Consider the following 57,671-nt stretch of genomic DNA (forward strand, 5'->3'; position numbering starts at 1 on the left):
ACACTCTATCAGGTCTATTTCTTCTTTCTGACCACTCGATTTCTTGCGTGAAAGCACGCGCGAAATCATGGTTCAGAGAATTGAAGCAAGATCTCCATAGGTGCCGCCCTTGAACCACGTGCGGTTATCCGCAGTGTGTGTCCGTGGGCAGGGGTACGACAGTACAGCGGACCCTCAGGCGAGGCAAATCGGTTCAGCAGGGGGCTGGGGACGGCCCGTGCCGCGGGAGGACCGCCCCCGGCCATCAGGTGTCAGCCGTCGGTAGGCCAACGGAGGTCGTTGTCCGGGCGAGGTAGCGGGAAGCCCGCGCGGTAGTCGACGCCCGACTCCGGGGACAGGGGTTCGCCGGTGTCCGGGTCGGTGCAGTAGGCGCTGAACACCTGGGCCTCGGTGAGCGGGGAGAGCCAGTGGTCGCGGATCGCCCAGCCACGGACCGTGTCGCGCTGGTCATCGCCCGTGGTGCGCAGGACGACACCACCGGGCCTGGTGCCGGACAGGCCGACGGCGAGCGTCGCGCGGAACGCCTCCCTGTCGTCGTCGGGCAGGTGGTGCGGGGAACTGCCCGGCGGTTCCGACGCCTCCGCGCGCACGTGCAGGACCGCGATCAGCGAGCCGGCGTGCGTCGGGACGCTGCACACCAGGTGGTGGCGGCCCGAGCCGGCGCTGCGCAGCAGGGCGTGCACCGCCTGGCCGGCCCGGGTCAGCGCCGCGGAGGCGACGTCCTCGCCGCATTCGGCGCACTCCCCCATGCTGGCCAGTACCTGCACGGCTCGGGTCAGGGTGGCCTGGTGTTCTTCCGCGTCGAGCAACTGCGCGATGAGGTGGTCGAGCGACTGGCCCTCGTACGGCAGGGTCGGGCTGGTGGCCGGGGATGCCGCGGCGTAGCGGGCGCGGCTCGTGGGCTGGTCGGGGTCGAGGTCGGTTTCGGCGCAGAAGGCGCGGTAGGCCGCCGGGTCGAAGAGGGCCACGGTGGTGTGTCCGCCGTGGGCGGCTCGGGCTCTGAGCAGGCCCTCCACCTGGCGGAGGTACCGGGCGTGGTCGGCGAAGGGGAAGGACTCATACCGCCGCATGGCCGCGAAGTCCACCGCGTTGGCCAGCACGGCGATGGTGCTCGGGGATTCGCGGCGCAGTGCCCGGCGGGTCGCTCTGCGGGTGCTTCGCGCCGTGCGCACGCGCGTGGCACCGGGTCGGCGCTGGCCCTCGCGGCCTGGTCCGGTGGGGCCGCTGGGGCGCCCGGGGTGGGTGGCGCCTGGCCCGGCAGGCTGGCGCCTGCCGGGTCCGTGCTGTCCGTCGTCAGTGGGTGGGCGGTCGTGGGGCGTGGGTGTCATGGCTCCCCCTCGGCGGGTCGATCAATGCTCACTCACCGTAACCGAGGGGTCTGACAATGGTTGCTGGGTGTGATCGTCAGGTGTTCGTGGCGGAGCGCTCGCGGGCCAGTCGCTCGTAGAAGTGGAGCAGTTCGATGTTGTCCACCGAGCCGGCGTTGACCGCCTTGTCGAGTGCGGCGCCCTGGAGGAGACGCTTGACCGGGACCTCGATGCGCTTGCCGGTGAGGGTGTGCGGGACAGCCGGGACCTCGATGACCTCGTCGGGGACGTGGCGGGGCGAGAGCTGGGCGCGGATGACGGTCTTGATCTTGTCGCGCAGTTCGTCGTCGAGCGTGGCGCCGGGGGCGAGGTGCACGAAGAGGGGCATCCAGTAGCCGCCGTCGGGTTCCTCCACGCCGATCACGAGGGACTCGCGGATCTCGGGGAGGCGCTCCACGGCCTCGTAGATGTCGGCGGAGCCCATGCGGACGCCCTGCCGGTTGAGGGTGGAGTCGGACCGGCCGTGGATGACGACGCTGCCGCGGGAGGTGCGGGTGATCCAGTCGCCGTGGCGCCAGGCGCCGGGGAACATCTCGAAGTAGCTGTCGCGGTAGCGGCTGCCGTCGGGGTCGTTCCAGAAGTGCACCGGCATGGACGGCATGGGGTTGGTGACGACGAGCTCGCCGACCTCGTCGATGAGCGGCTGGCCCTGCGGGTCCCACGCCTGGAGGTCCGTGCCGAGGCCGGGTGCCTGGAGTTCGCCGATGTAGACGGGGAGGGTGGGGACGGCGCCCGCGAAGCAGCTACAGACGTCGGTGCCGCCGCTGACCGAGGCGATCCACATGTCGTCGGCGACCTCGTCATGCAGCCAGCGGAAGCCGTCGGGCGGCAGCGGGGAGCCGGTGGTGGCCACGCACCGTAGGCGGGAGAGGTCGAAGTCGCGGCCCGGGTGTACGTCGGCCTTGCGGCAGGCCATGACGTACGCGGCGGAGGTGCCGTAGACGGTCGCGCCGGTGCGTTCGGCGACCCGCCACTGGGCGCCGGTGTCGGGGTAGCCGGGGCTGCCGTCGTAGAGCACCACGGTCACGCCGGCGAGCAGGCCGGAGACGAGGAAGTTCCACATCATCCAGCCGGTGGAGGTGAACCAGAAGAAGCGGTCGCCGGGGCCCATGTCGTTGTGCAGGCCGAGTTGCTTGAGGTGCTCGACGAGGATGCCGCCCTGGGACTGGACGATGGCCTTGGGCAGCCCGGTGGTGCCGGAGGAGTAGAGGACCCACAGCGGGTGGTCGAAGGGGACGGGCTCGAAGACGGGCTCGGTGTCGGCGGCGGTGAGGTCGTCCCAGAGCAGGGTGCCGCCGGGGGCGGGAGTGCCGAGGAGCGGGATGTGGACGACGGCGCGCAGCGAGGGCAGTTCGCGGCGCAGTTCGGCGACGGTCTCCGCGCGGTCGTGTTCCTTGCCGCCGTAGCGGTAGCCGTCGATGGTGAACAGGACGACCGGCTCGACCTGCTGGAAGCGGTCGAGGACGCTGCGGGCGCCGAAGTCGGGGGCGCAGGAGGTCCAGACGGCGCCGACCGCGGCGCTGGCCAGGAGCGCGACCGTGGCCTGCGGGATGTTGGGCACGTAGCCGCTGACGCGGTCGCCGGGGCGTACTCCGAGGCGGCGCAGTTCGGCGGCGAGCGAGCCCACCTGGCGGCGTAGTTCCGACCAGCTCACCTCGGTGGGCTCATGGGTCTCGTCGACGTACAACAGGGCGGGCTCGTCGGCGCGGGCGGGGTCCCGCGCCGCGCGTAGGGCGTGCTCCGCGTAGTTGAGGGTGGCGCCGGGGAACCAGCGGGCGCCGGGCATGGCGCGCTCGGCGAGCACCGTCTCGTAGGGGGTGGTGAAGCGCACGTCGAACCACCGCGTGACCGCTTCCCAGAACTCCGGCAGCCGCTCCACGGACCAGCGGTGCAGGTCGGCGTAGCTGGCGACCGGGTCGCCGGGGGTGGCGGCGGGTGCCCCGTACCGCTCGGCCGCCCAGCTCTGGAAGCGGGTGACCTGGGCCTGCGCGATGCGGTCGGGGCCGGGCCGCCACAGGGGTTCCGGCTGGGCTGCTGACTGCGGTGCGGTGGTCATCTCGGCTCCCGGACTCGGCGCGTGGTGTGCGTCCGCTCGCGCACGGGCGCGGGCCCCGGTGCGTGGTGGGGCGCGCGGGCGTGACGCGGCTCAGCAGGACGATGCCATGTGATCGACATCCGCACCAGAGCAGTCCGGGTTCGGCGTCGGCGTGCGGGGCCGGTCGGCCCGCGATGGCGCGCGGGGCCGCGGGCGACGGGTGGCGGGGCGGCGGTCTCTACGGCGCGCGGGGGTGCGAACAAGCCGGATGCGGTTTCGGCCAGTTCATGAGGCGCGCCGGGGCGCAAGGTCACGGGTTGGTGTGGGGCTCGGGTGACAACGGGTGAACGGCAGTTGAACGAAGCGTCTGGCCGGTCCCGGCAATGGCAGGGTGATCAGCATGGATGCGCGTGACCTGGTGCGGTCGGTGAAAGTGATCGGTTCGGCGCGGGGGCGGCGGACCGTACGGGCCGCGTGGCGAAGGGAACGCGTGGACGCGGCCGGACTGCCCCGGTCGGGTCCCGAACGGGCCCGCGTGCCGGGTCTCGCCGAGGGTGCGGAGCCGCAGCCGGGTGGTGGCGTGGTGCGGTTCGCGCGTTCGTCGCTGCGGGTGCGGGTGGCGGCCGGGGGCGCGGTCTTCTGCGGCTGGGACGGGGCGACGCCCGAACCCTCGTACGCGTTGGCCGGATCGTGCCCCGAGGTGGACCAGCGCGCGTTCCTCGAACCCGACACGGAGGACGGGTGGCGGGTGGTGTCCGAGCGGGTGACGGTGACGGTGTCCCGGCACGGGGCGGTCGCGGTGCGCACGCCGGGCGGGGTCGTGCTGCGGCGCGAGTTGCCGCCGCGCTGGTGGGAGCCCGCGGCGGGGCCGGTCGAGGGGGCGCGGCCACGCTGGACGCAGCGTTCGGTGGTGGCGCCCGACGCCCGGTGCTTCGGGTTGGGTGGGCGGTCGGCGGGTCCGCGGCTGCGCAGCGGGACGTACCGGTTGTGGAACACCGACCCCGGCGGGGCCTTCGAGCCGCCGGACGACCCGCTGTACCTGACGATGCCGGTGCAGCTCGTGGTGGCCGACGCGGGCAGCCATCTGATCTTCCACGACAACACCTGGGACGGCGCGGTGACGCTGCGCGAGGGGGTGGAGGGCGAGGGGTCGGGGCACGACCGCCCGGGCCGCTGCGAGGTGCGGATGGAGGGCGGCCCGCTGCGCTACTGGGTGATAGTGGGTGCTCCGGCGCGGGTGCTGCACAGTTGGGCGCAGTTGACCGGCGCGCCCGCGCTGCCGCCGCCGTGGGCGCTCGGCTACCACCACGCGCGCTGGGGCTTCGGCGGCGAGCGGGAGGTGCGGCGGGTGGTCGCGGGCTATCTGGAGCGTGGGCTTCCGCTGTCGGCGGTGCACCTGGACATCGACCACTACGACGGCCACCGGGTGTTCACGGTGGACCGCGAGCGCTTCCCCGACCTGCCGGGGCTGGCGGCGGACCTCGCCGACGACGGCGTACGGCTGGTCTCCATCATCGATCCGGCGGTCAAGGCGGAGCCGGGCAACCCGGTCTACGACGCGGGGGTCGCGGCGGGCGCTTTCGTACGGGACGGGAGCGGGCGCGAGGTGCGCGGCGAGGTGTGGCCCGGCGAGTCGGCGTTCCCGGACTTCACCGACCCGCGGGTGCGCGCCTGGTGGGGCGAGTGGTACGCCGAGCGGCTCGCCCAGGGCTTCGCCGGCGTGTGGCACGACATGAACGAGCCGGTGTCCTTCGCCGCGTTCGGCGACCCCACGTTGCCGCTGTCGGCGCGGCACGCGCTGGAGGGGCGGGGCGGTGACCACCGGGAGGCGCACAACGTCTACGGGCTCGCGATGGCCCGCGCCGGCTACGAGGCGCTGCGTGAGCTGCGCCCCGAGCAGCGTCCGTTCCTCTTCTCGCGCTCCGGTTGGGCGGGGCTCCAGCGGTACGGGGGCACCTGGTCGGGCGACGTCAGCACCGGTTGGCCCGGGCTGCGGGCGTCGCTGGCGCTGGTGCTCGGGCTCGGTCTGTGCGGGGTGCCGTACTCGGGCCCGGACGTGGGCGGGTTCACCGGCTCGCCGTCCCCGGAGCTGTACCTGCGCTGGTTCCAACTGGCTTCCTATCTGCCGCTGTTCCGTACCCACGCGGCGATCACGGCGGGGCGGCGCGAGCCGTGGGAGTTCGGGCCCGAGGTGTTGGAGCACGCGCGGGCCGCGCTGCACGAGCGGCAGCGACTGGCACCGTACTTCCTGACCCTGGCCCATCTCGCGCACCGCACGGGCGCGCCGTACGTGCGCCCCCTGTGGTGGCGCTGGCCACGGGACCGCGCGCTGCGCGACTGCGAGGACGCCTTCCTGCTCGGGGACTCGCTGCTCGTCGCGCCGGTCCTGGAGCCGGGCGTGCGCCAGCGCACGGTGCGGTTGCCGCGCGGGCGCTGGTACGACCAGGCGACCGGGCAGGCGTACGAGGGCCCGGGGCGGATCGTGGTGGACGCCCCGCTGTCGCGGGTTCCGGTGCTGGTGCGGGCGGGGTCGGTGGTGCCGGTGGTGGGCGAGCGGGGCGAGACCGAGCTTGAGGTGTGGGCGCCGATGGTCGGGCGCACCGGCGGCGGGGTGCTGATCAGCGAGACGGGCGACGGCTGGGAGGAGCCGACGGAGGTGCGGTTCACCACGCGGATGCGCGGGGAGCGGGTGGTGGTCGAGCGGGAGGGCCCGGAGGACGTGAAGTACGCGATGCGGGTGCGCGGCGAGGCGGTCGGCCTGGTGACGCCCTGAGGAGCCACGTCGCGCGACGGGGTGACCCGTCACGGACGGGTGCCGGGGCCGGCTGGCGCCGGGGTCAGCGCCGGCCGGAGAGCGAGGCCCGCGAGACCGGGAAGTCGAAGTAGGTGTCGGGGAAGGGCTCGGGCTGGTACGTGAAGTGCCACCACTCCTCAGGAAGGTTGCGGAAGCCCGCCTTCTCCAGGGCGCCCTTCAGCAGCAGTCGGTGGGCGCGCTGCTTGCCCACCACGCGCGGATCCAGCGTGTGCGAGAGGGTGTCGAAGCAGTCGAAGCCCGTGCCGGTGTCCACGGCGTTGTCGGGGAAGCGCTCGGCTTGCGGCGCGTAGCAGGGGGCCAGTGGCTCGCCGGGGACGTAGGGGCGGGTGGGCTTGGCCGGCAGTTTGACGAGGGTCAGGTCGACGGTAGAACCACGGCTGTGCCCGGACTTCTCGGCGATGTACCCGTCCTCGAAGAGGCGGGTCTTGTCGATCCGTGGGTAGAACTCCGCCTTCATCCGCTGGTCGTCCAGGTCCTTCGCCCACCGCACGAAGTGGTCCACGGCACGCTGCGGGCGGTAGCAGTCGTAGACCTTGAGCGAGTAACCCTGGCGCAGCAGGGTGCGCTGGGCCCGGTGCAGGGCCCGCGCGGCGGGCGCGGTGAGGATGCACAGGGGCTGGCGGTAGCCGGCGACGCGGGTGCCCACGAAGTTGTGCGGCGTGACGTAGCGCATCTCCTGGCGGATGGTGGGGTCGACGTCCTGGAGGGCCACGAACTCCCTTGGCGCGCGGGGCTCGTGTGACGCCTGGGCCGCCGGGGGCGCGGCGACGACGGCGAACAGGGCGGCGACTCCCATGGCGAGCGTACGCACGGCGGCGTTCCATCGAGACATGCCCCAGGGTCTACCAGCCGACCGCGCTGGCCGAAAGGGGTGGTCGGCCGATTCCCGGGCATCGGGCCCGCACCGGGCCGCGTACGGCGCGATGCGGGCTCCTGGTACGCGGGGCGCGCGGAGGTCCGACCGCGGACCCGCCCGTGCGCGCGGGAGTCGCCGCGTGTGACCGGCCGGACGGAACCACCCCCGTGGACCCCGCCCGACCGGTCACGATGGAGTGGACGCGGCGGGCCGATCGCTGGTTGCGTCCACTACGGTGCGGGGATGGACGAGCAGAGCCCCGCCTCCTATGACGCGTTCTGGCCCTCCTACGTGGCGATGCACTCGCGTCCCGCGACGCGCTGGGTCCACCTGGCCGGGACACTGGGCGGCCTCGCCGTCGCGGCGTACGGCCTCGGCCGCGGGCGCCGTCGATGGGCGCTGGCCCTACCGCTGCTCGGGTACGGCACGGCCTGGCCCGCGCACTTCCTCATCGAGGGCAACAATCCGGCCACCTTCGGGCACCCGCTGTGGTCGCTGCGCGGCGACGGGCAGATGATCGCGATGATGCTGACCGGGCGGGACGCGGAGCTGTCGCGGATCGCGCGCGCGTGGCTGGCGGCACATCCCGAGCGGGACCACCGACGGGCGCGGGAATCGCGGTCGACGGCGGGAGCTGAGGGCGGCACGAGCTGAGCGCGGCGCGGGCTTGGGAGCAGTGGCGGTTGAGGGCGGCGCGTGCTGAGAACGGTAGGAGGGCGGTGTGGGCGCCGGCGTGCGCGGGGCGCCGGTGCGGTCGGTGTGGGAACTCCCGCGACATCCGGCGATCAGACGGGGCCGGGGTGACGGGTGGGTGGAGCGGGCGCGGCGGCCACGTAACGCGGCGGTGTGCCCAGCCTTGACGGCCCATCAGGGCGGGAGAACACTGCCCGTGGCAGGCGTCGTTCTACGCGGATAGCCTCGCTCCACGGCGAGTGGGGCGCACCCTGTCGGCGGTGGGCCGGGCCGGTGGTGAGCCGGTGTGCGGCTGCCCACGCTCCGCGTCGACGGCGCCCGCCTCGCGGCCCGCTGGGGTGGGGTGTCCGGGCTTCGCCCGGGCCCGCTCCGGCGCCGTGATCGCGGGTGATCCCCGCACACCGGGCCGGGGGCCGCGGCGCCTCGGGCGTGAGGGCTGAGGAGTTGCATGAGCTATTCCCAGGGCGACATCTTCGTCGGCGAGACCATCGGCACCGCCATCCTGATCCTGTTCGGAGCCGGGGTGTGCGCCGCCGTCAACCTCAAGCGCTCGAAGGCCAGGTCGGCGGGGTGGGTCGCCATCGCCTTCGGCTGGGGGTTCGGCGTCATGGCCGGGGCGTACACGGCGGGCCCGCTCTCCGGCGGCCACCTCAACCCGGCGGTGACCGTCGGCATCGCGGTGGACACCGGCGAGTGGGCCGACGCACCGGTCTACCTCGCCGGCCAGTTCGTCGGGGCGCTGCTCGGCGCCGCGCTCACGTACGTGGCGTACTACGCGCAGTTCGCCGCCAACAGCGACCCCACCGACGCGCAGCCGACGTTGGGCATCTTCGCGACGATCCCCGAGGTCAGACACCCGGTCGCCAACGTGCTGAGCGAGATCGTCGCGACCCTGGCCCTGGTGCTGCCGTTGCTCGCCTTCGGGCTCGACGACGGCATCGGCGAGTCGGGCACCAAGACGCTGCTCGTCGCCTTCCTCGTGGTCGGTATCGGCCTCTCGCTCGGCGGGCCGACCGGGTACGCCATCAACCCGGCCCGCGACCTGGCGCCCCGCGCGGCGCACGCGCTGCTGCCCATACCGAACAAGGGCACGTCGGACTGGGGTTACGCGTGGGTACCGGTGGTCGGCCCACTGGTCGGAGCGGTGTTGGCGGGGCTCGTCTTCAACGCGGCGTTCTGAGCGGGCGTACCCGGCGCGTCCGGTGTGACGGTGGTGCCGCGACGCGCGACGGCCCGCACCCCTGGTGTGGGATGCGGGCCGCTTCGTCGTGAAGCCGGTCAGCCGCCGGCTGCCTGCCGCTGTTCGGCGGCGATCTTCATGGCGTGCTCGACCACCGAGATGAGCACGCTCTTGGTGGACTCGCGTTGCCGCGCGTCGCAGAGCATCACGGGGACGTCGGGGTCCAGGTCGAGCGCGTCGCGCACGCTCTCCTCCGGGAACCTGGTCGCCCCGTCGAAGCAGTTCACCGCCACGGTGAAGGCGATGCCGCGCCGTTCGAAGTAGTCGACGGCGGCGAAGCAGTCCTCCAGGCGTCGGGTGTCGGCCAGCACCACCGCACCCAGCGCCCCGGTCGCCAACTCGTCCCACAGGAACCAGAAGCGGTCCTGCCCCGGCGTACCGAAGAGGTACAGGACGAGGTCCTCGCGGAGCGTGATGCGCCCGAAGTCCATGGCCACGGTGGTGGTCGTCTTGCCCTCCACCCCGCCGATGTCATCGACCGGGCGGCCGGCCTCGCTGAGCAGTTCCTCGGTACGCAGCGGCTTGATCTCGCTCACCGCGCCCACCAGCGTCGTCTTGCCGGCGCCGAAACCCCCAGCTACCAGGATTTTCAGCGTTACTGGGTCGACAACACCGGAACGGCCGCGGTCAGAGTGCCCGAAGACCATTGATCACCTCGCGCAGAATCCACTCATCCGGCAGTTCTGCCGGAGGTACGGGCCGGGACACGCGAACGAGCGCCGCGTGCAGCAGGTCGCCAATGAGGACACGGACCACCCCGACCGGAAGGTCGAGTTCGGCCGCTAGCTCAGCGACGGACTGCGGGGACTCCCGGCTCAGCTCGACGATGTCGAGATGCTCCGGGGAGAGGGTCTGATCGGCTACCGACCGGCTCCGAAGAGTGTCGGCGATGACGACCGCTATCAGGTCGAGCTTTTCCTCGGTCAGACTGCGGGTGCGACCACGCGTCATGGCGTACGGCCGGACAACCGGCCCCGCCGCGTCGTCGAACCAGCGGGCTGTGTCTTCCCCGTCTCCGTTCATGTCACACCATCACCCACTGGACCGCGGAGCGGTGCCAAGGTGGGTGCCGACCCGCTTGACCAGGAGCGTCATCTCGTACGCCACCTGCCCAACGTCGGAGTCGGCATCGGCGAGCACGGCCAGGCAGCTTCCGTCACCAGCGGCGGTCACGAACAGGAACGCGTCGTCCAGCTCCACGATGGTCTGCCGAACCCGGCCCACCTCGAAGTGGCGGCCGACACCCTTGGCGAGGCTGTGGAATCCGGAGGCGACGGCGGCCAGGTGCTCGCCGTCCTCCCGGGTCAAGTCCCGTGACGCGCCGGTGGGCAGTCCGTCGCCGGAGAGCACGAGTGCCTTGCTGATGCTTCCCACCCGCTCGACCAGCTCGTCGAGCAGCCAGCTCAGCTCGCTCGATGGCCTCGGCGCGGCGTTGAATGGTGCGGTCATCGACCGTCCCCCTCCCATGTCGTTCCTGGTGCTGTGCCCGCCGGGCCGTTGGAGTCGGCGGAGGTGGTGTGCTGCTGCCGGCCGCGCTGCCAGCCGCGCTGGAGCGAGGCCATCTTGGCCCGCGCCATCTCGGCATCGCGCTGGGGGTCCGAGTCATCCGGCTGCGGTTCCGGCTCCGCGTGGGCGGGCTCCTTCTTGAGCTGCGGGGCGAGGCTCGCCTGCCGGACCCGACGCGGCAGTCCGGCGGCGGAGGCCGGCGACGCGGGCCTGGCCGGGGGCTGCGCGGGGCGCTGCACCGTGAGCGTGGGCTCGGGGTCGGGCACCGGCTCCATGGGACGGCCCGGCTGGCCGCCGGGACGCTGGTCGCGCCCGGGGCGCGGGCTCTCCACCGGACGCCCGTGGTCGGAGACCAGTACGGGGTGCCGGCGCCGGGGCAGCGAGATCGGCTCGCCGGAGGGCGACGTGTAGTCGTCGCCCGCCTGCTGGTGCTCGGAGGCGGGGGTGGCATCCGGTCCGGGCTGCGGCACACCGCGACCCTGGAACCAGCCGCCCTCTACATCGTCCGGTTCTTCGTCCTCGAACGGCGTGATAGATGCCTCCAGCTCGACCGGTCCATCCAACGGGTCGTTGTCCAGGGCGCGGGCGTGCTTGCCCTTGCGCCCACCGGAGCCCTGACCGATCGCGGCGATGCCGGTCTCGGAGGGGCGCAGCCTGCGGGTCTCCTCGCCGGACGGCTCGTTGCCCTGGTCGACCTCGCCCTCGGAGAGCAGGTTCGCGGGGATGAGCACGACCGCGGTGGTACCGCCGTACGGGGAGGGCTGCAGGGAGACCCGCACGCCCTGCCGCTGGGCGAGGCGGCTGACCACGAACAGGCCCAGCCGGTCGGTGTCGGACAGTTCGAAGTCGCGGGTCTCGGCGAGGCGGAGGTTGGCCTCCAGGAGCGCGTCCGGGGCCATGCCCAGGCCGCGGTCGTGGATCTCCAGCGTGAAGCCGTTGGAGACCCGCTCGCCGTGCACCTGAACGGCGGTGTGCGGCGGCGAGAAGACGGCCGCGTTCTCCAGGAGTTCCGCGATGAGGTGGGTGAGGTCGGCGACGGCCGGGCCGTTCACGGCCAGGCGCGGCAGCCGGCGCACCTCTATTCGCTCGTAGTCCTCGACCTCGGCGACCGCCGCGCGGACCACGTCCATGAGCTGGATGGGCTTGCGCCACTGCCGGGAGGGGGCCGCGCCGGAGAGGATGACCAGGCCCTCGGCGTGCCGCCGCATGCGGGTGGTCATGTGGTCCAGGCGGAACAGGTCGGCCAGCTCGTCGGTGTCCTCGGTGCGCCGCTCCATGGCGTCGAGGAGGGTGAGCTGGCGGTGGAGCAGGACCTGGTGCCGGCGGGCGAGGTTGACGAACACCTCGGAGACGCCGCGCCGCATGTCGGCCTGCTTGACGGCGGCCTCGACGGCCGCGCGCTGCAGGGTGTTGAGGGCCTGGCCCACCTGGCCCATCTCGTCGCCGCCGTACTCCAGGCGGGGCGCCTCGGCCTCGACGTCGACCTGCTCACCGGCGGCGAGCCGGCGCATGACGCTGGGCAGGCGCACGCCGGAGACCTCGTGCGCGTCCTTGCGGAGCCGCTGGAGGTCGCGGATGAGGGCGCGGCCGATGCGGATGGAGACGAACAGCGAGGCGAGCAGGGCGAGGAAGCCGAGCACACCGGCCGCGCCGGCGCGGAGCATGACCCGCATCGCCTCGGGACGTACGACGTCGTCCTCGTAGCGGTCGGTGTACTCCTTGCCGAGACGGTCGTAGTCGTCGAGGGACGGGTTGACCGCGGCTTCCCAGCGCTTGCGGTCCACCACGTCGATGGTGCGCGAGGGGCCGGCGTTCTGAATGGCGTTCTCGACGTTGTACAGCGCCTCGGGGGCGGCCGACGTACGCCGGTAGTCCATGATGATCTTCTGTTCCTTGACCGGCAGCACCGGCAGGTTCGTGGCGTAGATCAGGTCGCGCTCGGCCCGCAGGTCCGACATCTTCCGCAGGTCCTGCCAACTGATCTTCTTCGCCGTGACGCCGGCGACGTACAGGGCGTCCTCGCGGGCCAGCGCCTCACGGGCACGGATCATCGCGACGATGGCGCGGCCGTGCTTGTCGATATCGGCGTTGGGCACGGTGTGCAGGGCGTAACGGAAGTTGTAGACGCCGTCCACCAGGAAGTTGTACTTCTCGAACGCGCTGGCGCGGCTGATGGAGTTGTTCTCCACCTTGCCGCGCAGTTCGTCCAGGCCCTTGGTGCTGTCGAGGAACGTGGCGAGCTGACTCTCCGAGTCGGAGTTCATGCTGTCGCGGGTGTCCTCGCTGCGCGCGTTGTCGCGCAGCTTGTCCAGCACCGTGTCCGTGGCGTGCTGCCGCTCGCGCAGTTGGGCGAGGGCGGTGGAATTGCGGTCCGCGAGATAGATGAGCGTCTGGCGACGCTCCTTCTGGATGGCCTGCACCGCGTCTTCCGCCGGTGTACCGACCTTGTCAATGACGTCGGCCGCGTCCATGAGCTGGATGGCCTCACGACTGGTGATCACTGTAGCGAAGGCCCAGATTGCCGTCAGCGAGACGAGCGGCACTAGCAACAGCGCCACGATCTTCCGGCGGATCGACTTACCGCGAAAGCGCATGGCCTCCCTAACGTCAACCCCGCCGACGCGGGGGATGTTCCGACAACAAGCGGCGCGAGCCTACTACTGTCGCGTGACCAACTCGAAGACACGTCCAGCCGCTGACGGCACATCAGGTGCGCCCTTGATCACTAGTTGTCCGCTGTTGCCCTGACTTTTCAGCTAGGCCCCCGACGACCGCGCTCCCACGGATGGCAGAACCCTGCCAGTTCGCGGTGGCTGGAAACGCGCGGGAGCCTGGGAACCTTCGTTCATCGTCGTACGTGATCCAAGGGGAAGCCTGGGCGGATTACGGCCGATGTCCCTCTTTTCGGAACCACGCAATCCGGGCACCCATGGAGAGGGGGAGATGTTGATGGAAAAGAATCGCGACATCCCGCAGGAGCGGCCTCAGTCGTTGTGGACGGAGGAGCCCGCGCGCCGTCTGCGGCTGCCCGATCCGGTGCGCACGGCGGCCGTTCGCGCCGTCATCATCATCGCGTTGACGCTGGTCCAGGCGATGGTGGCGGTGCTGTGCACGCTCGGCGAGTCATGGTTCGCGTTCCCGATGGTGCTCAGCTCCATAGCCAGCACCGTCGCGGCCACCTGGGGCGTGCTTGACGTGTGGGTGACCCGGCAGGTCTGGCGGCAGCGCAACGGTGTCATCTCGGTGCCGAGCAGTTCGGCGCGCACGGTGCGGCGCCCTCGTCGGCCGGGCCGGCTGTCGGGCGCCTGAGCCCCACCCTCACCCAACTCTTCGCGCGCCGTTCACCCGCTCGCGGCCCCAGGTCACGGTCCCGCCCACGCTCCACGGCGCCCGCGCCGGCGCGTCCGGGACCGGCGGCGGACCGCGGCGGCCCACAGATCCCACGCGGCGGGCGACTCGGGGCCCTCGGAGTGGCGTGCTGCCGCCCCCGACGCCCCTTGGACACCACCTCCGCCCTTCAAACGGCCTTTTACCAGCCACATCGGGCACCCGACCGCAGGCGTGATTGCGCCGCACCTCTTTCCGGTGAAACTCCGTGAAACCGCCGCGAAAAGCGCGAAGGGGCGCGTGGCGCGCTGGCGGCGGCCGGCAGCGGGCCGATCGACGCGTTCGGCGCGGGCCGGGGCACCGCCCCCACCCGCGCCGAACGGACCGCTCGCGCGGCTCGTCAGGGGGTGTCAGCCGCCGCAGCGGGCGGCGTCGGCGGTGGCGTGGTGCTCTCCGCCGCCGCCGGGGTGCGGGCCGGCGCCGGAGGGTACTCCGGGGCCGGGTCACGGTCCGGCGCCGCATCACGGTCCGGGCCCTGGTCCGGTGCCGGGGCCCCAGGGCGTGCCGGTGCGGGGTCGGGCGCCGGGTGGTCGAGCGCCGTGGGCTCGCCCGGCGCGGGCTCGGGGCGGCGGAACATGCGGGTGGCGGTGATCTCCCCGTGCACCTGTTCCGCGCCGGCCTCGGTCTGCGGCAGACCCGGGCGCAGGTGCTCCTCGACGCTGATGTACTTCAGCCCGGCCCGCAGGTCGGCGTCGTTACGCAACCGGATGACCAGCGGGAACTCCGCCAGGGCCGTGGTGTCGAACAGGCCGGTGGTGTAGAGGAGCTGCACGCCCAGCGCGTCGGCGACCGCCCGCTGGAGTTCGAGCAGGTACGTCGCGTTGGCCCGGCCGATGGGGTTGTCGAGGAAGAGCGTGCCCGCGTGCCGGTGCTTGTCGCGGCCCCGGTCATTGCTGCGCAGCGCGGCCATCGTGCAGTACAGGGCGATGGCCGCGGTGAGCAACTGGCCGCCGGAGAACACGTCGCCCATCTGCCCGACCGGCACCCGCTCCGCGCGCAGCACCGCGTCCGGCTTGAGGATCTCCACGGCCACCCCGCGCGGCAGCAACGCCGCGTGCACGCCGCGCAGCAGCAGGGACATGCCGTCCCTGCGCAGGTCGGAGTTCTTGCGCACGGCCGACCTGGTCGCCTCGTCGATGACCTCGCCCAGCCGCTCGGTCAGCGTCGCCTGGTCGGGGTCGTCGAAGCGGATGCGCAGGAACTCCTGGCCCGACCACTCCCCCAGCCCCTCGGGCAGCCGGGACAGGCGCTGCGCTGAGCGCAGCGTGGCCAGGCAGGAGTCGACCAGGCCGCGCAGCCGGTCCACGATGCTGTCCCGGTTGCGTTCGAGCTGCGCCAGCTCGTCGGTCAGCACCCGCAGCCGTGGCGCGAACGCCTCGGCCCAGGCCGCCGCGTGCTCCGGCAGCGCCGCCGCCGGAAGCTCCCTGATCTGCTGTCGGGCGGGGGTGCGCACCTGCTCGTAGCGGGTGGCGTTGGCGTGCCGTACGAGTACGTCGCACGCCTCGCGGACGGTCGCGTCGGCCGCCGACAGGTCGGTCGCGCAGCCGCGCAGCGAGCGGCGGGCCTCCGCCGCGGCCTGGCGGGCCTGCTCCAGCGTCCCGGCGTACGGCTCGGCGGCTTCTTCCTCGGAGCCGCCGCCCGGGTGCTCGCCCTCCTCGGCGGCAGCGCCCCGGATGAGGTCGCGCAGCAGCGCCCCGGCCTCCTCGAAGCCGCTGGCCGCGTCGTCGGCGGCCCGGTGGGCGCGCAGCAGTTCGGCGTGGGCCGCGCGGGTGCTCTCCAGCGCGTCGGTGCGGGCGCTGAGTTCGCTGGTGGCGGTGCGCAGCAACTCCTTGGCCTGCTCGGCGTCGGCGGGCACCAGGTCGTCGGGCAGGTCGGTGTGGGCCTCGCCGTCGGCGGGGGCCAGCCGTTCGGCCTCGCCGCGCAGCCGGCCGAGTTGTTCGCTCGCCGCCGACGTGCGCGACTCCAGCATCTGGACCAGCGACTCGGCGCGGGCCGCCGCCGCCTGCCGGGAGGGGCCGTCGGCGCCGTCGGTGCCCTCCAGGAGCTGGGCGGCGCGCGTGCGCACCTTGTTGGTCAGGCGGTCCAGGGTGGCCAGTGCCGCGCTCTCGTCGCTCTCCGCGCGGGCCTGTTCGGCGCGCAGGTCGGCGCCCACGCCGACCTTCTCGTAGAGCTGGGAGGCGGCCCGGTACGCCTCGCGCAGCGCCGGCAGCGACGCGGCCCGCGCTCCTTCCCGGGGCTCGTCGGGTTGTTCGGCGTCCGTCGGTACGGCGGTGACGTCGTCGGGGGCACCGGCGATCTCGGCGCGCTCGGCGCGCAGGGCGCGCGCGGTGCGGTGGGCGTCGTCGGCGGCGCGCTGGGCGGCGCGGCGGTCCTCGTCGGCGGCGCGCGCCCGGTCGACGCAGGCGGCGGCGCGCTCCTCGGCCTCGGCCGCCTCCTCGGCGAGCTCGCGCAACCGGGTCTGCCAGGTGGCGCGCTCGCGCAGCCGGTAGGCGAGCCCGGCCAGCGCGTCGGCGGCGCGGCGGGCGCGCTGCGCCTCCTCCTGCCGCTCGTCGCGCGCCCGGGCCGCCTCGGCGGCCAGTTCGTCGGCCTCGGCGCGGGCGGTGCGGGCGGCGGTCAGCGCGTCCTCCGCGGCCTCGGCCGCCTGCCGCGCCTCGGTGGCCGCGGCGGCGAGTTCGGCCAACTGGCCGGGCGGGCAGCCGGTGCGCCAGGAGGAGAGCCGGGCGGCGAGCGCCCGGTCGCCGGCCAGCCGGGCGGCGAGCGCCCTGATCTCCTCGTCGCGGGCGATGGCGCGGGAGCGCAGCGCCCGCCGCTCGTCGTCGGCGGCCAACTCGTCGTGCATGGCCGGGTTGGGCGGTACGAGGAAGACGGCGCCGTCGCGCGCGCCCGGTCCGGGCGTCGGCGCGAGCAGGGCGGCGGCGGTGCCCACGGCGACGGCGGAGCGGGGCAGCAGCGATGCCGAGGCCAGCGCCTCGCGGGCGCGGGCGTGCGTGTCGGGGTCGGTGATGATGACGCCGTCCACCAGCTCGGGGCGCGCGGCGAGCACCGCCGCGTGGTCGGCCGGGTCGACGGCCTGAGCCAGGTAGCGCCAGCCCGGCAGCGCCGGGATGCCGTGTTCGCCCAGGTACTCCACGGTGGCCAGCACGTCGGGACCGGGGGGCAGCAGGCCGCCGTCGCCGAGGGCGCCGAGGATGCGGGCGTCGTCGGCGGCTGCCGTGCGCAGCTCGAAGAGCTGGCGTTCGGCGCCGGCGACGCTCTCGTCGAGGAGTTCGCGCAGCGCGTCCGCGTTGCGGTCGAGTTCCCCGGCGCTGAGCGTGGCGTCCTCGGCATCGGGCGTGACGCCGCCGGTGGGGGCTTCGTCGGGCGCGGCGGCACCGGGCAGGCCGAGCAGTTCGGCGAGGCGTTGCTCGGCGCCGAGTGCCTCGGCGGTGCGGCGCTCGGCGTCGTAGCGGGAGGCGGCGGCGCGCGCGGCGTCGGACGCCCGGGCGGCGGCGAGGTCGGCGCGGCTCAGTTCCGCGCTCGCCTCGCGGGCCTGCTCGGCGGCCGACGCGGCGCGGGCGCGGGCGCTCTCCCAGGCGGTGGCCGCGGCCTTCTCGGCGTCGCTGGCGGTGAGGGCGGCGCGGGCCGGGTCGGCGTCGGGGGCCGAGTCGTCGAGCCAGCCGGCCCGTACCGCCTCGGCGGTCTCCTGCTCGACCTCGGCCAGCCGCTGGCGCAGGTGCTCGGCCTCGCTGCGGGCGCGCTGGGCGGCGGTGGCGGCGTGGGTGGCGTCCCGGTGGGCGGCCTCGCCGGTCTCCTGGAGGGCGGCGGAGCGTTCCTCCTCCTCGGCGGCGAGGCGTTCGCCGCCCTCGGCGGCGGCGTGCAGGGCGCGTACGAGGTCGGTGGCGGCCTTGGCGCGGGCGGCGAGCGCCGGGGCGGCGTCCCGCTCGGCCTCGCGGATCGCGGCGGCCACCCGTTGCGAGCGGTCGGCCGCGGCGCGGTGGCGCAGCACGGTCTCGGCGGCCTGCCAGGCGGCGTGCAGGGTCCTGGCGTCGGCCAGCTCGCGGCGCTGGGCCGCGGCGCCCTTCTCCGCGGCGGACAGCGCCAACGAGGCGTTGCGGTAGGCGAGTTCGGCGGCGATGAGGGAGCTGCGGCCCCGCTCGCGTTCTGCCTCGGTGACGGCGTGGGCGGCGGCGGTGACCTGCTGGGCGAGGTCGGCGCCGCGCTCACGCTCGGCGGCGCCGCGGGCGGTGAGCCGCTGGGCGAGGCCACGGGTGCGGCGTTCGGCCGCGCTGTGTACGTCGCGGGCACGGGCGCGGTCCTCGGCCGCCTCGCTGATCCGGGTGAGCAGGTCGAGCGAGCCGGCCGTGAAGTCGCGCTCGGCGGTGAGTTCGGCCCGTCGGCCCAGCTTGTGGGCGAAGCCGTGGACGAGGTCGGCGAGGCCGTCGGTGTCCCGGGTGTCGGTGACGGCGCGCAGCAGCAGGTCGGTGAAGTCGGAGTCGTTCTTGACCGCGAACAGGCCGGCGGCCTCGCCCTCGTCGGCGTTCATCTCCCGCTGGTAGCGGAAGAGTTCGGGGTCGAGGCCCAGGTCGCCGAGGTGTTCGTTCCAGCGCTCGTGGATCTCCTCCCAGGCGACTTCGAGGTGCGGATAGTTCTTGCCGGCCTCGGTGAGGGCGTCGCGAAAGCCCTTCATGGTGCGGCGCCGGCCCCGGGCCCCGGAGGCGCCGGAGGTCTCGGGTCGTACGAGGCCCTCGACCAGGGGGCGTACGGCGGTGGACTCGGCGACCGGCAGCGAGTCAAGGCTGAGTCCGGGGCCGGGCCGGAAGGAGTACCACGCCTCGGCGAACTTGCGCGGGTCGTTGGAGACCTGGCGACCGCGCCACTCGCTGACCTTGCCGACGACCACCGTCTCGCCGGTGACCGTGTGCTGCCACTCCAGCGCCACGTGGCCGCAGTCGTCGGCGAGCAGAAACTTGCGCAGCACGCCGGAGCTGGCACCGCCCAGGGTGTTGCGGTGGCCGGGCAGCATGACGGAGAAGATCAGCTTGAGCAGGACGGACTTGCCGCCGCCGTTCTCCAGGAACAGCACGCCGGCCGGCGCCGGGCGGCGGGGCGGGCCGACGGGCTCCTCCTGGAAGAACTCCGCCTGGGCGGGCGCGGGGCTGGGCACCGGCTCGCCGACTCCGCGCAGGTCGAGCACGGTGTCGGCGTAGCGCGCACCGGCTGGCCCGATGGAGTAGAGGCGGACCCGGGACAGCTCGTACATGGCGGACTCTCGTGGTGTGGTGGGCGAACGGGTGGCGGCGAGGGGTCGGGCGGGTGCGGCGTGGGCGTACGGGGCGGCCGGTGGCCTCCGGCGTACCGCCTCGGCCTGGGCCCGCTACGTACCGACTGGCGGACGGGGTGACCGCCGTGGGCGGGTCGGCCGGGGCGCCTGGTGTGGCGTCAGGACGGACCGTGCTGGTCGGCGAAGAACGGCAGGCCCGCGTCGGCGACCAGGTCGAGGTCGTCGCCCTCCGCGGGCGGCAGCAGCGTGGCGCTGCCGTCGCCCACCGGGACCACGCCCAGCTCCAGGAGTTCGGCCATCGCGGCGCTGCCGGCCATGTCGCGGACCTGGAGTTGGTAGCGGGCGGTGGTGCGGTACGCGCCGCCGGCGTCGTCGCCGGTGCGTTGGAGGAAACCGGAGTCGACGAGGAAGGCGACGGCCTTGCCGACGATGCCGGTGGTGGAACCGGCCAGGCGGCGCGCGTCCTTGGTGGCGCCGGTGGCGCTGCGCCGCGCGTACACCCGCCAGGCGGCCTCAAGGCCCGGGGCGTCCGTGGCCGGGTCGGTGTTCTCGCCCGACTCCGCGGCCCGCTCCTCCAGGCGGCGGCACGCCTGGCGCACGAAGCCGTCGACGCCGTTGACCGTGATGCGGCCGATGTAGCCGTCGTCGGCGAGGTCTTCGGGGCGGGGGAAGGCCATGGCGGCGACGGCGAGGTGGGCCAGGCCGTGCAGGAAGCGGTCAGCGGAGTCCGGGGCGGCGCGCTTGGCGTACTCGCCCATGCGGACCGCGAAGACCGAGTCGTCGGCGGCGGTCACGGCCATGCCGGCGCGCGTGGACACCTCCAGGACGACGAGGCCGAGCCCGGTGGCCACGGCGTCGGCTAGCCGGGCGAAGGCGGGGTCCTCGCGGTGCCGGCGCAGGAGTTCGGCGTACTCGGCGTCGCGGGCCGGCAGCAGTTTGGGCTGGAGGCCGAAGGCCACGAGGCGGGCCGCGTCGGCGGCGTCGGCCGGGGTGACGGAGCCGCCCGGCGTGCCGGAGCCGTGCGGGGGGCCGCCGCCGGCCGCGCCCCGGCCGTGCTCGTCCGTCCCGTACGAGCGCTCGGGCTGCGCGCCGTCGTCGGCGCGGTGATCGGTCACGGTCGCTGCTCCTCGGGGTGAAACGGTGCCGCCTCGCGGGCGGGTGCTGCGCGGTGCCGGGGCCGGTGGCCGCCTGCGGGGGAAACGGGGGTGCGGGCCGGGGTCCCGCCGGCGCGCGCGAGGGCGGCGTGGGGCGGCGGGCCGGTAGGCCGCCGGGGGTGGTGGGAGGTCGGGCCGGGCGGGGGCGGGGCGCTGGCGCGCGGGCTCCCCGGACGGGCGGGCGTGGGCATCACGCCACCTCCGTGCGGTCGGCGGCCATGCCCACGGCGTCCAGCAGCGCGGTGCCGACGATGAGGTCGGCGCCGCCGAACTCCGGGTCGTCCAGCTCGGTCCCGTCGTCCACGGCGAACAGCAGCCGTGGCTCCCCCTGCCGGTAGGCCGTGCCGACCGGGGGGCTGGCCGCGTGCACCGCGAGCAGCGCGACCAGGTAGGGCAGGGCGGGGTCGCGGCGGCGGGCCTCGGCGAGCAGGCCGGACAGTCGGCGGGGCGCGTCGGGGGGCAGTTCGAGCAGCTCCATGGCCGAGGCGAGCTGCTCCTCGCTGAACCGGTTGTCGTCGGGGGTGGCGATCAGGTCGGGCTCGGGCATCTCGGCGCCCAGGTGCTCGCGCTCCACCGGTGGCGTCAGCAGCAGGTCCACCAGGTCACCGACGCGCACCGAGGTGGGCGTGCGCAGCCCGGTGCCGCGCGCGAAGAAGGCGTCGGTGACGCGGATGGCACGCTCCACGGGGAGCGGCAGCAGGGGCGCGACGAGTTGGCCGTAGAGATCGATGCCGGCGCGCGCGGCGGGCGGGGCGAACGCCTGCCGGTCCTGCTCGGCGCGGAACATGGGACCGGCGTCCAGGAGTCGGGACTGCAACTGGGTGTGCCGCCGGATGCAGTCCTTGACGATGTCGACCAGCTCGGCGGCCTGCCGCTTGTGGTCGGGGCCGCGCTGGTCGACCGCCTCGTCGCGGGCCTTGCGGATGTTGGTGAGGATCGCGTTCTCGTGCCGGTACCGCTCGGCGATGTGGTCGAGCGCCTCGGCGATCATGTCGGGCACGGCCCGCAGCCAGTCCACCGCGCGCACGTTGCGCCGGGTGGCCTCCAGCGTCTTGCGGAGCGTCTCCGCGTACTGCACGGTGCGGTAGCGGGCCTGCTCCGCGGCCAGTTGGGCGTCGGCGAGCCGGCCGCGGCTGATCAGCACCTCCAGCTTGACCTCGGCCGCGATCTGCGCGCTGGTGACGTCCGTGTCCAGCGCGCCGACCAGGACGTTGACCGCCTCGTCGGTGGTGCGCAGGTAGACGGTGCCGCCGGGGCCCGGGACCTCCTCGATGAGCTTGAAGTCGTAGTCCCGGCGCACGTAGCTGCCGTCGGGGTTGAACGTGCCGTACGCGGCCCGGAAGCCGCGGTCCACGCTGCCCACGTTGATCAGGCTCTCCAGGACCCAGCGGGCCACCCGCTCGTGCTCGGCGGCGGGCCGGCCGGGGGCCTGGGCGGCGACCCGGGGCAGCAGCCTGGCCACGATCTGCTCGTGGTCGGCGCCGGTGTCGAAGTCCATGGTGAGGGTGACCAGGTCGATCGCGGCGAGGGCCACCTCCGCCATCGCGTACCCGCTGTACTCCCCCGCCAGGTTGGCCTTGCGCACGTCCAGGTCGTGCAGCGGCGCCGTGCAGGCGAGCGCGCGCAGCCGCCGAGCCAGGCCCTCGTCGGCTGCCGGGCCCGGGGCTGGCCGGGGTGGGCCACTGAGCTGGGGCGTAGCGGCCCCCGGGGGTGGAGAAGTCACGTCGCACAGAGTAGGCGGTCGCACTGACAACGGACGAAACGGCGCCAAGGGGCCGGTCAGTGTGTGGCACCGCCCACAGCGCGCAGCTCCGGCGTGCCGGCGGCGGCCGTGGCGGCGATGGCGCGCAGGGCCACGGCGCTGTCGGCGACCGCGAGGACGGGGGCGCCGCCGTCCGGCACCTGCTCGGGCGCGTACGGGACGTGTACGAAGCCGCCGCGCAGGGCGGGGCGTTCGGTGGCGATGAGGTGCATGAGCCCGTAGAAGACGTGGTTGCAGACGAAGGTTCCGGCCGTCTGCGACACGCTGGCCGGGACCCCGGCGGAGCGGGCCGCGGCCACGCACGCCTTGATCGGCAGCGCGGCGAAGTAGGCGGCGGGGCCGCCCGGAACGACGGGTTCGTCGATCGGCTGCGCGCCCGCGTTGTCGGGTATGCGCGCATCGTCCACGTTGATCGCCACGCGTTCGACGGTCACGTCCGGGCGTCCGCCCGCCTGCCCGACGCACAGCACGATGTCGGGCTCAGCGGCGGCGACGGCCTCGCGCAGCGCGTCGAGCGCGGCGCCGAAGACGCAGGGCAGCTCGGCCGTGCTCCACTCCACGCCGGGCAGCGGCTGCGCGGCGGCCTGTCGCACCGCCGACCACGAGGGGTTGACCGCGTCGCCGCCGAAGGGTTCGAACCCGGTCAGCAGGACGCGTCGCGGCCGGGTCTGACCCGCCCCGGCCGCCGGCCTCCCCGCGCCGCCCGGGTCCGTACCGGCGCCGCCGCCGGCGGTCACGGTGTCACCGCCGGTACGGGTCGGGGTCGAGGTGACCGGGACGGGCTGCGGCTCCGGCGGGAGAGCGGACATAGGTGGTGCCTCATTCGTCAGTGGTGGCGCGGTGGGAGGTCAGCGGTGCCTGGCGCGGCGGGGTGGTGCGCTGAGCGCGCGCCGGGGCGGTCGGGGCGGCGGGGCGTCAGAAGGCCACCGCGGACATGATCACGATGTTGCAGCCGAGGAGCACGACGGCGGTGGGCAGTTGGGCCTTGATCGGTCCGTACTGGTCCTTCAGCTCAAGGAGCGCGGCGGGCACGATGTTGAAGTTGGCGGCCATCGGCGTGACCAGGGTGCCGCAGAAGCCCGCCAGCATGCCGATGGCGAGGACCGCCGCGGCGTTGCCGTCGGCCTGTTCCACCAGGACCGGCCAGCCGACCGCCGCGGTCATCACGGGGAAAGCGGCGAACGCGTTGCCCATGATCACGGTGAAGAGGAACATGCCGGCGCAGTACACGGTCACGGCCAGGTAGAGGGAGTCCTCCGGCAGCACCTTGGTGGTGAGTTCGCCGACCTCCTCGCCCACGCCCGAGACGGAGAAGATGGTGCCGAGGGTGGCGAGCATCTGGGGCAGCAGCATGGCCCAGCCCATCGCCTCCAGCATCGAGCGCCCGGCGTGCACGGGGGTGGCGATCCGCTTCTCGCGCAGCATCACCATGCCCACGGCCAGCGCGACGACGGCGCCGATGCCCAGGCCCAGGATGGTCTCGCTGCCCTTCTGCAGCACCGGCTCGCCGCCGATGGACAGTTCCTTCACGCCGACCGCGCACGCCATGGCGACCAGCGGAATGGTGAGCGCGGGTACGAAGAGCCGGTTGCCCAGGCGCGCGGCGCTGGCCGTGCGCTCCGCGCCGGTGGTGGTGCGTACGGTGCCGCGCCCGGTGAAGCCGAAGCCCGCGAGGACGGCCATCGCCAGCACGGCGACGCCCAGCGGCTCGGCCGGGGCGCGGTCGTCCACGACCCAGGAGCTGTAGACGAAGCCCGCGCCGATCAGGCCCCAGAACGCCGCGGTGCCCACCCGCTTGGGGTTGCTGCGGTCGGTGATCATCTGGGCGGCCATCACCAGGAAGATGGCGCCGACGAGCCAGTAGAACCACTCTGCCTTGATCACTTCGCGGCCTCCTTGGCGGTCGGCTGGATGGCGTTGGCGGCCAGCAGTTCACGTTCCAACTGGCGGTCCAGGCGCAGCAGTCGCCACCCGTGCACGACGAAGGCGCAGATCGCGGTGGGGATCGCCCACAGGGCCAGGTGCAGGGGTTCCAGGTGGGTGTCGTAGGTGGTGTTCACGAAGCCGGTGATCAGCAGGATGGAGCCGACGGCGAGGAAGACGTCCTCGCCGAAGAACAGGCCCACGTTGTCGGCGCTCGCGGAGAACGAGCGCACCTTCTCGCGGGCCTTGTCGGTCAGCGGCCCGTGGGCGCGTTCGGCGGCGCCCTCGGCCATCGGCGCCACCAGCGGGCGCACCGTCTGCGCGGGTCCGCAGACGCTGACGAGGCCGAGCGCGGCGGTGACCTGGCGCAGCAGGAGGTACAGGGCGAGGAAGCGCCCGGTGGTGAGCTTGGTGAACCGGGCGATCAGGGTGCGGGCCTGTTCCTGGAGGCCGTAGCGCTCCAGGAGGCCGATGACGGGCAGCGTGATGGCGAAGATCGTCACCGCTCGGCTGGAGGCGAAGCCGTCGCCGAAGGCCGCGAGGACTTCGCGCGGCGACAGGCCGCCGAGCAGGCCGGTCACGATGCCGGCCACTCCTACGACCAGGAGGGGGTTGCGCCTGGTGGCGAATCCGATCACCACCACGAGGACGCCCAGGAGAACGAGCATGCGTCCGCCTTCCGCGTGGGACCCCACGGGGCGTGAGGAGAGTGAACGGGAGGTTAGGCGATTGTTCAACGATCCGACAAGGGGTCGAGAGGCAGACGTCACGGCGGACGGGCGCCGCCACCGCGCGTTCGCCCCGCCGCCTCGACCCCACACGGCGACTCCAGGCCCCCCGCCGCCACGCCTGGGCACCGCCACCCCACGCCGCCGTTGACGGCCGGCCGCGCGCCCGCGCCGGCGGCCACGCGGCGGCAGGAACGGCCGAGTTGCCCGGCCCAGCCCCAGGTCAGCGCGGGTCAGTCGGTCGCCATCTGCTGGGCGTACGCCCCCGAGAGCTGGCTGCGGGAGTCCGCCAGGTAGTCGGCGAGCAGGGCCTCGGCCTCCGCGACGCGCCCCGCGTCCAGTGCCTCCCAAACCTGCCTGTTACGGGTCAAATAGGGCGCGTGGAAGCGGCGCGGGTCGGCCATCACGTGGAAGACTAGGCGGAGTTCGGCGAGCACGCCGCGCATCAGGTCGTTCGTCCGCGGGCTGCCCGCCAGGGCGACGATGCCCTGGTGGAAGCGGATGTTGGCGGTGGACAGGTCCTGCCAGGCACGCCCGCGCGCGGCCTCCTCGCCGGCGACGACGGCCGCCTCGATCGCCCGCATCGCCTCGGCGACCGCGCCCGTGTACGGGGGCTCGCCCACGCCGCGTACCGCCGCGCACTCCACCAGCGAGCGAACCCGGTAGATGTCGCCGAGGTCCTCGACCGTCACGACGCGTACGAACACTCCGCGATTGAGCTCATGCACCAGCAGACGTTCGCGGGTCAGCAGCCGGAACGCCTCCCGGAGCGTGTTGCGCGAGATGCCGAGGGCCCCCTTGATGCTGTCCTCGGAGAGCTTGGTGCCGGGCGGGAAGAATCCCTCGGCGATGCGGTCGCGCAGCACGTCGGCCACCCGCTCCGCGGTGCTCGTGCGTCCGAGCAGCAGCCGGTCGGTCTCCAGTCCGGAAACGTCGATCACTGCCGTGAGCCGTTCGTCCGCACCGCTTGTCACGCTGGTTCTCCCTCACCCGGTGCGACCATCGTGGGATGACCGCGTCTGCCCTGTTGAGCGCGCCGGCGCTCGGCTCGGCGCGACAGAAGTCAAGCCGAGATACACCCACGATCACAACAATCCCTTGTCGGATCGTTCAACAATCGTCTACGTTGAGTGTCGGCCGGTCGGCCCGGTTGCACGACAGCGGAGAGTTCTACGGATGCGGGTCGACCGGTCCACGGCGTCAGGCTCCGCGCCCCGCGGGGAGCATGGCGTCGCCGGCGTCGGACCCGCCGGCCACCCCCGGCCCCGCGCGCCAGCGGCCACGCCCCGGCGCCCGCCCCTTGCCACGACGTCGCGCGCCGCACGGCGCGCCTGCCCGAACGGACGGACATGACCGACGACGCGGACCGACCTGCGATCGACCTCAACGCCGATCTCGGAGAGGGCTTCGGCCGCTGGCACCTGACCGACGACGACGCCCTGCTCTCCGTCGTCACCAGCGCCAACGTCGCCTGCGGCTTCCACGCCGGCGACCCGTCGACCATGCGGCGGGTGTGCGATCTGGCTGCCGAGCGCGGCGTGGTGATCGGCGCCCAGGTCTCCTACCGCGACCTGGCCGGCTTCGGGCGGCGCGCCATGGACGTACCGCCGCGCGAGCTGGCCGACGAGGTCGCGTACCAGATCGGCGCGTTGGACGTCTTCGCGCGCGCCGCCGGCGCCCGGGTGGCCTACGTCAAGCCGCACGGCGCGCTCTACAACCGGTGCGTGCACGACGAACAGCAGGCGGCTGCCGTGGTGGACGGCGTGCGCCTGGCGAGCGACGCGCCGCTGCCCGTCCTCGGGTTGCCCGGCTCGCTGCTCCTCGCGGCGGCCAGGGCGGCCGAACTGCCGGCCGTACCCGAGGCGTTCGCCGACCGCGCGTACACCGCGCACGCCACGCTGGTGTCGCGCGGCACCCCCGGAGCGGTCATCGACGATCCGAACGCCGTGGTCAAACGGTCGCTGACGATCGCCCGCGATAGAGCCGTGACCACCATCGACGGGGAACAGGTCGACGTGCACGCGCGGTCGCTGTGCCTGCATGGCGACACCCCGGGCGCGGCGGCGACCGCCCGCCGGGTACGGGCCGAACTGGCGGCGGCCGGCGTCAGGTTCAGGGCCTTCGCGTGAGGGAACACGCGCCGCACGCGCCCACGACGCGCCCGCCCTCGGGAGACGGCGGGCCGACCCCGGCACCCGACGCCGAGCACACCCGGCACATCGAGGAGGTGGCCGGCATGCCGCACCAGGCACCGGACCGCGCCGGCTTCGCCGTGCGCGGCCTGCCCGTGGGGGAGAACGCGCTGCTGCTCGAGGTGGACTCCGACGAGGCGGTCGAGGCCCTGCACGCCGAGGTGCTGCGGCAGCTCGGCACGGCGGAGTTGCCCGCCGTGCGGGACGTCGTCCCCGCCGCCCGCACCGTGCTCCTCGACGGCCTGGCCGACCCCGCGCGCACCGCCGCGCTGGCCGCCCGCTGGCACATCCCCGCGCCCACGCGCGGCCAGGGGACGGCCGTGGAGATCCCGGTGCGCTACGACGGCCCGGACCTGGCCGAGGTCGCGAAGGTGTGGGGTGTCACGCCCGACGAGGTCGTACGCATCCACTCCGGCACCGAGTTCCGCGTCGCCTTCTGCGGGTTCGCGCCCGGCTTCGGCTACCTGACCGGGCTGCCCAGCCGCTACCACGTGCCGCGCCGCGACACCCCGCGCACCCGCGTCCCGACCGGTTCCCTCGCCCTCGCCGGCCCCTACACCGGCGTCTACCCGCGGCCCTCGCCCGGCGGGTGGCAGCTCATCGGGACCTCGGACGCGGTGCTCTGGGACGCCACCCGCGACCCCGTGGCGCTCTTCGCCCCCGGCACCCGGGTCCGCTTCGTACCGTGCGACGACCGCCGCCCCGCGCACGAGGACGGCGCCGGCCCGCCCGGCGGCGCCCCCGCGCACCCCACGGCCGACCTGCCGGCCCCCGGCCGGCGCCCCGCGGTGAACGGAGCGCGCCGATGAGCGAGTTCACCACCCTGGAGGTGGTGCGCGCCGGGGCGCTCACCACTGTGCAGGACCTGGGGCGCGCGGGCCACGCGCATCTGGGCGTGCCGCGCTCGGGCGCCCTGGACGAGCCCGCGCACCGGCTCGCCAACCGCCTGGTGGGCAACCCGGAGCAGGCCGCGACCCTGGAGACGACCCTCACCGGTTGCGCCGTGCGCGTGGACCGACCCGTCACCGTCGCCGTCACCGGGGCGCCCTGCCCGGTCCGGGTGGGCGGCCGGCCCGCCCCCTGGGGCGCGCCGATCCGGCTGCCGGCCGGGGCCCGGGTGGACGTCGGCGCCGCCGCCCACGGGGTGCGCAGCTATCTCGCCTTCGCCGGCGGCGTCGACGCGGCCCCCGTGCTCGGCAGCCGCGCCACGGACGTGCTCTCCGGGCTCGGGCCCGACCCGCTGGCCGACGGTGCCGTGCTGCGGCTCGGCCCACCGACGGGCGCTGTGCCCCACCTGGACGCGGCGCCGGCTCCTGGGCCGGCGCGCGAGTTGGTGCTGCCCCTGCTGCTCGGCCCGCGCGACGCTTGGTTCACGGCGCGGGCGCTGCGCACGCTGGGCCGCGCCGCGTACGCCGTCTCCCCCGCGAGCAACAGGATCGGGCTGCGCACCGAGGGCCCGGCGCTCGAACGCGCGCGGGAGGGCGAACTGCCCAGCGAGGGCATGGCACTCGGCGCGCTCCAGGTGCCGCCGGACGGCCGGCCGGTGCTCTTCCTGCACGACCACCCGACGACCGGCGGCTACCCGGTCATCGGGGTCGTCCCCGAGCGCTGGTTGGCCGCGGCGGCGCAGGCCGTGCCGGGCACGCCGGTGCGCTTCGTGCCCCGCCGGGCGCGCTCGGTGGCACACGGCTGACGGGGGCGCCGGGGCCGCGTCGTACGACGACGGCCGGTGCCGTCAGGGCCGGGTGGTCGACATGTCGTCCGGGCCCGGTGGCTGACCTTTTCAAACGGCTCTAAGGATTTGTCGATACGGCCGCGCCCCGCGACGCTGGGCCGTGGATGGGGAATGGAGCCGCCCTTAGCGGCGATTCCCAGGGGGCATCCAGGGAGGGTGGAACGGCCCGTGTGCGGGGGACGGCCACACGTGCGGTGTTCAGGCACCGTGCGGCGTCGGCCCCCGAGCCCACACGGCAGTCGCCGCCAGGCGGCGAGCCTGGGCCGGCCATCGCTGCCGATGGGCTCCGCGCGCTGAGACCGCGCGGAGCCCATCCGCCCTCCCACCCGGCCCCCGCGCGCTGACGCGACGTCCGGCGGGTCCCCGCGAGCCTCGCCGAACCCGGTTCCCACGGGGCGCGCCGTCCGCCGACCGACCCAGGGGGCGCCTTCATGGCGCGCGCCCGGCCCCCGGTCGGCCGCCGCCTGACGGTTACCCGCCGATCTCGTTGTCGGCTATCCAGTTGCCGTGGAACCCGAAGGGGACGCGTCGCGGCAGGTGGACGCGTGCCACGGGAGCCGCGGTGACGTCGGCGGCGTCGAGCACGACCAGTTCGCCGCGACCGGTGTTGCCGTCGTGGACGACCGAGAGGATCCAGCCGTCGTCCTCGGCCGTGGCGCCGGGTCGCGCCACGAACGTCGGCTCCTGGGTCACGCGCCCGGCCCCGAAGTCGTGTGTCGACGCCTCGCCGGTCGTGGTGTCGAACTTGACCAGGGGGCCGGGTTCGAAGCTGCCGCCGAGGTCGCGGTTGACGTCGTCGGTCAGACGCAGGCTGGCGGGGCCGGTGCCGCCGAACCAGCCGTAGCGGTGCGGGCGCCCGAGCCACTCCGCGTTGATCCGGGGCCATTCGACGGCGCGGTCGGACATGATCTGCTCGGAGACGGTCCCCCGGTCCGGGTCGATGGTCCAGCGGGCCAGCGCGGGCAGCCCGTCGGCGGGTCCGCCGAACACGTCGCGGAAGACCGTGTCGTAGCGGACCACGTCCATGACGATCGAACCGCCCGGGGCGTCGTACGCGTTGAGGACGTGGAAGACGTAGCAGCGCGGCGCGTCGCACCACGTGACCTGCCGCGCCGTGCCGCCGCGCGGCAGCACTCCCACCCGCGAGGGGTGCTCCTCGTTCCAGCGCATCGGGAGCGCGTCGCCCGTCTGAGGCACCCCCGCCTCCAGGCGGCCGACGGCGTCCGTCGACAGGGTCACCGGCAGGTCGAGCAGCACGACCCGGGTGGCGGTCAGCGCCATGTCGTGGACCATCGGGCCTCCGGAGACGGGCAGTTCGGCGGTGTGCGTCGCCTTTCCGGTGGCGTCCAGGACGACGTAGCGCAGGTGCTCGGCGTCGGGCCTGATCAGGTAGTTGACGGCGTGCATCTCGCCGGTCACCGGGTCGATCTTCGGGTGGGCGGTGAAGCCAGTGCGTAAGGCCCCGTCGGCGTCCCAGGTCGCCATCCGGTTCAGGTCGGGGGCGATCGAGACCGGTGCCCCGCCGCCCTCGACGAGGGCGAGGAGCCGGCCGCCCTGGGCCAGGATGTTGGTGTTGGGCGAGTCCTCGGGAACGTCACCGTGCACGAACCGGTTGCGGTACCACTCGGCACGCCCGTCGCGCAGCCGGACGCCGTGCACCATGCCCCGCCCGACGAACCAGTGGTGGCCCCGACCGGTCTCCTCGGGCGCCGTGGGGTTGGGGCCGATCCGCAGGTAGCGGCCGTTCAGTTCGGGGGGCAGCACCCCGGTCACCGGCAGGTCGTCGACGCTGACCTCGTCGGCGACGGGGGCGAAGTTGCCGTTCAGGTAGGGGGTGTGGGTCGCGGCGCTCATCGGGACTCCGATCGTCAGATGTGACGGTGCAATGTGTACTGTTCGGATACTCCAACTCCCGGCGTCGCGTGTGCAATGCTGAGGTTCAGACCATCCGGATCGGGGCAAGGGATGCCAACGTTCTCCGCCAGCGCCTACGTCGTGCTCGGTCTCCTCGCACAGTCGGGTTCCGCCACGCCGTACGCGCTCGACCGCGAGATCCAGCAGAGCATCGGACATTTCTGGGCCTTCCCCAGGTCCCAGATCTACGCGGAGGCGGCCCGGCTCGTACGCCACGGGCTCGTCGTGGAGGAGCGGGAGGGCTCCGGGCGCCGGCGCCGGACGCTGTCGCTGACCCCGGCCGGGCGGGACCTGCTCGCCAGGTGGCTCACCGGCCCGGCGGATCGGCCCACGGAGATCCACGACGAGGGCCTGTTGCGGCTCTACTTCCAGCGGGACGGTTCGTCCGGCGCGGACCAGGTGCGACGCCTCGCCGAGCAGCAACTGCTCGCGCACCGCCGCAAGCTCGCCGAGTACGAGACGATCCTCGCGACGGCCCCGGCCGCGGACGAACTCCCGGCGGACCCGCCTGGGCTCGGCCTGACCTTCCAGCCCCCGCAGGCCGCCGCCCTGGCGTACGGCCTGCGGTTCGAGCGGATGGCCATCGACTTCTGGTCGGAGATCGCCGAGCGCGGCGCCGACGTGGTGGACCCGCGCGTTCCGGTGGCCGATGCGGATGGCGAGCAGTGATCGGAGGCTCGGTACGCGGGTGTCGGTGTGCCGAGGCGTCGGGTGTCACGGCTCGCGGTCGCCGATAGCGCGCCAGCTCCGAGGCGGTCCCGTGGAGGCTATTCCTCGGGCTTCCCGTAGCCCCCGCCCCCCGGCGTGTGCACCACCAGGGCGTCGCCCGCCGCCGCCCGCACCACGTCGCACCCGGCCAGCGTGCGCACGCCGCCGTCGGCGCGCTCCAGCAGGTTGACCCCGAGGGCGCCCGGCCCACCGCCGGCCATGCCGTACGGGGCGACCCTGCGGTGGCCGGAGAGCAGCGCGATGGTCATCGGTTCGAGGCAGCGGATGCGCCGGGTCACCCCGCAGCCGCCGCGCCAGCGGCCCCACCCGCCGCTCCCCCGCCGCACGGCGAAGGTCTCCACGCGCACCGGGTAGCGCCATTCGAGCACCTCGGGGTCGGTCAACCGGGAGTTGGTCATGTGGGTCTGGACCGCGTCGGCGCCGTCGAAGCCGTCGCCGGCCCCGGAGCCGCTGGCCAGCGTCTCGTAGTACTGCACCCGGTCGTTGCCGAAGGTGATGTTGTTCATCGTCCCCGAGCCCTCCGCCTGCACGCCGAGGGCCCCGTACAGCGCGCCGGTGACCGCCTGCGAGGTCTCCACGTTGCCCGCGACGGTGGCCGCCGGATACGTGGGGGCCAGCATCGAGCCCTCGGGGATGCGCACGTCGAGCGGGGCCAGGCAGCCGCTGTTGAGCGGGATGTCGTGCGCGACCAGGGTGCGGAAGACGTAGAGCACCGCGGCCATCACCACCGAGCTTGGCGCGTTGGCGTTGCCCGGCTGCTGGGCGGAGGTGCCGGCGAAGTCCACGACGGCGCCGCGCGTGCGGTGGTCGACGCGCAACGCGACCTGGATGACGGCGCCGCTGTCGGTCTCGTAGCGGTACGAACCGTCGCGCAGTCCGGCGATGATGGCGCGCACCGACTCCTCGGCGTTGGCCCGCACGTGGCCCATGTAGGCGTGCACGACGTCGAGGCCGAACTGGTCGACCATCCGGCGCAGTTCCCTGACGCCCTTCTCGTTGGCGGCGATCTGGGCCCGCAGGTCGGCCAGGTTGGTCTCCGGCGCGCGGGAGGGGTAGCGGGCCGAGGTGAGCAAGTGGCGCGTCGCGCGCTCGCGCAGCTCGCCGCCGCGCACCAGCAGCCAGTTGTCGAAGAGGACGCCCTCCTCCTCGATGGTGCGGCTGAAGGCGGGCATCGAGCCGGGGGTGCTGCCGCCGATGTCGGCGTGGTGGCCGCGCGAGGCGACGAGGAACAGCAGTCGCTGCCCGGCGTCGTCGAAGACCGGCGTGACCACGGTGACGTCGGGCAGGTGGGTGCCCCCGTGGTACGGGTCGTTGATCGCGTAGACGTCGCCCGGGCGCATCGCGCCGGTATCGCGCCGCAGCACCTCCTTGATCGACTCGCCCATCGAGCCCAGGTGCACCGGGATGTGCGGGGCGTTGGCGATCAGGTTGCCCTCGGCGTCGAAGAGCGCGCAGGAGAAGTCGAGGCGCTCCTTGATGTTGACCGAGTGCGCGGTGTTCTCCAGGCGCACCCCCATGTGCTCGGCGATCGCCATGAAGAGGCTGTTGAAGACCTCAAGGAGCACCGGGTCGGCGCCGGTGCCCGCCGCGACGGTGCGCGGTCGGGGGCGTACCCGGGTCAGCAGCAGGTGCCCCCGCTCGCCGACGCTGGCCCGCCAGTCCGGCTCGACGACGGTGGTGGCGTCCGCCTCCACGACGAGGGCGGGCCCGCCGAGCGTGTCGCCCGGGCGCAGATCGGCGCGCCGGTACAGGCGCGTCGGCCGCCAGCGGCCGGCGGCGAACATCCGGACGGTCGGCGGGGGTTGGGGCGCTTCCCCCGCGCCCGCCGCGTCCTCGCGCGCGGCGGGTCCGGTGCTCACGTGGGCGGGCGCCGCCGCGCACCTGGCCTCGACCGCGACGGCCTCCGCGACCAGCGGCTTGTCCATGGTGAAGGCGTAGCGGGCGCGGTGCTCGCGCGCGAAGTCGGCCGTCATCGCCGCGGCGTCGGCCAACGGCACGGCGATGGCCGAGTCGGTGCCGGCGTACCGCAGGTGGACCCGGGTCACGGTGGTGATCGCCTCGCCTGGCAGGCCGTCGGCGGCCAGCTCCGCCCGGGTGCGCTCGGCCAGTTCCGCGCTGACCGAACACACCCGGTCCATGCCCGCCGGGTCGTCGAGGCGGACCTCGACGGCCGCCTCGCGCATCGCGGTGGCGTCGGCCACCCCGATGCCGTACGCGGAGAGCACGCCGGCCAGCGGCGGGACGATGACGGTGGTGATGCCGAGCGCGTCGGCGACGGCGCAGGCGTGCTGGCCGCCGGCGCCGCCGAAGGTGGTCAGCGCGTACCGCGTGACGTCGTGGCCGCGCTGTACGGAGATCTTCTTGACGGCGGTCGCCATGTTGAGCACGGCGATGTCGAGGTAGCCGGCCGCGACATGTTCGGGCCCGCGACGGTCGCCGGTCGCGGCGGCGATCTCGGCGGCCAGCGCGGCGAACCCCTCGCGCACGGCCGCCACGTCCAGCGGCTGGTCGGCGTGCGGGCCGAAGACGGCGGGGAAGTGGTCGGCCTGGAGACGCCCGAGCATCACGTTGGCGTCGGTGACGGTCAGCGGCCCGCCGCGGCGGTAGCAGGCGGGGCCGGGCACCGCGCCGGCGGAGTCGGGGCCGACCCGGTAGCGCTGGCCGTCGAAGCGCAGCACCGAGCCGCCGCCCGCGGCGACGGTGTGGATGTCCATCATCGGGGCCCGCATCCGCACCCCGGCCACCTCGGTGCCGTAGACCCGCTCGAACTCGCCGGCGTAGTGCGACACGTCAGTGGAGGTGCCACCCATGTCGAAGCCGATGACGCGCTCGTGGCCGGCCTCGGCCGCCGAGCGGGCCATGCCGACGACGCCACCGGCGGGCCCGGAGAGCACCGCGTCCTTGCCACGGAAGTGCGCCGCCTCCCGCAGCCCGCCGTTGGACTGCATGAACATCAGCCGGATGCCACGCAGTTCGCCGGCCACCTCCTCGACGTAGCGCCGCAGGATGGGCGAGAGGTACGCGTCGACGACGGTGGTGTCGCCACGCGGCACCAGCTTCATCAGCGGGCTCACCTCGTGCGAGCAGCTCACCTGGGCGAAGCCCACCTCCCGGGCCACGGCGCCCACGGCCCGCTCATGCCGTGGGTACCGGTAGCCGTGGGTGAGGACGACGGCGGCGGCCCGCAGGCCGTCGCGGTGGGCGGCCCGCAGCTCCCGCCGCACGGCGTCCAGTTCCAGCGGTCGCACCACCTCCCCGTGCGCGCCGAGCCGCTCGGGAACCTCGATCACGCGGGCGTACAGCGCCTCGGGCAGCGCGATGTGCCGGTCGAAGATGCGCGGCCGGTTCTGGTACGCGATGCGCAGCGCGTCCCGGAACCCCTCGGTGACCACCAGGACGGTGGGCTCGCCCGAGCGTTCGAGCAGGGCGTTGGTGGCCACCGTGGTGCCCATCTTGACGACGGCGATCCGCTCGGCGGGCAGCGGCTGCCCGGGCGCGAGGCCGAGCGTGTCGCGGATGCCGGCGACGGCCGCGTCCCGCGCCCGCTCGGGGTGGTGCGACAGCAGCTTCCTGGTCACCAGGCGCCCGTCCGGCCGCCGGCCCACGACGTCCGTGAAGGTGCCACCCCGATCGATCCAGAACTCCCAGCGTCCCGTCGTCATCCCCGCATTGTCACAGCGCACAGCGGTACGGAGCGGGTACGCGGCCGGGGAGCGAGCGATCTGGACCGGTACGGGGTAGGGGCGCGGGGGCGCCTGTCGGGCGTCGCCGGGAACGGGAGGGACGGGGACGGGGCGGGGTCACGCCGCGCTGCCGGCGCGCAGGGCGCGCGCGGGCGCGCCACGGGTGGCCGTCAGCGCGCCACGGGTGGCCGCGCGCGCCCGCGCGTCCAGCAGGTGCGCGGTGCCCGTCAGGTGGTGGCCGCTCTCCAGGGCGGCCTGCCGGACCAAGTCCGGCAGCAGGTCGCGGCACCGGTCGAAGACCCAGCGCGTGCCGCGCGTGGCCAGCCACCAGGTGCCGTCGGCGAACGTCGGCGGCGGGCCGTCGGGCTCGACCGAGGGCGCGGGCCCGAGTCGCGCGCCCCGCCGGCCGAGCGCCGCGTGGAACTCCCGGGCCAGCAGCCGGTGGCCCAGCTCGCTGGGGTGCAGCCGGTCCACGCCGCGCGCCGCCCGGTCCGTCACCCAGGCGCACCCGGCCAGGTGCGCGTGGACCGCCCCGTACCGCCGGGCCAGCACGTGCACCACCGTGTTGAGGGCACGCGTCCGACGAGTCAGGGGCGCGGCCAGCGGGCGCGGCAGGCCCAGCGCGCGCCCCGGGTTGGGCAGGCAGGCGGTGAGCAGGACGGCGCCATCGGCGCGCAGGGCGCGCATCGCGAGGTCGAGCGCCCGCGCGAGCTGGTCGATGTCGAACGCCGCGCGCAACGTGTCGTTGCCGCCCACCACCACGGAGGCCAACTCGGGCCGCGACCGGCGGGCAGCTGCCCCTCGACCATCTCGGCGACCAGCGCCCCGCTACGGGCGAGGTTGACGAACTCCACCCGGCGCGGACGCCCGTCCAGCCGCCGGCCCACTCCGGCATACGGGCCGCCCGCCAGGTGACCGGACCGGGCCGGGCCCGGGTCCGCCCCGGCCGTGCCGGCGCACCCGCCATCGGGCTCGGCGGCGCGGTCCGGGGCGTCCTCGGGAACCAGGGCGCCCGCCAGCAGCGCGGCCCAGCCCCGCCAGCCCCCGCCGGGTGCGGGATCGCCGACGCCCGCGGTGAGCGAGTCGCCCAGGGCCACGAACCGGAACGGGGCCGCCCGGTCGGCGGGCCCCGGCGCGGCCGACGCGGGCCCCGCCGGGCCTCGGCCGGCCGCGATGTCGCGGCCGGCCCGGGCGCCGGGGACGGCCCGGGTGCCAGGGGCGGCCAGGGCGCCGGCGTCGGCCAGGGCACCGGCGTCGGCCAGGGCGCCGGCCTCGGGGGGCGGCGCCGTGGGTCGCGCGCCGGGCGCGCGCCACGCCGTCATGAGCCGCCTCCCCCCGGCGGCTTGGGCCCCCGCGCCGCCGCGACCACGGCGTCGGCCGTGGGCGCCGGCTCCGTCGGGGCTGGCGGCCCCGCGTCGTGCGCGGCCAGGAAGGCGGCCACCGCGAGCGGCCAGCCGAACTCCTCGGCGCGCGCCCGCGCGGCCTCGCGGCGGGCCGGCTCCGGACGGGCCAGCACGTCCTCGACGGCGTCCGCGAAGGCCCAGCCGTCGTCGGTGGCGCTGACGCCCGCCCTGTCAACGATGTCAGGCAGCGCCGACGAGGCACTGACCACCACCGGCGTACCGCAGGCCAGCGCCTCCAGCGCGGCGAGCCCGAACGTCTCGGCCGGCCCGGGCGCCAGCACCACGTCGGCGCTCGCCTGCCACGCGGCCAGCTCCGCCCGGTGCGCCACGTGGCCCAGGAAGGTGACCGGCAACCCCTCGACACGGGCGCGCTCGGCCAACCGGGGGCGCAGCGGCCCGTCCCCCGCCACCACCAGGTGCACGGCGACCCCGCGCCGGCGCAGCGCGGCCACGGCGTCCAGGGCCCGCCCCGGCCGCTTCTCCGGCGACAACCGCGAGCACATCACCAGGAGCCTGGCCGCCCCGCTCACGTGGCGAGCCCGCAGCGCGGCGCTGTACCAGGCGGGGTGGCACTTCTCCAGATCGACACCGAGCGGGGCGCGGACGAGGTTGCGCACGCCGAGCCGTACGAACTCCCGCGCGGCCCACTCCGTCGTGCACACCACGCGCGCGTACGCCCGGGCCGTGCGCAGGTTCAGCCGGTCGGCGGCATAGCCCGCGGCGGCCGGTGGGACGCCCCAGGTGCGCAGCACGGCGTCGGCGCTCTCGTGGGAGACCATGACCGCGGGCACGCGGGCCTGCCTGGCCCACTCCCCCGTCCACCGCAGCGTGGTGCGGTCGGAGACCTCAAGGCGGTCCGGGGCGAGGCGCTCGAGGAGTCGGGCCAGGTGGCGTCGGCCGGTGAGCACCCGGTAGCCGCCGGTGCCGGGCAGCTCGTGGCCGGGGACGGTGATCACCCGTCCCTGCGCGGTGGCCTCGTCGGAAGCCCGTTCGCCGGGGATGACCAGGACCGGTTCGTGGCCCGCGGCCCGGTAGCCGGCGCCGAGTTCGCGCAGCGCGGTGCGCAGCCCGCCGGAGGTCGGGGTGACGAAGTTGGCGAGCCGCACGATGCGCAGCGGGCGTAGGGGGTGCGGTGGGTGCGGGGCCGGGGGCACGGGAGCCGTGGACAGTTCGGGAGGCGCGGAGGGCGAGGGAGGCGCGGGGGGCGAGGCGTGTCGGGGGGAGTGGAGGTCCGTCATGCCGCCCTGCCCTCCGCGACCCGCCCCGTGCGCTCGGCCAGGACCTCGGCGTAGTGGTCGAGCAGGAGGTCGCCCACCATCTCCCAGGTGCGCCCCTCCACGGCGGCGCGCCCGGCCCGGCCAAGCTCGGCTCGCAGCCGCGGCGATTCGGCCAACAGCGCGACCGCGTCGAGCACGGCGGCCGAGTCGCCCGGCGGCACCAGCAGCCCGGTGCGCCCGTGCGCGATCAGGTCGAGCGGCCCGCCCACGGCGGGAGCGACCACCGGCACGCCGCTGGCCTGCGCCTCCTGCACGGTCTGGCAGAACGTCTCCTGTGGCCCGGTGTGTACGAAGACGTCCAACGAGGCGAAGACGCGCGCGAGTTCGTCGCCGGTACGGCGGCCGAGGAAGCGGGCCCCGGGCAGCGCCGCGCGCAGCCCGGCCGCGCTCGGCCCGTCGCCGACGACGACCAACCGCACGCCGGGCAGGGCGGCTACCGGAGCGAGCAGTTCGACGCACTTCTCGGGCGCCAGCCGGCCGACGTACCCGACGATCAGCTCGCCACCCGGGGCGAGGCCACGGCGCAGTTCGGGATCGCGCAGCGCGGGGCGGAAGCGGGCGGTGTCGACGCCGCGTGGCCACAGCGCGATCCGTGGCACGCCGTGCTCGGCGAGGTCGCGGGCGGCGGCGGTGGAGGGGGCGAGGGTGCGGTCGGCGGCGGCGTGCACGGCCCGTATCCGGCGCCAGGCGGCGGACTCGCCGGTGCCGAGGTAGGTGCGCGCGTAGCCGCCGATGTCGGTCTGGTAGACGGCGACGGCGGGGACGCCCAGCCGGGTCGCCGCGGCCATGCCGCGTACGCCGAGGATGAACGGGCTGGCCAGGTGGACGAGGTCGGCACGGTGCGCGGTCAGGGTGGCGGCGAGCCGGCGGCTGGGCAGGGCGACGCGCACCTGCGGGTAGCCGGGCAGCGGCAGCGAGGGGACGCGGACGACCGGGTAGGGGTGGGTGCCGTCGCTGTCCGCCGGGCAGTCGTGCGCCCCGGCCGGGGCGAGGACCAGGGGCTGGTGGCCGCGCCGGGCGAGGTGCTGGGCGGTCTGCAGGGCGCAGTGGGAGACGCCGTTGATGTCGGGGGGAAAGGATTCGGTGACGATGGCGACACGCATACCGGTGTTGTCGGCGCGCGGAACGTGACCCGGGCCACGTGGATCTTTCCGATCAGGAAACGTCCCATGAGCGTTCGCCGCTGGTGGGTGCGGGTTCTGCCCTGCCGGACGGGTCTGTCCGGAAAACGCCCCCACGGCACGTCGCCCCGACACCACCCGCGGCCCGGCGCCGCCCCCGCCCGCCGTGCCCACGGCACGTACGGGCGGGGCGTACGGGCGCGTCGAGGCGCCCGTGATCGGGGCGTACGGCATGGGCCTACGGCGTGGGCGCCCGTCGGCCCCGGGCCAGGCGCGCGGGCGTGCGCCGGGGCCGCGCTCGGAACCGCTCGCGATCAGTGCGGCGAGGGCCGGCGCCGGGGGGTCAGAGGGAGGCCGTGTCCGGGTCGATCCGGCTGCGCACGGCGGTCTGCACCTCGGCCTCCTCGGCCGGGTCCGCGGCGAGCCGGCGCAACTGGTCCACGACGCGGGAGTCGGCCGTGGCGGCGTGCCGGGCGGCGAGTTCGCGGGTCGACTCCTCGCAGTCCCACAGGCACTCCACCGCGAATCCGGCCGCGAAGGACGGGTCGGTGGCCGCCAGGGCCCGCGCCGACCTGCCACGGAGCTGCGAGGACGAGGTCTCGCGGTAGATGTGGCGCAGCACCGGCGCCGCGCAGGCGATGGTGAGCCGGCCCGCCCCGTCCACCAGGTCCCACAGCGGCGCGGCGTCGGGGCCCTCGGTGCGCACCACGCGGCGCAGCGCGCTCAGCACCACGGTGGCGTCGCGCTGGCCGCCCCTGCGGGCGAGGAGCGAGGCGGCGGCGGAGCCGAGCGCGTCGTCGCGGCGCGCCCAGCTTCGGGCCCTGATCAGCGAGGCGTTGCTGCGCATGCGCTCGAAGGCGCCGATGGCCGCGTCGGCCACCAGGGACGAGGGGGACTCGGCCGCCGCCTCGATGAGGGCGAGCGACTCGGGGGCGTGCTGTTCGGCCAGGTACCGCAGGGCGGTGGCGCGCGCGGCGTCGGGGCCGTGGGCGGCCGCGGCGACGATGGCCGGGTGGTCGTCGGGGCCGGCGACGGCCGTCAGGCAGCGGGCGGCCGGTCCCTGTCGGTCCTGGGTGGGGTGCTGGTCCTGGCCCTGCTGGGCCCAGTCGAGCACTTCCCGTACGCTCCAGCCCGGCCGTGGCCCGGTCGGCCGGAGCTGCCGCTGCCAGCGGTCGAAGCAGCCGCTCTCCAGGGCGGCGCGCACGCGGGCGGCGTTGCCCGGCTCGGACGTGTCCTCCGCCCACAGCCGCCAGGGGCGCGGCTCGAAGGCGTCCCTGGCCGCCGTCGCGAGCGCGGCCTCCCCCTCGGGGGTGTGCGGGAAGCGGGCCAGCACGAGGCCGCTGAGGGCACGCAGCCCACTGTCGTCGTCCCGCAGCGCCAACTCGTCGAGGGCCCACTGCCAGTTGCCACCCGTCGCGGCGTACCGGCGCAGCAGGTGCAGCGCGTCATCGCGCCCGTACGAAGCAAGGTGGCCGAGGACGGCGAGGGTGAGCCCGGTGCGCTCCTCGGCGGTGTCGATGAGGTCGTCCGGGTGGAAGAGGTGTTGTTCGATCTCTTCAAGTCCGCCGTCGAGCTCCATGCAGAGCCTGGCGTAGTACAGCGAGCGGTTCTCCACCTGCCAGTCGCGGCGTGGATCGCGCAGCACGCAGTGGTGCAGCGCTTCGAGCGCCTCGGCTCGCGGTGCCGCGAGGGCGTGCAGGGTCCCGTCACCGCGGCCTCGCTGGAGGAGACCGAGTAGGGAGCCGCTGGGCGCTATGTCTGGATCGAACATGAGGTCAGCATCCGGGGCGGGGGGTTGGACTGGCAACGGGATTTCCTTCGATCGGCATTCTTGCCGATGTCGGCGCCGGTATGCCTGATGAATGGCAGCGGCCACGCGTCCCGAGCGCCGCAGCCTACCCGGAAGCCCCGGCTCCGCGAATGTGCCCGGCATATCCACGGGAGGCCGCTGGCATATGTCAAGAGCACCACCGTATCGGGTATTGCCAAATCCCTTACAGTCCGTCGCAGCCTGTGCGACAGTCGTCACCGGCCCTTCCGTCCAATCTGGTCGCGCCGCGCCTGTATCGGAGTACGTCCCATGCCGTCGCCCCTCTTCGCGGACCGTCCCGCACCGCAGCCGCCCGAGCGCGGCGCTCTCGACGCACTGATCTCGCAGACCCGCCGGCTGCGCGGCGGCCTGGACGCCGTCCGCCGTGGGTCCGGGGTCGAGGACGAGCAGTTCGAGGATCCGCGCGCCCGCTGGCAGCGCGCCCTGTGCGAGTTGGCCGTCCACCACCTGGACGATCTCGGCGAGCACTTGGGCCAGCTTCGCGAGGGAGTGCCGACCGACCTCGAGGAGACGCCGCCCCGCGAGCGCCGCCCCGCCGCGCCGCCGGAGCCCGAGCACCGCTCGTTGCTGAGCCGCGTCGGCAGCGCCGAGTGGAACCTGCTCACCGACGAGGTGACCTGGTCGCCGGAGCTCTACGAGATCTTCGGACGGCAGCCGGCCGACGGCGGCCTCTCCCTGGACGAGCTGCCCTCCTGGGTACACCCCGCGGACCAGGCGGCGCTGACCGCGATGGTCACCGACTGTCTGGTGGACGGCACGCCGATCGACGGCGAGTTCCGCATCATGGGCCCGGGCCCGCGCGAGCGCACGGTGCACATGATGGGCGAGCCGGTCCTCGAAGCCGACGGAAGCACCGGCTCGATGTGGGCCGTGCTGCGCGACGTCAGCGCGCTGCGCCGCAGCCAGCAGGCCGTGCGCGAGTCCCGCGACTCCCTCCAGCGCGAGCGGCACATCGCACAGACCGAGCGCCGCCTCGCCGTCGAACTCCAGGAGGCCGTCCTCCCCCCCTGGCGCGGCTCGCTGCGCCTGCCGCACCCGACGGGCGAGGACTCCCTCGACCTCGCGGCCCACTACTTCCCCTCCGCCATCAGCGCGCTGATCGGCGGCGACTGGTACGACGCGCTGCACCTGCCCGACGGGCGCACCCTGCTCAGCGTCGGCGACCTGACCGGCCACGGGGTGGCCGCCACCTCGGGCATGGCCACCCTGCTCGGCGCGCTGCGCGGGATGGCCGTGGCCGGCGTGGAGCCGGGCCCGCTGATGGGGTTCCTGAACCACATGCTCGACGCCGCGCCCCAACCGGCGCTCGGCAGCGCCATCTGCGCCCTCTACGACCCCCGCGCCCACACCCTCACCTGGTCCCAGGCCGGTCACCCCGCCCCGCTGCTGTTCCGCGGCGGAGCGGGGTGGTCGCTGCGACCGCCGGAGGGCGTGCTGCTCGGCGCCACCTCCGGGGCGACGTACACCCAGCGCACCGAGGTGCTGGAGCCGGGCGACATGCTCGTCCTGCACACCGACGGGCTGGCGCCCCGCGGCCCGCTGGTCGGTGACGCGACGGGAGCCGAGCGACTGCTGCGCCTCGCCGACCGGTTCGCCTCGGCCCGTACGGCACAGGAGTGCGTGCGCAGCGTCGCCGAGACCTTCGGCAACGAGGAGCGCGAGGACGACGCGTGTGTCCTCATCGCCCGGATCGGCTCCGACGCATGAGCCGCCACCGCCCGCACACCGCCACGGCGGGGGTTCGTGCGACGTACGACCACACCGTCGGTCGTGCGTCGGCCCCGGCCACCCGGCACGGTGGTGGGCGCGCGCTGGTCACGCCACAGTGCCCTGTGGCGGCCGTGCCTGCCCCGCTCGCGGCGTCCGCGTCGCTGACCGGCGTGCCGTGCGCTCGCGTGGCCCCGCCCACCGGCGGGCTCGGACCTGGGTGACCCCGGGTCACCTCCCGCAGTCGGCTCGGCCATCGCGTACGGGCCCGCGTCGGCCTGCGTGACGAGGGCCTGGGGAGAGGGTGAAGGTCGTGCCGACGGGCCGTCAGACGGTGGTCCTGCGCTCCGGTCCTTCGCCACCGCGATGCGGCAGCGCCTCCTTGATCTCCTCCCGCAGGTTCCTGATCTGCGCCTGGCTCGCGTACTGGCCGGTGAGCCGGTACATCTCGCGCAGCCGGTCCCAGGTGCGCAGTGAGGATGTCTCGCCGATGGTGACCAGGGCCAACCGCGCGTAGCGGTCGCCTTTTTCCGGCTCGTCGTCGATGAAGCAGGCCGAGGCCATGGAGATGTGGTCGAAGATCTGCGACCGCTCCCGGCCCCCCACGCGCAGCCGCAGCGCCTCCTTCGCGTGGTGCTGCGCGACGACCGCGGCACCGGGCTCGTGTTCGGCGAGCGTGCGGTACGCCAGGGCCTGCATGCCGTGCAGGTCGGCCTCGTCGAACATCTGCATCCAGCTCGGCGGCGGCACGTCGCCCTTGTCCGAGACGAAGAGTTCCTCCGCCTCGCCCAGCGTGCGGCGCATGGCCTGGCCGCGGCCCATCGACGCCTGGGCCCACGCCTCGATGGTGTGCAGCATGGCGCGGGTGCGCGGCAGCGCCTCCTCGCCCGAGCCGGACTTGGCCAGCTTCATGAGGTCCAGGGCCTCGTCGGGCCGGCCCAGGTGCACCATCTGCCGTGCGGCCCGGGACAGCGCCTCACCGGCCCGGGGACGGTCGCCCCCCTCGCGCGCGGCGTGGGCGGCGATCACGAAGTACTTCTGGGCCGTGGGCTCAAGGCCCACGTCGTGGGACATCCAGCCGGCCAGGACCGCCAGGTTGGCCGCCACCCCCCACAACCTGCGCTGGAGATGCGGCGGGTGGTGGTAGGCGAGCATGCCGCCCACCTCGTTGAGCTGGCCCACCACCGCCTTGCGCTGGAGTCCGCCACCACGGGAGGCGTCCCAGGCGCGGAAGATGTCGACGGACTTCTCCAGCGCCTCGATCTCGGCGGAGCCCACGGGCGCCGCCTCGTAGCGGTCGAAGCTGGCGTGGTCGGCGGCGTGCGAACCGGGGTGGAAGGGGGCGTCGGTTGACAGGGCGGGATCGGCGTGCAGCCAGTCGTACATGGCGCTGCTGAGCACGGAGCCCGCGGTGAGCGCGGCTCCCGCGCCCACCAGGCTGCGTCGGTTGAACATGAGGTCCATTCCCGTGAATTCGGTGAGGACCTGGGCCGTACGCCCGGGCGCCCAGGGCAGACCGTCGTGGGCTTGCCCTTTACCCGCGCGTCCGTGGCGGCCGAATCCGAGGTCCTCGATGGTCACGACACGACCGAGTCGCTCGGTGAACAGGGCGGCCAACACCTTCGGTACGGGATCGCGAGGCGTCTCGCCGGTCTCGATCCATCGCCGCACCCGCGAGGTGTCGGTCGCCAGTTGCGGATGGCCCATGGCCGCCGCCTGCCGGTTCACGAGTCTCGCGAGTTCCCCCTTGGACCAGCCGGCGAGGCCGAACAGGTCCGAAAGACGGGTATTGGGTTCCCTCGTCACGTCAAGCCCCCAGGTTCTCGGCTGAGTTGACAGTAGCCCCAGGGGTGGGGGGTAGCGAGCATTCGCCAGGGTTCGCCAGGGTCCGCCAGATGGTGTGCCACCCGTGCGCGGGTGTCCTGTAGGAACGCGCCACCCTCCCCTGGCTTTCGGGCTCAGGTGACGCAACCACGTGCGGTGATGTCGCGGGCTTCGCGGCAGGGCGGCGCGTGGCGTGCCGGCTCCCGAGCCGGCGCGGCCCCTTCCAGGAACCGTCACGACAGTGCCGGGGCCCGCCACGGCGGCGCCACCCTGATCCGGGCTTGCGCACCGTGTCCGCGCGCCGGGGCACCAGCCCGGCAGGCGGACCGCATTCCCCAGGGTGCGGTCACCTCCGGGTCTGGAGCGCACGCACTTGCCGGCACACGAAGGGATCTGTCTCGCCCATGTACACAGCACCGTCCCCCGTGTCCGCCCCTCTTCGGCCGCATCGCCCACACGCCGGCGGCGGGCCGTACCTCGATCCCAGCCGCGGCGGACGGGCGCGACGCGCTGAGGGCGCCCTTCCCCAGCCGCTGAACGGGAGGCTCGACCTGTCCGGCCCGCAGGGGGCCCGGTTGCGGACGGCCATCGCGGCGGTGCACCGGGTCTGTCCCGAGTTCAACCCCGTCCAGGTGTTGCGTCGCGGCGGGCGCTCGGTCCTCCTGGTCGGCACGACGGGGCGGACCACGGCGGTCGCGAAGTGTCTGCTCGACCACTCCCCGGCCTGGGCGGACCGGTTCCATCACGAAATAGCTGCTTACCGGGCCTTCGTACGGCACCGCCCGCCGGTGCGCGTACCACGGCTCATCGCCGCCGACCCCGACAACTGCACGCTGGTCATGGAGCGCGTGCCGGGGCGGGTGACGACCCCGCAACGGCATCCGACCGAGACACCGCCGCGCACCGACCTGCGCAGCGCGCTCGCCGCGATCCACCGGGTCAACGCCTGGCGCCCGCCGCCCGGCCTGTTCGACGCTCCCATCGACTACGCCGCCCGACTGGCCCGCTACCACGAGCTGGGGTTGCTCACCGACCGGGACATCGGCGACCTCCAGAAGCTGCTGCGCGGCATCGCGCAGGCCCAGGGCCGGCAGACCCAGGGGCAGTTCTGCCACGGCGAGGCGGTGCTCTCGAACATGCTGTTCACGCCGTCGGGGGCGGCGCTGATCGACTGGGACCACGCGGGGTGGTACCTGCCGGGCTACGACCTGGCCACCCTGTGGGTGGTGGTGGGCGCCGACGCCGCGCTCGCGCGGCGGCAGATCTCCCAGTTGGCGCAGAGCGCGGGGTGCGCGGCGCGGGACGCGTTCCTGGTCAACCTCATGCTGGTGCTGACCCGGGAGATCCGCATGTACGAGACGGCCGTGCAGCGCACGATGCGCGATCCCGCGCCGGCGGCCCCCGGCGAGCCGGGCGCCGGAGCCGGTGAGCGGCAGCGACTGTTGTTGCGGCGGCTGCACGACGACTGCGCGCTCGCGCGGCGTGCCGTGCGCGCCGCGGTCGGCACGCGCTGAGCCGGCGCGGACCGTCACCGCCCCTGCCGGCGCCGCCGCGACACGGCACCGACAGGGGCAACGCGCCCTGGAACGAAGGTCAGTTGAGAAACCGGCTCGGACGTGATTGACGAGCCCCTCGCCAGCAGCTACCTCTAAGTGGGTTCAGCCCCGCACGCCCGATCGCTCCCGCGCGCCACCCCGCGTGGGAGCTACGGCTCAGCTTGAGGAGGCTGTGTTGCCAAGGTTGCCAGGATTCACCCGGAAACGAACGGCGGCGAGCGGCTACGCCGACCGTCGTGCCCGGCCGTCATCGCGCGCGTTCAGCGCCACGGCGTCGATCGCCCTGCTCCTGCCGCTGCTGGCCGCGGCCCCCACGGCCACGGCCGACCAGCCGCGCGGCGGCGGGCTCCAGCAGGCGTTCACGGCCGCGGCGGAGCGCTTCGACGTGCCGCGCGAGGTGCTGCTCGGCGTCTCGTACCTCCAGTCCCGCTGGGACGGCCACCGGGGCGCGCCCAGCGTCGGCGGTGGCTACGGGCCGATGCACCTCACCGACGCGGCCACGGCGCTGGCCTCGGCCACGCACCACGCGCACGGTGCCGAGGACCCGCGGGGGGACGACGCGCGAGCGCCCTGGAGGGCGGCCCCCGTACTGCCCGAGCCGCCCGCGGCGGACGACCTGCCGGCGCGCCTGCGCACCCTGGAGCGGGCCCAGCGGCTGACCGGGTTGCCGGCACGGGAGCTGCGGGAGAGCCCCGCGGCCAACGTGCACGGCGGCGCCGCGCTGCTCGCCGCCGCGCAGAAACGTCTCGACCTGCCGCTCAGCCCCGATCCGGCCCGCTGGTACGCGGCGGTTGCCGACTACGCCGGGGCCGCCGACACCGCGACGGCCAAGGCGTTCGCGGACGAGGTGTACGCGGTGCTGCGCACCGGGGCCCAGCGCACCACCGACGCGGGTGAGCGGGTGCGGCTCGACCGGCACCCCGGCCTGCGCCCCGACGTCGCGACGCTGCGCCGGCTCGGCCTGCCCGCCGGTGAGCGGGGGCCGGGCGTCGAGTGTCCGCGCGGCGTGTCCTGCGAGTCGGTGCCCGCGCCGTACCAGGAGCTCGGGGACGGCGACTACGGCAACCACGACAAGGCCGACCGCCCCGCGTCGCAGCGGATCGACTACATCATCGTGCACGACACGGAGGGCTACTGGGACACCGCGCTCAAGCTGGTGCAGGACCCGACGTACGTCTCCTGGCACTACACCCTGCGGGCCTCGGACGGGCACATCGCGCAGCACGTGCCGACCAAGGATGTCGGCTGGCACGCCGGCAACTGGTACGTCAACGCCAAGTCGGTGGGCCTTGAGCACGAGGGGTTCCTGACGGCGCCGGACGCCTGGTACACCGAGGCGATGTACCGGTCGTCGGCGCGGCTGGTGCGCTATCTGGCCCGGCGGTACGACGTCCCGCTGGACCGGCAGCACATCCTGGGCCACGACAACGTGCCGGGCACCGTCACCTCGTCCATCAGGGGCATGCACACCGATCCCGGCCCGTACTGGGACTGGGCGCACTACTTCCGGCTGCTCGGCGCCCCGCTCCGGCAGACGGCGGGGCCCGACGGCGGGCTGGTCACCATCCGCCCGGACTACGACCGGCACCAGCCGGACTACACCGACTGCGGTAAGCCGGGCCAGCCGTGCGCGCCGCACGGCTCCGGCGCCGTGCGGCTGCACACCGCGCCGCGCGCGGACGCGCCGCTGGTCTCGGACGTGGGGCTGCGCCCGGACGGGTCGCCGGCGACCACCGGGGTCAACGACACCGGCGCCCGCGCCTCCACCGGTCAGCGCTACGCGGTGGCCGGGCGCGAGGGCGACTGGACGGCGATCTGGTACCTGGGCCAGCGCGCGTGGTTCCACAACCCCGCTCAGCGGCCGACGGCCGTGCACGCCGCCGGCTGGGTGGTGACGCCACGTCCCGGCAGGAGCGAGGTGCCGGTGTACGGCCGGGCGTACCCGGAGCCGGCGGCCTATCCGCAGGGCGTGCCGGTGCAGGCGGTGTCGCCGCTGCCGTACGCGCTGAAGGCGGGCCAGCGGTACGCCGTGGGGCTGCGGACCCGGGGCGAGTACCTGTGGGCGACGACCTTCGACCCGGCCGGGCACAAGGTGGTGCGCGGTGAGGAGACGTACTACCAGATCCAGTTCGGGCACCGGGTGGCGTTCGTGCGGGCGGCGGACGTGACGGTGCGGCCCTCGGGGCGGTAGCCGGACGGGAGGGGACAGGCGAAGGCCCCCGGTGCGCCGATGCGCCGGGGGCCTCGTCGGATGTCGCGGGTTCGCCGTCGGGGGCTCGCCCGCTCGTGGCTCGCCTGTCGTCAGCCCTGCTGGAAGAGTTCCGCCGGCAGCGGCTTCAGGAGCCGGTAGAGGTCGTCGGTGATGGGCCGGTCCCAGCTCGCGATGGTGACCAGGACGCCGTCGCTGCGGTCGAACTGCACGCAGGAGACCCGGCTCTCGGAGAGCTTGATACGGCGCACGATCAGCAGGTTGTCCTCGTGCATCACCGGGCTGTCCTCGGACGAGACGACCCGCACGGGCTCGTCGTTGCCCAGCGCGTCCAGGAGCTGCGTCACCTCGAAGGGCACGCCCTCGCCCACCTCGCGGACGGGCGAGCCGGCCGGCAGGTTCCCGATGATCATCGCGGGCCCGCGTCCGCCGAACAGGTCGTACCGCAGGAACACGCCCTGACAGCTACCGTCCGGCGCGGGCAGCAGCCCGGCCCCCAGGTCGCCGGGCCAGTCCCCCGGGTCCATGGCGAGGACATCGAAGTCCGGACCTGTCGGCGTGGCGGCGCTGCGGCGGCGGAGAAACGACATGCCGACATGGTACGTGCCCGGAGGGAGGGCGTGCGGCGCCCGGGGAGTCGCTCAGCGCGATCCCTCGGCCACGAATTTCGAAGGTCGGAAGCCCCGGTTAATTTATCCACGACTACAGAAGAACCGGCGGTGCCGGACCGCTGACCGCCGGTGGCGGCGGGCTTCCGGTCGCCGGCTCGGCGGCCCGGCGGGCGCGCGGGCTCAGGGGGTGGCGCGCGGCCCGCCCGTGGTGCTCCAGCGGATCTCGCCGTCCACCACCTCGTCGGACGCGGTCAGGCCGAGCGCCCGGGCGACGGCCATGGAGGCGTCGTGGCGTGGGTGGATGTACGCGACCAGCCCGGTCACTCCCTGGTTCCGCAGCCAACTCGCCATCGCGAGCGCCCCCTCGCGCGCGTAGCCGCTGCCCTGGTAGGGGACGCCGACCACCCAGGCGAGCGACGCCTCCAGCCCTCCCGTGGTCGGGCGGTTCAGCGTCGCCTGGACGGTGCCGACCACCTGCCCGTCCGCTCTCCGGCGCAGCATCCAGTTCAGCCATCCCTGGCCGCCGTCCGGCGACCGGCCCACCTCCTGGCGGGCGTACCGGGCCTCGAGCCGCGCGAGCGAGCTGGGCGCCCCGCCGGTCCAGGTGTGCAGCCGGGCGTCGTCGAAGACGCCCACCGCCTCGCGCGCGTGCGCGCGCCGCAGCGGCTCCAGGCGCAGGCGCGGCGTCGTCAGCGGGGCCGCGGCGGGCCAGGGCGTGGGCACGGTCATGGAGGCACCCTAGGCAGACGGCCGCTGTGCGGATGGCGCCAATGCGGATGGCGGCGGTGCGGGCCGTGGATTGGCGTGGACGCGCGCGAGCTGCCCGGGCCGCTGGTGCGCGGCCGGGGCAGCTCGTGGGCCCTGACGCCGGTGCGGCGCCGGACGGGGTCCTGCGGGCCGGGCCGCGGGGCCCGGCGGTGGGCCACGGAGGTGGCCCCTGGGTCAGGTCAGGTCGAACTCGCCGTCACGCGCGCCGAGTACGAAGGCGCGCCACTCGGCAGGGGTGAAGATCAGCGCGGGGCCCTCCGGGTGACGGCCGTCCCGCATCGCGATGTACCCCTCCACGAAGGCGATCTGGACGTCACCCGATCCCTGGCTGCTCGACTGCCACTGCGCGTCGCTGAGGTCGAGTTGCGGCTTCTTGCCGCCCGCCAGTGCTTGTTCAGTGGTGCTGTCGGCCACGTCCGTGCTCCTCCCGGTTCGTCATCCGGAGTCAGCCTATCCACGGGTCGGGGCCGCGGGACAGGTCACTGCGGAAGATGCCCGACCGCACCGGGAGGAGCAGCCGCACACCCGTACGAGGTGCGGAGAAGTCGCGCCCAAGACGGGGAGGATCGGCAACCGAACGGCGACGGAGGCGTGATGGCCGGGCGACGACCGACCACACGACGCGACGCATCCCGACTACGGGGCTACGGGGCTACGGGGCTACGGGGCTACGGGGCCAGCGTCCGGCCGAGGCGGTGGGTGGTGGCGCGCACACCGAGCGCAGGGCGCGTGCGAGGGCCACGCCGTGCGGCCCGTCCAGCGCCTGGTCCCGGTGCGCGCGTGCGGCCTCGGGCAGCAGCGCGACGGGGCACAGCCAGGCGGTGCGGGCGGGCTCGGCGACGGCGATGGCGCGGACGAGGCCGCCGTTGATCCGGTTGATCTCCGCCCGGACCCGGGCCAGGTCGGGTCGTTCGGTCGGGGCCTGGTCCGGCGCGGCGCGCCACCGGCGGTGCAGCGCGTGCTGGACGAGCTTGTTCGCCTCGATCTGGTCCCGGAAGACGGCGACCGTCGCCACCGGTTCGCCGCCCACCTCGTCCGTCTGCCGGGCGGCGGCGGCCAGGACCTGTCGTTCGCGCTCCGGGTCGTCGATCGGCTGCCCGGTCTCCCACTTCGCCGCGGCGACCAGGTCGGCGGTCCGCAGCCGCCGCGCCGACAGCTCGGCCAGCGGTCGCAGCGCGCCGTGCGGCCCGGCCCAGGCCGGCGCGGGCGGGGCGTGGTTCGCGGTCTCAACGGCACGTGCCGCGCGTACGGATGGTGTTGGGCCGGGGTCGTGCGCCGGCGCGGCCGTCGCCGCCCGGGGCACGGCGGTGAGCGCGAGCACGGCGAGGGCGCCGATCAGTACGGCCCGCGAGCGGGGCGCGTCGGGCACCGCACGCATCAGGTTCCCGTCGTCGGCGCTGGGGTGTCGGCCGGCCCGGTCGCGGGCGGGGTCGTGGGCTCCAGCACGAAGACGGGGATCACGCGGTCGGTCTTCTCCTGGTACTCGGCGTACGGCGGGAACGCGGCGACCGCCCGCTCCCACCACGCGGCCTTCTCCTCCCCGGTGACCTCACGGGCCGTCATGTCCCGGCGCACGGCACCGTCCTGCAGCTCGACGTGCGGGGCGGAGGCGACGTTGGCGTACCAGAGCGGGTGGCGCGGGGAGCCGCCGTTCGAGGCCACGGCCGCGTACCGTCCCTCGTGTTCCACGCGCATCAGCGGGATCTTGCGGATCTTGCCGCTCCGCGCGCCGCGCGTCGTGAGGATGACGACGGGCAGGCCCGTGTCCCACAGCGTCGCCCCTCGGGTGCCGCCCGAACTCTCGTACAACTCGACCTGTTCACGCACCCACCGCACCGGATGCGGTGCGTACTCACCCTCAAGCGGCATCGCCTTCACCCCTCGTCGCGTACGGAACGTGTGGGGTAGCTCACCACAGGCGCCGCGCGGTCGCACCCCCGCTAGTCGTCGCGCGGGGGCTCGCCGTGGTGCAGGGCGGCTGCCTGGCGGTAGACGGCGACTGCCTCCTCGTGGCGGCCGAGCCGCTCCAGGCACTGGGCCTCGTCGTTGCGGCTGGCCAGGGTGTCCGGGTGGTCAGGGCCGAGGACGCGGGCGCGGGCGGAGGCGACCTCGTGGTAGGCCGTCAGCGCGTCCTGCCAGCGGTCGAGCCAACCCAGGCAGACGGCCACCTCGCGGCGGCTGACCAGGGTGTCGGGGTGGTCGCGGCCGAGCACGCGCTCGCGGATGGCGCACACGTCCCGCGCCTCGTCCAGCGCCTCCTCCCAGCGCCCGAGGCGGCCGAGGTTGACGCCGAGGCCGTGCCGGGCGCGCAGGGTCTCCGGGTCGTCGGCGCCGTGCACCCGCGCCCGGTCGGCGGTCAGGCCCTGGTAGAGCGTGAGGGCCTCTTCGCTGCGGCCCAGTCGGCCGAGGCTGATGCCCACCTCGTAGCGGGCCGCGAGGGTGTCCGGGTGGTCGGCGCCGAGCGCCTCCTCGCGGGCGGCGGCCACCTCCCGGTAGGCGCGCAGGGCCTCGTCGGAGCGGCCGAGTTGGCCGAGCGCGTAGGCCACCTCGTACCGGGTGACGAGGGTGTCCGGGTGCAGGGCGCCCAGCACCCTGGCCCGGGCGTCGGCCACCTCCCGCGCCATGCGGTACGACTCGTCCAGGCGGCCGAGGCGGCTGAGGTTGAAGGCCAGGTTGTGCCGACAGCGCAGGGTGTCGGGGTGGTCGGGGCCCATGACGCGCTCGCGGGCGGCGAGTACGACGCCGTACACCTCGTGCGCCTCCTGGTGGCGGCCGAGTTGGCTGAGCACGTACGCGCTCTCCTGGCGGGCCGCGAGGGTCTCGGGGTGGTCCGGGCCGAGGACGCGCTCGCGGCCCTCGGCCACCCGACCGTACTCGCGCAGCGCCTCGGCCGGCTGGCCGAGCCGGCTGAGCGTGAAGGCGACCTCGTAGCGGCTGGCCAGGGTGTCGGGGTGGTCGGGGCCGAGCGCCTGTTCCCGCTCGGCGGCCACCGCGCGGTGCACCTCGGCCGCGTCCTCCCAGCGGCCGAGGCGGGCGAAGCTGAGCCCGGCGTGGTGCCGGATGGCGAGCCGGTCGAGCACGCCCGGGGGCGGGGTGGGGCGCTGGGGTTCGGGAACGGGCGGGGCCTCGGGCAGGTTGGCGTGGGGGCCCGTCCACGCGCCGGTGAGGCCCGCGGTGCGGTCCAGCGGCTGTTCGAGGACCGTGCCGCTGCCCATGGCCTTGGTGCCGGTGGTGATGTGCCGGGCCCACCGGGGCAGGTCGGGGTCGACGGCCGGGGCGCTGGCGACCGGGGCGGTGGCCGGGCCGGCGGCGACGCGGGCGGCGGGGGCGCCGGCGGGCACCTGGCCGGCCGCCGCCATCCTGGCGCGGCTGGCGGCGATGCGGGTGGCGAGCGTGGCCGCGTCTCCCGGGCGCCGCTCCGGGGCCTTGGCCAGCAGGTCCAGGACGACGTCCGCGAACGGCGTGGGCAGCTCGGGGCGGAGGACGCGCGGCGGCTGCGGCGGGGTGTCGCGGTGGCCGACGAGCACGGCCCAGGCGTCGTCGTGGTCGAACGGCGGGGCCCCGGTGGCCAGTTCGTAGAGTACGCAGCCGAGCGAGTACAGGTCGCTGCGGTGGTCCACCAGGCCGCCGGCGATCTGCTCGGGCGACATGTAGTGCGGGGTGCCCATGGCGATGCCGGTGCCGGTCAGCCGGGAGGTGAAGCCGATGTCGTGGCCGAGGCGCGCGATGCCGAAGTCGCAGATCTTTACCGTGCCGTCGGTCAGCCGCATGATGTTGGCGGGCTTCAGGTCGCGGTGCACGATGCCCTGCCGGTGGGTGTAGGCCAGGGCGTGGCTGACCTGCTCGGCGATGTCCACCGTGTCGGCCACGGGCAGCGGGTGCGGCTGGCTGTCGTCCAGGAGTTGGCTGAGGTTGCGCCCTTCGAGCAGCTCCATCACGAGGTAGAGGATGCCCTCGTGCTCGCCGAAGTCGTGCACCACGGTCACCCCGCGGTGCTGGAGGGAGGCGGCCACCCGCGCCTCGCGGCGGAAGCGTTCGCGCAGCACGCTCAGGTAGGACGCGTCGTGCTGGGGGCCTATCGGCTTGAGGCACTTGACGGCGACGAGGCGGCCGAGCGAGGTGTCACGGGCCCGCCACACTTCGCCCATGCCGCCCCGCCCGATGATGTCGAGAAGCTGGTACCGGCCCTGGATCAGCCTGGTCTCCGCCATCGATTCCGCCATCGGCTGCCGTCGCCCCCGTCGTGTGGTGCCGTGCCTCCCCTGTCCGTCCAGTATGGCCGCCGGGCCGAGCGGCACGCAGGCGAGTAAGGGGCGGCTGCGCCGCCGCGGGCCGCGACGGCGCTTCCAGCGGGACCGACGGGCCGCGATTGCCGGCCTGTGGAGCCGGGTACACGGTCCGCGCGTCGCCGGGTGCCGTGCGGGTCAGGGCCGTGGCCGGCGGCGCGTATGGTCGGCCATGAGGCCGTGTCGTACGGCCAACGAACGGATGGAGGAGCCATGTCGGGCTTGCTGAGTCGCATCAAGGCGTTCGCGAGCAGCCCCCAGGGGCGCAAGTTGGTGACGGAGGGCAAGCGCGCGGCGTCCGATCCCCGCAAGCGGGCACAGGCCCAGCAGCTTCTGCGCCGGCTGCGGGGCCGGCGCTAGGGCGGTACGCGCCGGTGGCGCGGCGGCCGGTGCGCACGCGCCCGCCGGTGGGTGTTCGGGGGTGCGGGGGCGGCAGCGGGTGGCAGGTCGCGCCGGCGCCCGGCGTGGCGCGCCCCTCGGCGCGCCCGCCGGGCGCGCGGACGGGCGGGGCGACGGTCGCCGGGCCGGGGCCCGCCCGGTCGGCGTCACGCGCCGGCGCCACCGGTTCCGCCTGCTCCCTGGGCGTACGCCGAGTGCGGTAGCGCGCCGGGCCATCGTGGGTCGCCCGCCTCGGGACGGGGGGAGGCGCTACCGACGACCCTGGCATGACATACGCGACAACGCGCCGGCCCGTGATGGCCGGCGCCGCCCTGTTCGCGGCAGCGTCGCCGCAAGCGGCCGGTGCCGCAGGCCGGGTGATCGAGGAACGGCGCCTCGACGAGCGGCTGGTCGAACTCACCTCGCGCTCCCCCGCCCTGGGCCGCACGATTCCGATGGCCCTGCTCACCCCGCGTGGCTGGTACCGCCGCCGCCCGGACGACCGCTGGCCGACCCTCTACCTGCTGGCCGGCGGCCACGGCGACCACACCATATGGACCGGCATCTTCCGCGTGCGGAACCTGCCCGAGTCGCGGGACGTGTTGGTGGTCGTGCCCGCCATGCCCGTGTTCGGCTTGCGGACCGACCGGTGGCACCACAGCGCCGGCGGCCCGCCCCGCACCCGCACCTACTTCCTGCGCGAGGTCGTGCCGCTCGTGGAGCGCCGCTACGGCGCCGGGCCGCGCCGGCGGCGGCCGGCGAGTCGCGGGGCGGCTTCGGGGCCCTGGGGTTCGCTGCCCGGGTCCCCGGCCTGTTCCGCGCCATGGCCGCCTTCGGCTCCCCCACGCACCCGATCCAGCACCCGGAGGTATGGCTCTCGGGTGCGGCCTTCCTCGGCGTCGAGGACCCGTACGCGATCTTCGGCGACCGCTGGCGCCAGGGGCGGGTCTGGCTGGACTGGGACCCGTACCACCGGGCCGACGGCCTACGGGACACACGCCGCTCCACCTCAGCTCCGGCGGCGGCCGGCGCACATCCACCCCGGCACGCACTCCGGCGCCTACGGCCACCGCGCGTCGCGACACGCGTTGCCCCTGTTGCTCGGGGGGCTGCGCGGCTGAGGCGCGCGGCACGGGCTGCCGCGCCCGTGGCGGGCACGGCAGCACTACGTCCGTGTCACACACCCGCATCAGTGTGGTCCGACGCGCCCGAAAAGGGCTGCAGGACAAAGGTTCGATGCCCAAGACTCGGTGGGCCGGTCAAGCGCGGACCGTCGTCCCTCGCGGGAGGGGCAGCGCCCGTCGAGCCGAGGCGAACGCCGGGGCGTCGGCACGGAAGGGCGCATCGGCGCGGGCCGATCGCGGGCTCGGGCGGCGGACGCGCGCACGTCATCAACGGAGGACGAGTGACGTACAGCTTCCAGCACGGGGACGATCTGCCACGGGAAGAGCGGTTCGACTGGTGGTGCGAGGTGAGCAATCGCACCGTGTCACCGGCTCGTGTCAGCAGTGAGCACCTGAACGACTTCTCCGCCCACCTCGAGACGCTGGCCCTGGGCGGCGCGCGCCTCACGTCCCTGGTCTTCTCGCCGGTCAGGGCGCAGCGCACCGCCGCGCTCATCAACAGCAGCGATCCCGAGGAGTACGAACTCGTGCTCGCGGTCCAGCGCGAGCAGCGCATCGCGCAGGAGCGCCGCGACATCCTGCTGGCCGCCGGCGAGTTCGCCCTGCGCAGCACGTCGCGCCCCTACGACTGTCGTACGCCCGACCGCGGCGGGCCGGGGCGGGAGGACTCCCGCGTGCTGACCCTGCAACTGCCGCGCGGCGTGTTGCCGTTAGCCAGCGACCGGGTGGACCGCTTACTGGTGCGCAACATGTCCGCGACGCACGGGGGGCGGTGCTCGCCGACTTCCTGCGCAGCGTGTTGCGCCAGGGGCCGGCGCTGACGCCCGTGGCCGCGCAGCGGATCGGCGCGACGGCGGTGGAACTGGCCGCCTCCGTCTTCGCGCACCACCTCGACGCCGACGCCGAGCTTCCGCCGGAGGCGCGCCACCGGATGCTGTTGGCGCGCATCGAGCGCTTCATCGAGGAGAACCTCCCGCATCCGCACCTGACCCCGGCGGCCATCGCCGCGCACCACCACATCTCGCTGCGGTTCCTGCACGCCCTCTTCCGCGCGCGACAGCGCGCCGTGGCCGCGACCATTCGGCACCGCCGGCTGGAGCGCTGCCGTGCCGACCTGGCCGACGCGCGGTGGCGCGCGGTGCCCATCCAGGCCATCGCCGCGCGCTGGGGGTACACCGACGCGGCGGGCTTCAGCCGCGCCTTCCGCGCCGCGTACGGGATGGCGCCCAGCGACTTCCGGCACCGCGCCGACCGGGACGGGCAGCGCCTGTCGCGCGGGCCGGGTTGGGGTCCGGGCGGGTCGGGCGCGGTCTACCTGCGGCACGAGTCGGGGCGGGCGCCGCGCTCCCGGCGCGCGGACGACGGGTCGGCGGGTGGCAGCGGCCCGCGGCGCTTCCCCCGCGGATCGTGACCGCGGCCGGCACCGCGCGGGACGCGACCTGGCCACGGCGCGGGCGTGGCCGGGCATCCATGTGGGCGCGCGGCGCGCCGGGCCCGGCGGCCCGGGCCTCCTCACCCGATCGGCCGGTTCCGCGGGGGCATCGGCGGCGGGTTGGCCGCGCGGGGGAATAGCCGGCCCCCGCGCGTGGCTTGATCTCCGACATGACCGCTACCTCGTACGATCCGCGCACGCTGCTCGCCGAAAGCCGGCTCGGTGTCCTCGCGACCATCAAGTCGGACGGCCGCCCGCAGCTCTCGCCCGTGATGCCCTTCTACGACCGGGAGGCCGAGGTCCTGTACGTGTCGATGACCGAGGGCCGGGCCAAGACGGCCAATCTGCGGCGTGACCCGCGCGCGGCCCTGGAGGTCACCGGCCCCGATGGGTTCGCGTGGGCCACCGCCGAGGGGACCGTGACGCTGATCGGGCCGGGCAGCGACCCGCACGGCGTCGAGGTCGAGGCGCTGGTCGACTACTACCGCCGGGCGGCCGGGGAGCACCCGAACTGGGAGGAGTACCGGTCCGTGATGGTCTCCGACCGCAGGGTGCTGATGACGATGGCGGTCGAGCGCGTGTACGGCGAGAAGATCCGCTGACGGCCCGTCGCGGCCGGCCCGCCCTCCGGGGCCCGGGCCGGCCACGGCACCGGGAGGCTCACTCCCGCCTGGCGCCGCTGTCGCCGCCGTCGCCGATGTCGTCCCAGTGCTGGAGTGGCCGCGGCGGTTCGAGTACGGCGTCGGCGTAGTCGCCGTCAGCGACCTCGATCCTCATGGCGCGACGCGCGGAGAAGGCCCAGAACTGGTTCGGCTCGTTCGGCACGGGCAGCACGGCGGATCTCCCGCTTGAAGTCCGGGAAGTCGTCGAAGGTGTCGGACCAGGCGCTGAGCTTCGACGGTCCCTGGGCCACCACGCCCCCGGGCTCCGTGCCGTCGTGCAGGCGGACGCGTACGTACTCGCTCCCCGCGAACACCCAGACCTCGTTCGGCACGTCCGGGGTCGGCATGATGGCGTCGATGCCGTCCAGGAAGCCCGGCCGGCCGGCGAAGGCTTCGGCCCAGTCGTCGAGCGGGCGCGGTCCGGCGAGCAGCGTGTCCGCGTGCGGATGGCTCGCGCCGACCCTGATGCGCATGTACTGGTCGCCGGAGAAGACCCAGTACTG

43 protein-coding genes and 1 pseudogene (1 of these 44 running past the window's edge) are annotated in these 57,671 nt (G+C 74.6%); 16 read left to right on the plus strand and 28 right to left on the minus strand.

Annotation, left to right across the window (positions count from 1 at the left end; translation table 11 throughout):
• Positions 1-251: 251 nt before the first annotated feature.
• Complete coding sequence (locus tag H7H31_RS02085; protein ID WP_187063445.1) at positions 252-1,172, minus strand: hypothetical protein; 921 nt, start codon at positions 1,170-1,172, stop codon at positions 252-254.
• Between the two features lie 232 nt (positions 1,173-1,404).
• Positions 1,405-3,423, minus strand: a complete 2,019-nt coding sequence (locus tag H7H31_RS02090) for an acetoacetate--CoA ligase (RefSeq protein WP_187063446.1) — start codon at positions 3,421-3,423, stop codon at positions 1,405-1,407.
• 379 nt (positions 3,424-3,802) lie between these two features.
• Here H7H31_RS02090 and H7H31_RS02095 point away from each other — a divergent pair, with 379 nt between their 5' ends.
• The gene (locus H7H31_RS02095) at positions 3,803-6,175 is read left to right on the plus strand and encodes a glycoside hydrolase family 31 protein (protein WP_187063447.1); all 2,373 of its coding nucleotides are present in this window, start codon (positions 3,803-3,805) and stop codon (positions 6,173-6,175) included.
• Positions 6,176-6,239: 64 nt separating this feature from the next.
• Here the strand turns inward: H7H31_RS02095 and H7H31_RS02100 are convergent, their stop codons facing one another.
• Complete coding sequence (locus tag H7H31_RS02100; protein ID WP_187063448.1) at positions 6,240-7,049, minus strand: M15 family metallopeptidase; 810 nt, start codon at positions 7,047-7,049, stop codon at positions 6,240-6,242.
• Positions 7,050-7,316: 267 nt separating this feature from the next.
• Between H7H31_RS02100 and H7H31_RS02105 the strand changes: the two genes are divergently transcribed.
• Positions 7,317-7,727, plus strand: a complete 411-nt coding sequence (locus H7H31_RS02105; RefSeq protein ID WP_187063449.1) for a DUF962 domain-containing protein — start codon at positions 7,317-7,319, stop codon at positions 7,725-7,727.
• 487 nt (positions 7,728-8,214) lie between these two features.
• A complete protein-coding gene (locus tag H7H31_RS02110) occupies positions 8,215-8,946 on the plus strand; it encodes an MIP/aquaporin family protein (protein ID WP_187063450.1) in 732 nt (243 codons plus the stop codon).
• Positions 8,947-9,044: 98 nt separating this feature from the next.
• Here H7H31_RS02110 and H7H31_RS02115 read toward each other — a convergent pair whose 3' ends face one another.
• From H7H31_RS02115 to H7H31_RS02130, 4 genes are read right to left on the minus strand one after another with little or no spacing between them, the layout of a single operon-like run.
• On the minus strand, positions 9,045-9,653 hold the full coding sequence (locus H7H31_RS02115; protein WP_176165408.1) for a GTP-binding protein: 609 nt from the start codon (positions 9,651-9,653) through the stop codon (positions 9,045-9,047).
• A complete protein-coding gene (locus H7H31_RS02120) occupies positions 9,634-10,029 on the minus strand; it encodes a DUF742 domain-containing protein (RefSeq protein WP_176165407.1) in 396 nt (131 codons plus the stop codon). The genes H7H31_RS02115 and H7H31_RS02120 overlap by 20 nt, the downstream gene beginning before the upstream one ends.
• A 9-nt stretch (positions 10,030-10,038) precedes the next feature.
• Positions 10,039-10,455, minus strand: coding sequence for a roadblock/LC7 domain-containing protein (locus tag H7H31_RS02125; protein ID WP_176165406.1), 417 nt, complete (start codon positions 10,453-10,455; stop codon positions 10,039-10,041).
• The gene (locus H7H31_RS02130) at positions 10,452-13,106 is read right to left on the minus strand and encodes a sensor histidine kinase (RefSeq protein ID WP_187063451.1); all 2,655 of its coding nucleotides are present in this window, start codon (positions 13,104-13,106) and stop codon (positions 10,452-10,454) included. The genes H7H31_RS02125 and H7H31_RS02130 overlap by 4 nt, the downstream gene beginning before the upstream one ends.
• 349 nt (positions 13,107-13,455) lie before the next feature.
• Between H7H31_RS02130 and H7H31_RS02135 the strand changes: the two are divergent.
• A pseudogene (locus H7H31_RS02135) lies at positions 13,456-13,806 on the plus strand (hypothetical protein); the annotation flags it as partial.
• A 433-nt stretch (positions 13,807-14,239) separates the two neighbouring features.
• On the opposite strand, the gene H7H31_RS02140 reads toward H7H31_RS02135, so the two are convergent.
• The 7 genes from H7H31_RS02140 to H7H31_RS02170 all read right to left on the minus strand — a co-directional run bounded on the left by H7H31_RS02140 (position 14,240) and on the right by H7H31_RS02170 (position 25,700).
• Positions 14,240-19,138 (minus strand): hypothetical protein, encoded by a 4,899-nt coding sequence (locus tag H7H31_RS02140; RefSeq protein WP_232109643.1) that lies wholly within the window; start codon positions 19,136-19,138, stop codon positions 14,240-14,242.
• A 179-nt stretch (positions 19,139-19,317) separates the two neighbouring features.
• Positions 19,318-20,274, minus strand: a complete 957-nt coding sequence (locus H7H31_RS02145) for a hypothetical protein (protein WP_187063453.1) — start codon at positions 20,272-20,274, stop codon at positions 19,318-19,320.
• Between the two features lie 229 nt (positions 20,275-20,503).
• Positions 20,504-22,036, minus strand: coding sequence for a hypothetical protein (locus H7H31_RS02150; protein ID WP_187062717.1), 1,533 nt, complete (start codon positions 22,034-22,036; stop codon positions 20,504-20,506).
• Positions 22,037-22,092: 56 nt separating this feature from the next.
• Positions 22,093-22,884: a pyroglutamyl-peptidase I gene (gene pcp, locus H7H31_RS02155; RefSeq protein WP_187062718.1), complete on the minus strand. Its 792-nt coding sequence runs from the start codon at positions 22,882-22,884 to the stop codon at positions 22,093-22,095.
• A 106-nt stretch (positions 22,885-22,990) separates the two neighbouring features.
• Complete coding sequence (locus tag H7H31_RS02160; protein ID WP_187062719.1) at positions 22,991-23,959, minus strand: DUF979 domain-containing protein; 969 nt, start codon at positions 23,957-23,959, stop codon at positions 22,991-22,993.
• Complete coding sequence (locus H7H31_RS02165) at positions 23,956-24,666, minus strand: DUF969 domain-containing protein (protein ID WP_187062720.1); 711 nt, start codon at positions 24,664-24,666, stop codon at positions 23,956-23,958. The genes H7H31_RS02160 and H7H31_RS02165 overlap by 4 nt, the downstream gene beginning before the upstream one ends.
• Before the next feature lie 293 nt (positions 24,667-24,959).
• The gene (locus H7H31_RS02170) at positions 24,960-25,700 is read right to left on the minus strand and encodes a GntR family transcriptional regulator (RefSeq protein WP_187062721.1); all 741 of its coding nucleotides are present in this window, start codon (positions 25,698-25,700) and stop codon (positions 24,960-24,962) included.
• Positions 25,701-26,075: 375 nt separating this feature from the next.
• On the opposite strand from H7H31_RS02170, the gene H7H31_RS02175 reads away from it, so the two are divergent.
• The 3 genes from H7H31_RS02175 (at position 26,076) to H7H31_RS02185 (ending at position 28,611) form a co-directional block, all read left to right on the plus strand.
• Positions 26,076-26,855 carry a LamB/YcsF family protein gene (locus H7H31_RS02175; protein WP_187062722.1) on the plus strand — a complete coding sequence of 260 codons (780 nt, stop codon included), beginning with the start codon at positions 26,076-26,078 and terminating at the stop codon, positions 26,853-26,855.
• Between the two features lie 107 nt (positions 26,856-26,962).
• A complete protein-coding gene (locus H7H31_RS02180; protein ID WP_187062727.1) occupies positions 26,963-27,727 on the plus strand; it encodes a 5-oxoprolinase subunit B family protein in 765 nt (254 codons plus the stop codon).
• Positions 27,724-28,611, plus strand: coding sequence for a 5-oxoprolinase subunit C family protein (locus tag H7H31_RS02185; RefSeq protein ID WP_187062723.1), 888 nt, complete (start codon positions 27,724-27,726; stop codon positions 28,609-28,611). The genes H7H31_RS02180 and H7H31_RS02185 overlap by 4 nt, the downstream gene beginning before the upstream one ends.
• Before the next feature lie 513 nt (positions 28,612-29,124).
• Here H7H31_RS02185 and H7H31_RS02190 read toward each other — a convergent pair.
• Entirely contained in the window at positions 29,125-30,507 is a 1,383-nt protein-coding gene (locus tag H7H31_RS02190) for a carotenoid oxygenase family protein (RefSeq protein WP_187062724.1), read from the minus strand.
• Positions 30,508-30,618: 111 nt separating this feature from the next.
• Here H7H31_RS02190 and H7H31_RS02195 point away from each other — a divergent pair, with 111 nt between their 5' ends.
• A complete protein-coding gene (locus tag H7H31_RS02195; protein WP_187062725.1) occupies positions 30,619-31,236 on the plus strand; it encodes a PadR family transcriptional regulator in 618 nt (205 codons plus the stop codon).
• Positions 31,237-31,334: 98 nt separating this feature from the next.
• Here H7H31_RS02195 and H7H31_RS02200 read toward each other — a convergent pair whose 3' ends face one another.
• The 5 genes from H7H31_RS02200 to H7H31_RS02220 all read right to left on the minus strand — a co-directional run bounded on the left by H7H31_RS02200 (position 31,335) and on the right by H7H31_RS02220 (position 40,551).
• Entirely contained in the window at positions 31,335-34,958 is a 3,624-nt protein-coding gene (locus tag H7H31_RS02200) for a hydantoinase B/oxoprolinase family protein (protein ID WP_187062726.1), read from the minus strand.
• A gap of 138 nt (positions 34,959-35,096) precedes the next feature.
• Positions 35,097-35,735: an SGNH/GDSL hydrolase family protein gene (locus tag H7H31_RS33425; RefSeq protein ID WP_308284255.1), complete on the minus strand. Its 639-nt coding sequence runs from the start codon at positions 35,733-35,735 to the stop codon at positions 35,097-35,099.
• A 562-nt stretch (positions 35,736-36,297) separates the two neighbouring features.
• Entirely contained in the window at positions 36,298-37,620 is a 1,323-nt protein-coding gene (locus H7H31_RS02210) for a glycosyltransferase (RefSeq protein WP_187117717.1), read from the minus strand.
• Positions 37,617-38,762, minus strand: coding sequence for a glycosyltransferase family 4 protein (locus H7H31_RS02215; RefSeq protein ID WP_187062318.1), 1,146 nt, complete (start codon positions 38,760-38,762; stop codon positions 37,617-37,619). Before H7H31_RS02215 ends, H7H31_RS02210 begins: the two co-directional genes overlap by 4 nt.
• Before the next feature lie 361 nt (positions 38,763-39,123).
• Entirely contained in the window at positions 39,124-40,551 is a 1,428-nt protein-coding gene (locus H7H31_RS02220; protein WP_187062319.1) for a HEAT repeat domain-containing protein, read from the minus strand.
• A 309-nt stretch (positions 40,552-40,860) separates the two neighbouring features.
• On the opposite strand from H7H31_RS02220, the gene H7H31_RS02225 reads away from it, so the two are divergent.
• Positions 40,861-42,318, plus strand: coding sequence for a PP2C family protein-serine/threonine phosphatase (locus H7H31_RS02225; protein WP_187062320.1), 1,458 nt, complete (start codon positions 40,861-40,863; stop codon positions 42,316-42,318).
• A gap of 327 nt (positions 42,319-42,645) precedes the next feature.
• On the opposite strand, the gene H7H31_RS02230 is transcribed toward H7H31_RS02225, so the two are convergent.
• Positions 42,646-44,124, minus strand: coding sequence for a DNA-binding protein NsdB (locus H7H31_RS02230; protein ID WP_187062321.1), 1,479 nt, complete (start codon positions 44,122-44,124; stop codon positions 42,646-42,648).
• Positions 44,125-44,546: 422 nt separating this feature from the next.
• Here H7H31_RS02230 and H7H31_RS02235 point away from each other — a divergent pair, with 422 nt between their 5' ends.
• Positions 44,547-45,656 carry an aminoglycoside phosphotransferase family protein gene (locus H7H31_RS02235; RefSeq protein WP_187062322.1) on the plus strand — a complete coding sequence of 370 codons (1,110 nt, stop codon included), beginning with the start codon at positions 44,547-44,549 and terminating at the stop codon, positions 45,654-45,656.
• 226 nt (positions 45,657-45,882) lie between these two features.
• Positions 45,883-47,889 (plus strand): peptidoglycan recognition protein family protein, encoded by a 2,007-nt coding sequence (locus H7H31_RS02240; RefSeq protein WP_187062329.1) that lies wholly within the window; start codon positions 45,883-45,885, stop codon positions 47,887-47,889.
• Positions 47,890-47,999: 110 nt separating this feature from the next.
• On the opposite strand, the gene H7H31_RS02245 is transcribed toward H7H31_RS02240, so the two are convergent.
• From H7H31_RS02245 to H7H31_RS02270, 6 genes are all read right to left on the minus strand, one after another.
• Complete coding sequence (locus H7H31_RS02245; RefSeq protein WP_187062323.1) at positions 48,000-48,497, minus strand: hypothetical protein; 498 nt, start codon at positions 48,495-48,497, stop codon at positions 48,000-48,002.
• Positions 48,498-48,698: 201 nt separating this feature from the next.
• Entirely contained in the window at positions 48,699-49,247 is a 549-nt protein-coding gene (locus H7H31_RS02250) for a GNAT family N-acetyltransferase (protein WP_187062324.1), read from the minus strand.
• A 213-nt stretch (positions 49,248-49,460) separates the two neighbouring features.
• A complete protein-coding gene (locus H7H31_RS02255) occupies positions 49,461-49,700 on the minus strand; it encodes a DUF397 domain-containing protein (RefSeq protein ID WP_187062325.1) in 240 nt (79 codons plus the stop codon).
• Between the two features lie 238 nt (positions 49,701-49,938).
• Positions 49,939-50,664, minus strand: coding sequence for a gamma subclass chorismate mutase AroQ (gene aroQ, locus H7H31_RS02260; protein ID WP_187062326.1), 726 nt, complete (start codon positions 50,662-50,664; stop codon positions 49,939-49,941).
• Positions 50,664-51,155, minus strand: coding sequence for a nitroreductase family deazaflavin-dependent oxidoreductase (locus H7H31_RS02265; RefSeq protein WP_187062327.1), 492 nt, complete (start codon positions 51,153-51,155; stop codon positions 50,664-50,666). The genes aroQ and H7H31_RS02265 overlap by 1 nt, the downstream gene beginning before the upstream one ends.
• Positions 51,156-51,226: 71 nt before the next feature.
• On the minus strand, positions 51,227-53,497 hold the full coding sequence (locus H7H31_RS02270; RefSeq protein ID WP_187117718.1) for a serine/threonine-protein kinase: 2,271 nt from the start codon (positions 53,495-53,497) through the stop codon (positions 51,227-51,229).
• Positions 53,498-53,785: 288 nt separating this feature from the next.
• On the opposite strand from H7H31_RS02270, the gene H7H31_RS02275 reads away from it, so the two are divergent.
• The 5 genes from H7H31_RS02275 to H7H31_RS02295 all read left to right on the plus strand — a co-directional run bounded on the left by H7H31_RS02275 (position 53,786) and on the right by H7H31_RS02295 (position 57,108).
• Positions 53,786-53,932: a hypothetical protein gene (locus H7H31_RS02275; protein WP_187063183.1), complete on the plus strand. Its 147-nt coding sequence runs from the start codon at positions 53,786-53,788 to the stop codon at positions 53,930-53,932.
• A gap of 305 nt (positions 53,933-54,237) precedes the next feature.
• Complete coding sequence (locus tag H7H31_RS02280) at positions 54,238-55,071, plus strand: hypothetical protein (protein WP_187117719.1); 834 nt, start codon at positions 54,238-54,240, stop codon at positions 55,069-55,071.
• A gap of 284 nt (positions 55,072-55,355) precedes the next feature.
• Entirely contained in the window at positions 55,356-55,895 is a 540-nt protein-coding gene (locus H7H31_RS02285; protein ID WP_187063184.1) for an AraC-like ligand-binding domain-containing protein, read from the plus strand.
• Positions 55,847-56,485, plus strand: coding sequence for a helix-turn-helix domain-containing protein (locus H7H31_RS02290; protein WP_187117720.1), 639 nt, complete (start codon positions 55,847-55,849; stop codon positions 56,483-56,485). The genes H7H31_RS02285 and H7H31_RS02290 overlap by 49 nt, the downstream gene beginning before the upstream one ends.
• A gap of 191 nt (positions 56,486-56,676) precedes the next feature.
• Positions 56,677-57,108, plus strand: a complete 432-nt coding sequence (locus tag H7H31_RS02295; protein ID WP_187063186.1) for a PPOX class F420-dependent oxidoreductase — start codon at positions 56,677-56,679, stop codon at positions 57,106-57,108.
• Between the two features lie 155 nt (positions 57,109-57,263).
• On the opposite strand, the gene H7H31_RS02300 is transcribed toward H7H31_RS02295, so the two are convergent.
• On the minus strand, positions 57,264-57,671 hold the end of the coding sequence (locus H7H31_RS02300; protein WP_187063187.1) for a protein kinase domain-containing protein. The gene runs 1,308 nt beyond the window's last position; only the last 408 of its 1,716 coding nucleotides appear in the window; its start codon lies beyond the right edge, outside the window; its stop codon occupies positions 57,264-57,266.

This window comes from Streptomyces buecherae (assembly GCF_014295035.1).
In the GTDB taxonomy this organism is placed as follows: Bacteria; Actinomycetota; Actinomycetes; order Streptomycetales; family Streptomycetaceae; genus Streptomyces; species Streptomyces youssoufiensis.

What these genes read in the sequence shown, in the direction of transcription:
- H7H31_RS02090 (WP_187063446.1), bottom strand. Translation starts at nt 3,423, where the DNA reads ATGACCACCGCACCGCAGTCAGCAGCCCAGCCGGAACCCCTGTGGCGG.
- H7H31_RS02095 (WP_187063447.1), top strand. Translation starts at nt 3,803, where the DNA reads ATGGATGCGCGTGACCTGGTGCGGTCGGTGAAAGTGATCGGTTCGGCG.
- H7H31_RS02100 (WP_187063448.1), bottom strand. Translation starts at nt 7,049, where the DNA reads ATGTCTCGATGGAACGCCGCCGTGCGTACGCTCGCCATGGGAGTCGCC.
- H7H31_RS02105 (WP_187063449.1), top strand. Translation starts at nt 7,317, where the DNA reads ATGGACGAGCAGAGCCCCGCCTCCTATGACGCGTTCTGGCCCTCCTAC.
- H7H31_RS02110 (WP_187063450.1), top strand. Translation starts at nt 8,215, where the DNA reads ATGAGCTATTCCCAGGGCGACATCTTCGTCGGCGAGACCATCGGCACC.
- H7H31_RS02115 (WP_176165408.1), bottom strand. Translation starts at nt 9,653, where the DNA reads ATGGTCTTCGGGCACTCTGACCGCGGCCGTTCCGGTGTTGTCGACCCA.
- H7H31_RS02120 (WP_176165407.1), bottom strand. Translation starts at nt 10,029, where the DNA reads ATGAACGGAGACGGGGAAGACACAGCCCGCTGGTTCGACGACGCGGCG.
- H7H31_RS02125 (WP_176165406.1), bottom strand. Translation starts at nt 10,455, where the DNA reads ATGACCGCACCATTCAACGCCGCGCCGAGGCCATCGAGCGAGCTGAGC.
- H7H31_RS02130 (WP_187063451.1), bottom strand. Translation starts at nt 13,106, where the DNA reads ATGCGCTTTCGCGGTAAGTCGATCCGCCGGAAGATCGTGGCGCTGTTG.
- H7H31_RS02140 (WP_232109643.1), bottom strand. Translation starts at nt 19,138, where the DNA reads ATGTACGAGCTGTCCCGGGTCCGCCTCTACTCCATCGGGCCAGCCGGT.
- pcp (WP_187062718.1), bottom strand. Translation starts at nt 22,884, where the DNA reads ATGTCCGCTCTCCCGCCGGAGCCGCAGCCCGTCCCGGTCACCTCGACC.
- H7H31_RS02165 (WP_187062720.1), bottom strand. Translation starts at nt 24,666, where the DNA reads ATGCTCGTTCTCCTGGGCGTCCTCGTGGTGGTGATCGGATTCGCCACC.
- H7H31_RS02175 (WP_187062722.1), top strand. Translation starts at nt 26,076, where the DNA reads ATGACCGACGACGCGGACCGACCTGCGATCGACCTCAACGCCGATCTC.
- H7H31_RS02180 (WP_187062727.1), top strand. Translation starts at nt 26,963, where the DNA reads ATGCCGCACCAGGCACCGGACCGCGCCGGCTTCGCCGTGCGCGGCCTG.
- H7H31_RS02185 (WP_187062723.1), top strand. Translation starts at nt 27,724, where the DNA reads ATGAGCGAGTTCACCACCCTGGAGGTGGTGCGCGCCGGGGCGCTCACC.
- H7H31_RS02190 (WP_187062724.1), bottom strand. Translation starts at nt 30,507, where the DNA reads ATGAGCGCCGCGACCCACACCCCCTACCTGAACGGCAACTTCGCCCCC.
- H7H31_RS02195 (WP_187062725.1), top strand. Translation starts at nt 30,619, where the DNA reads ATGCCAACGTTCTCCGCCAGCGCCTACGTCGTGCTCGGTCTCCTCGCA.
- H7H31_RS02200 (WP_187062726.1), bottom strand. Translation starts at nt 34,958, where the DNA reads ATGACGACGGGACGCTGGGAGTTCTGGATCGATCGGGGTGGCACCTTC.
- H7H31_RS02210 (WP_187117717.1), bottom strand. Translation starts at nt 37,620, where the DNA reads ATGACGGACCTCCACTCCCCCCGACACGCCTCGCCCCCCGCGCCTCCC.
- H7H31_RS02215 (WP_187062318.1), bottom strand. Translation starts at nt 38,762, where the DNA reads ATGCGTGTCGCCATCGTCACCGAATCCTTTCCCCCCGACATCAACGGC.
- H7H31_RS02220 (WP_187062319.1), bottom strand. Translation starts at nt 40,551, where the DNA reads ATGTTCGATCCAGACATAGCGCCCAGCGGCTCCCTACTCGGTCTCCTC.
- H7H31_RS02225 (WP_187062320.1), top strand. Translation starts at nt 40,861, where the DNA reads ATGCCGTCGCCCCTCTTCGCGGACCGTCCCGCACCGCAGCCGCCCGAG.
- H7H31_RS02235 (WP_187062322.1), top strand. Translation starts at nt 44,547, where the DNA reads ATGTACACAGCACCGTCCCCCGTGTCCGCCCCTCTTCGGCCGCATCGC.
- H7H31_RS02245 (WP_187062323.1), bottom strand. Translation starts at nt 48,497, where the DNA reads ATGTCGTTTCTCCGCCGCCGCAGCGCCGCCACGCCGACAGGTCCGGAC.
- H7H31_RS02250 (WP_187062324.1), bottom strand. Translation starts at nt 49,247, where the DNA reads ATGACCGTGCCCACGCCCTGGCCCGCCGCGGCCCCGCTGACGACGCCG.
- aroQ (WP_187062326.1), bottom strand. Translation starts at nt 50,664, where the DNA reads ATGCGTGCGGTGCCCGACGCGCCCCGCTCGCGGGCCGTACTGATCGGC.
- H7H31_RS02265 (WP_187062327.1), bottom strand. Translation starts at nt 51,155, where the DNA reads ATGCCGCTTGAGGGTGAGTACGCACCGCATCCGGTGCGGTGGGTGCGT.
- H7H31_RS02270 (WP_187117718.1), bottom strand. Translation starts at nt 53,497, where the DNA reads ATGGCGGAGACCAGGCTGATCCAGGGCCGGTACCAGCTTCTCGACATC.
- H7H31_RS02275 (WP_187063183.1), top strand. Translation starts at nt 53,786, where the DNA reads ATGTCGGGCTTGCTGAGTCGCATCAAGGCGTTCGCGAGCAGCCCCCAG.
- H7H31_RS02280 (WP_187117719.1), top strand. Translation starts at nt 54,238, where the DNA reads ATGACATACGCGACAACGCGCCGGCCCGTGATGGCCGGCGCCGCCCTG.
- H7H31_RS02295 (WP_187063186.1), top strand. Translation starts at nt 56,677, where the DNA reads ATGACCGCTACCTCGTACGATCCGCGCACGCTGCTCGCCGAAAGCCGG.